The sequence below is a fragment of the Asticcacaulis sp. W401b genome (assembly GCF_046503825.1).
GTDB lineage: Bacteria > Pseudomonadota > Alphaproteobacteria > Caulobacterales > Caulobacteraceae > Asticcacaulis.
The window spans coordinates 1-55,057 of record NZ_JBKFEE010000005.1 but is presented as its reverse complement, the minus strand read 5'-3'; the positions used below and the strand labels follow the sequence as shown (position 1 = coordinate 55,057).

General features: G+C 61.6%; 52 protein-coding genes and 3 tRNA genes (1 of these 55 cut by a window edge). 37 read left to right on the top strand and 18 right to left on the bottom strand.

What is annotated here, in order from left to right; all coding sequences use genetic code 11:
- The 9 genes from ACK8OE_RS12220 to ACK8OE_RS12180 form a co-directional block, all read left to right on the top strand.
- On the top strand, nt 1–96 hold the 3' portion of the coding sequence (locus tag ACK8OE_RS12220) for a UrcA family protein (protein ID WP_410272741.1). Its footprint begins 267 nt before the window's first position; only the last 96 of its 363 coding nucleotides appear in the window; its start codon lies off the left edge, out of view; the stop codon is at nt 94–96.
- A gap of 37 nt (nt 97–133) precedes the next feature.
- Complete coding sequence (locus ACK8OE_RS12215; protein WP_410272740.1) at nt 134–496, top strand: UrcA family protein; 363 nt, start codon at nt 134–136, stop codon at nt 494–496.
- A gap of 133 nt (nt 497–629) precedes the next feature.
- A complete protein-coding gene (gatC, locus tag ACK8OE_RS12210; protein ID WP_126423477.1) occupies nt 630–917 on the top strand; it encodes an Asp-tRNA(Asn)/Glu-tRNA(Gln) amidotransferase subunit GatC in 288 nt (95 codons plus the stop codon).
- An 11-nt stretch (nt 918–928) separates the two neighbouring features.
- Nucleotides 929–2,413: an Asp-tRNA(Asn)/Glu-tRNA(Gln) amidotransferase subunit GatA gene (gene gatA, locus ACK8OE_RS12205; RefSeq protein WP_410272739.1), complete on the top strand. Its 1,485-nt coding sequence runs from the start codon at nt 929–931 to the stop codon at nt 2,411–2,413.
- A 145-nt stretch (nt 2,414–2,558) separates the two neighbouring features.
- Complete coding sequence (locus tag ACK8OE_RS12200) at nt 2,559–2,882, top strand: hypothetical protein (protein WP_410272738.1); 324 nt, start codon at nt 2,559–2,561, stop codon at nt 2,880–2,882.
- A 93-nt stretch (nt 2,883–2,975) separates the two neighbouring features.
- Nucleotides 2,976–4,163, top strand: a complete 1,188-nt coding sequence (locus ACK8OE_RS12195; RefSeq protein ID WP_410272737.1) for an endonuclease/exonuclease/phosphatase family protein — start codon at nt 2,976–2,978, stop codon at nt 4,161–4,163.
- Between the two features lie 78 nt (nt 4,164–4,241).
- The gene (locus ACK8OE_RS12190) at nt 4,242–6,230 is read left to right on the top strand and encodes an OPT family oligopeptide transporter (protein WP_410272736.1); all 1,989 of its coding nucleotides are present in this window, start codon (nt 4,242–4,244) and stop codon (nt 6,228–6,230) included.
- Nucleotides 6,231–6,275: 45 nt separating this feature from the next.
- Nucleotides 6,276–6,863 (top strand): TetR/AcrR family transcriptional regulator, encoded by a 588-nt coding sequence (locus ACK8OE_RS12185; protein ID WP_410272735.1) that lies wholly within the window; start codon nt 6,276–6,278, stop codon nt 6,861–6,863.
- 312 nt (nt 6,864–7,175) lie between these two features.
- The gene (locus ACK8OE_RS12180) at nt 7,176–7,595 is read left to right on the top strand and encodes a RidA family protein (protein WP_410272734.1); all 420 of its coding nucleotides are present in this window, start codon (nt 7,176–7,178) and stop codon (nt 7,593–7,595) included.
- Nucleotides 7,596–7,663: 68 nt separating this feature from the next.
- Here ACK8OE_RS12180 and ACK8OE_RS12175 read toward each other — a convergent pair whose 3' ends face one another.
- Complete coding sequence (locus ACK8OE_RS12175; RefSeq protein ID WP_410272733.1) at nt 7,664–9,892, bottom strand: TonB-dependent receptor; 2,229 nt, start codon at nt 9,890–9,892, stop codon at nt 7,664–7,666.
- Between the two features lie 431 nt (nt 9,893–10,323).
- Between ACK8OE_RS12175 and ACK8OE_RS12170 the strand changes: the two genes are divergently transcribed.
- The 7 genes from ACK8OE_RS12170 (at nt 10,324) to gatB (ending at nt 16,601) form a co-directional block, all read left to right on the top strand.
- On the top strand, nt 10,324–10,764 hold the full coding sequence (locus ACK8OE_RS12170) for a glycine zipper 2TM domain-containing protein (protein ID WP_290793431.1): 441 nt from the start codon (nt 10,324–10,326) through the stop codon (nt 10,762–10,764).
- Between the two features lie 204 nt (nt 10,765–10,968).
- Nucleotides 10,969–11,421 carry a glycine zipper 2TM domain-containing protein gene (locus ACK8OE_RS12165; RefSeq protein WP_410272732.1) on the top strand — a complete coding sequence of 151 codons (453 nt, stop codon included), beginning with the start codon at nt 10,969–10,971 and terminating at the stop codon, nt 11,419–11,421.
- Between the two features lie 372 nt (nt 11,422–11,793).
- Nucleotides 11,794–12,459 (top strand): response regulator, encoded by a 666-nt coding sequence (locus ACK8OE_RS12160; protein ID WP_410272731.1) that lies wholly within the window; start codon nt 11,794–11,796, stop codon nt 12,457–12,459.
- Between the two features lie 49 nt (nt 12,460–12,508).
- Nucleotides 12,509–14,425, top strand: coding sequence for a sensor histidine kinase (locus ACK8OE_RS12155; protein ID WP_410272730.1), 1,917 nt, complete (start codon nt 12,509–12,511; stop codon nt 14,423–14,425).
- A gap of 52 nt (nt 14,426–14,477) precedes the next feature.
- Nucleotides 14,478–14,720 (top strand): type II toxin-antitoxin system Phd/YefM family antitoxin, encoded by a 243-nt coding sequence (locus tag ACK8OE_RS12150; protein WP_410272729.1) that lies wholly within the window; start codon nt 14,478–14,480, stop codon nt 14,718–14,720.
- Complete coding sequence (locus tag ACK8OE_RS12145; protein ID WP_410272728.1) at nt 14,717–15,106, top strand: type II toxin-antitoxin system VapC family toxin; 390 nt, start codon at nt 14,717–14,719, stop codon at nt 15,104–15,106. Before ACK8OE_RS12150 ends, ACK8OE_RS12145 begins: the two co-directional genes overlap by 4 nt.
- Before the next feature lie 25 nt (nt 15,107–15,131).
- Nucleotides 15,132–16,601: an Asp-tRNA(Asn)/Glu-tRNA(Gln) amidotransferase subunit GatB gene (gene gatB / locus ACK8OE_RS12140; protein WP_410272727.1), complete on the top strand. Its 1,470-nt coding sequence runs from the start codon at nt 15,132–15,134 to the stop codon at nt 16,599–16,601.
- Between the two features lie 37 nt (nt 16,602–16,638).
- On the opposite strand, the gene ACK8OE_RS12135 is transcribed toward gatB, so the two are convergent.
- Nucleotides 16,639–17,124, bottom strand: coding sequence for a hypothetical protein (locus ACK8OE_RS12135; protein WP_410272726.1), 486 nt, complete (start codon nt 17,122–17,124; stop codon nt 16,639–16,641).
- Between the two features lie 352 nt (nt 17,125–17,476).
- Here ACK8OE_RS12135 and ACK8OE_RS12130 point away from each other — a divergent pair, with 352 nt between their 5' ends.
- On the top strand, nt 17,477–18,406 hold the full coding sequence (locus tag ACK8OE_RS12130) for an ABC transporter ATP-binding protein (RefSeq protein WP_410272725.1): 930 nt from the start codon (nt 17,477–17,479) through the stop codon (nt 18,404–18,406).
- Nucleotides 18,403–19,791 carry an ABC transporter permease gene (locus ACK8OE_RS12125; protein ID WP_410272724.1) on the top strand — a complete coding sequence of 463 codons (1,389 nt, stop codon included), beginning with the start codon at nt 18,403–18,405 and terminating at the stop codon, nt 19,789–19,791. The genes ACK8OE_RS12130 and ACK8OE_RS12125 overlap by 4 nt, the downstream gene beginning before the upstream one ends.
- A gap of 553 nt (nt 19,792–20,344) precedes the next feature.
- Here the strand turns inward: ACK8OE_RS12125 and ACK8OE_RS12120 are convergent.
- On the bottom strand, nt 20,345–20,794 hold the full coding sequence (locus ACK8OE_RS12120) for a hypothetical protein (protein WP_410272723.1): 450 nt from the start codon (nt 20,792–20,794) through the stop codon (nt 20,345–20,347).
- 173 nt (nt 20,795–20,967) lie between these two features.
- Nucleotides 20,968–22,002, bottom strand: coding sequence for an RcnB family protein (locus ACK8OE_RS12115; protein WP_410272722.1), 1,035 nt, complete (start codon nt 22,000–22,002; stop codon nt 20,968–20,970).
- 440 nt (nt 22,003–22,442) lie between these two features.
- Here ACK8OE_RS12115 and ACK8OE_RS12110 point away from each other — a divergent pair, with 440 nt between their 5' ends.
- Entirely contained in the window at nt 22,443–22,715 is a 273-nt protein-coding gene (locus ACK8OE_RS12110; RefSeq protein ID WP_013480619.1) for a hypothetical protein, read from the top strand.
- A 97-nt stretch (nt 22,716–22,812) separates the two neighbouring features.
- On the opposite strand, the gene ACK8OE_RS12105 is transcribed toward ACK8OE_RS12110, so the two are convergent.
- Nucleotides 22,813–23,526 carry a polysaccharide biosynthesis/export family protein gene (locus ACK8OE_RS12105; RefSeq protein WP_410272721.1) on the bottom strand — a complete coding sequence of 238 codons (714 nt, stop codon included), beginning with the start codon at nt 23,524–23,526 and terminating at the stop codon, nt 22,813–22,815.
- 168 nt (nt 23,527–23,694) lie between these two features.
- Between ACK8OE_RS12105 and ACK8OE_RS12100 the strand changes: the two genes are divergently transcribed.
- The 3 genes from ACK8OE_RS12100 (at nt 23,695) to ACK8OE_RS12090 (ending at nt 27,360) form a co-directional block, all read left to right on the top strand.
- Nucleotides 23,695–25,203 (top strand): GumC family protein, encoded by a 1,509-nt coding sequence (locus tag ACK8OE_RS12100; protein WP_410272720.1) that lies wholly within the window; start codon nt 23,695–23,697, stop codon nt 25,201–25,203.
- Nucleotides 25,204–25,342: 139 nt separating this feature from the next.
- Entirely contained in the window at nt 25,343–26,059 is a 717-nt protein-coding gene (locus ACK8OE_RS12095) for a transcriptional regulator (RefSeq protein WP_410272719.1), read from the top strand.
- Complete coding sequence (locus ACK8OE_RS12090) at nt 26,059–27,360, top strand: O-antigen ligase family protein (RefSeq protein WP_410272718.1); 1,302 nt, start codon at nt 26,059–26,061, stop codon at nt 27,358–27,360. Before ACK8OE_RS12095 ends, ACK8OE_RS12090 begins: the two co-directional genes overlap by 1 nt.
- 188 nt (nt 27,361–27,548) lie before the next feature.
- Here the strand turns inward: ACK8OE_RS12090 and ACK8OE_RS12085 are convergent, their stop codons facing one another.
- From ACK8OE_RS12085 to ACK8OE_RS12070, 4 genes are read right to left on the bottom strand one after another with little or no spacing between them, the layout of a single operon-like run.
- Complete coding sequence (locus ACK8OE_RS12085) at nt 27,549–28,316, bottom strand: polysaccharide deacetylase family protein (RefSeq protein WP_410272717.1); 768 nt, start codon at nt 28,314–28,316, stop codon at nt 27,549–27,551.
- Nucleotides 28,316–29,233 carry a glycosyltransferase family 2 protein gene (locus ACK8OE_RS12080; RefSeq protein ID WP_410272716.1) on the bottom strand — a complete coding sequence of 306 codons (918 nt, stop codon included), beginning with the start codon at nt 29,231–29,233 and terminating at the stop codon, nt 28,316–28,318. Before ACK8OE_RS12080 ends, ACK8OE_RS12085 begins: the two co-directional genes overlap by 1 nt.
- Nucleotides 29,230–30,693, bottom strand: coding sequence for a lipopolysaccharide biosynthesis protein (locus tag ACK8OE_RS12075; protein WP_410272715.1), 1,464 nt, complete (start codon nt 30,691–30,693; stop codon nt 29,230–29,232). The genes ACK8OE_RS12080 and ACK8OE_RS12075 overlap by 4 nt, the downstream gene beginning before the upstream one ends.
- 5 nt (nt 30,694–30,698) lie before the next feature.
- Nucleotides 30,699–32,276 carry an exopolysaccharide biosynthesis polyprenyl glycosylphosphotransferase gene (locus tag ACK8OE_RS12070; protein ID WP_410272714.1) on the bottom strand — a complete coding sequence of 526 codons (1,578 nt, stop codon included), beginning with the start codon at nt 32,274–32,276 and terminating at the stop codon, nt 30,699–30,701.
- A gap of 210 nt (nt 32,277–32,486) precedes the next feature.
- Here ACK8OE_RS12070 and ACK8OE_RS12065 point away from each other — a divergent pair.
- Nucleotides 32,487–32,578, top strand: a tRNA-Ser gene (locus ACK8OE_RS12065).
- A gap of 348 nt (nt 32,579–32,926) precedes the next feature.
- On the opposite strand, the gene ACK8OE_RS12060 is transcribed toward ACK8OE_RS12065, so the two are convergent.
- Nucleotides 32,927–33,418 carry a DUF805 domain-containing protein gene (locus tag ACK8OE_RS12060; protein ID WP_410272713.1) on the bottom strand — a complete coding sequence of 164 codons (492 nt, stop codon included), beginning with the start codon at nt 33,416–33,418 and terminating at the stop codon, nt 32,927–32,929.
- A gap of 719 nt (nt 33,419–34,137) precedes the next feature.
- On the opposite strand from ACK8OE_RS12060, the gene ACK8OE_RS12055 reads away from it, so the two are divergent.
- Nucleotides 34,138–35,130 (top strand): LLM class flavin-dependent oxidoreductase, encoded by a 993-nt coding sequence (locus ACK8OE_RS12055; RefSeq protein WP_410272712.1) that lies wholly within the window; start codon nt 34,138–34,140, stop codon nt 35,128–35,130.
- 59 nt (nt 35,131–35,189) lie between these two features.
- Complete coding sequence (locus ACK8OE_RS12050; protein ID WP_410272711.1) at nt 35,190–35,537, top strand: VOC family protein; 348 nt, start codon at nt 35,190–35,192, stop codon at nt 35,535–35,537.
- 212 nt (nt 35,538–35,749) lie between these two features.
- Here ACK8OE_RS12050 and ACK8OE_RS12045 read toward each other — a convergent pair whose 3' ends face one another.
- From ACK8OE_RS12045 to ACK8OE_RS12030, 4 genes are all read right to left on the bottom strand, one after another.
- On the bottom strand, nt 35,750–35,938 hold the full coding sequence (locus tag ACK8OE_RS12045; RefSeq protein ID WP_410272710.1) for a Thivi_2564 family membrane protein: 189 nt from the start codon (nt 35,936–35,938) through the stop codon (nt 35,750–35,752).
- 206 nt (nt 35,939–36,144) lie between these two features.
- Nucleotides 36,145–38,289, bottom strand: a complete 2,145-nt coding sequence (locus ACK8OE_RS12040) for an EAL domain-containing protein (protein ID WP_410272709.1) — start codon at nt 38,287–38,289, stop codon at nt 36,145–36,147.
- A gap of 176 nt (nt 38,290–38,465) precedes the next feature.
- Nucleotides 38,466–39,092, bottom strand: a complete 627-nt coding sequence (locus ACK8OE_RS12035; RefSeq protein ID WP_410272708.1) for a histidine phosphatase family protein — start codon at nt 39,090–39,092, stop codon at nt 38,466–38,468.
- On the bottom strand, nt 39,092–39,523 hold the full coding sequence (locus ACK8OE_RS12030; RefSeq protein WP_410272707.1) for an HIT family protein: 432 nt from the start codon (nt 39,521–39,523) through the stop codon (nt 39,092–39,094). Before ACK8OE_RS12030 ends, ACK8OE_RS12035 begins: the two co-directional genes overlap by 1 nt.
- An 82-nt stretch (nt 39,524–39,605) precedes the next feature.
- Here ACK8OE_RS12030 and crcB point away from each other — a divergent pair, with 82 nt between their 5' ends.
- The 4 genes from crcB to ACK8OE_RS12010 all read left to right on the top strand — a co-directional run bounded on the left by crcB (nt 39,606) and on the right by ACK8OE_RS12010 (nt 42,522).
- Complete coding sequence (gene crcB, locus ACK8OE_RS12025) at nt 39,606–39,986, top strand: fluoride efflux transporter CrcB (RefSeq protein ID WP_410272706.1); 381 nt, start codon at nt 39,606–39,608, stop codon at nt 39,984–39,986.
- The gene (locus tag ACK8OE_RS12020) at nt 39,983–40,990 is read left to right on the top strand and encodes an RluA family pseudouridine synthase (protein ID WP_410272705.1); all 1,008 of its coding nucleotides are present in this window, start codon (nt 39,983–39,985) and stop codon (nt 40,988–40,990) included. Before crcB ends, ACK8OE_RS12020 begins: the two co-directional genes overlap by 4 nt.
- A 1-nt stretch (nt 40,991) precedes the next feature.
- Entirely contained in the window at nt 40,992–41,660 is a 669-nt protein-coding gene (locus tag ACK8OE_RS12015) for an HAD-IA family hydrolase (protein ID WP_410272704.1), read from the top strand.
- 118 nt (nt 41,661–41,778) lie between these two features.
- A complete protein-coding gene (locus ACK8OE_RS12010; RefSeq protein ID WP_410272703.1) occupies nt 41,779–42,522 on the top strand; it encodes an ATP12 family chaperone protein in 744 nt (247 codons plus the stop codon).
- A 431-nt stretch (nt 42,523–42,953) separates the two neighbouring features.
- Here the strand turns inward: ACK8OE_RS12010 and ACK8OE_RS12005 are convergent, their stop codons facing one another.
- A complete protein-coding gene (locus tag ACK8OE_RS12005; RefSeq protein ID WP_410272702.1) occupies nt 42,954–44,102 on the bottom strand; it encodes a GNAT family N-acetyltransferase in 1,149 nt (382 codons plus the stop codon).
- Between the two features lie 323 nt (nt 44,103–44,425).
- Nucleotides 44,426–44,893: a RidA family protein gene (locus ACK8OE_RS12000; protein WP_410272701.1), complete on the bottom strand. Its 468-nt coding sequence runs from the start codon at nt 44,891–44,893 to the stop codon at nt 44,426–44,428.
- A gap of 177 nt (nt 44,894–45,070) precedes the next feature.
- Between ACK8OE_RS12000 and ACK8OE_RS11995 the strand changes: the two genes are divergently transcribed.
- The 4 genes from ACK8OE_RS11995 (at nt 45,071) to ACK8OE_RS11980 (ending at nt 48,594) form a co-directional block, all read left to right on the top strand.
- Nucleotides 45,071–45,439 carry a response regulator gene (locus tag ACK8OE_RS11995; RefSeq protein ID WP_013480598.1) on the top strand — a complete coding sequence of 123 codons (369 nt, stop codon included), beginning with the start codon at nt 45,071–45,073 and terminating at the stop codon, nt 45,437–45,439.
- 6 nt (nt 45,440–45,445) lie between these two features.
- The gene (locus ACK8OE_RS11990) at nt 45,446–46,810 is read left to right on the top strand and encodes a PleD family two-component system response regulator (protein ID WP_410272700.1); all 1,365 of its coding nucleotides are present in this window, start codon (nt 45,446–45,448) and stop codon (nt 46,808–46,810) included.
- Between the two features lie 105 nt (nt 46,811–46,915).
- Nucleotides 46,916–46,990 (top strand) — tRNA-Asn (locus tag ACK8OE_RS11985).
- A 290-nt stretch (nt 46,991–47,280) separates the two neighbouring features.
- A complete protein-coding gene (locus ACK8OE_RS11980) occupies nt 47,281–48,594 on the top strand; it encodes a methyl-accepting chemotaxis protein (RefSeq protein ID WP_410272699.1) in 1,314 nt (437 codons plus the stop codon).
- A 20-nt stretch (nt 48,595–48,614) separates the two neighbouring features.
- Here ACK8OE_RS11980 and ACK8OE_RS11975 read toward each other — a convergent pair.
- A tRNA-Cys gene (locus ACK8OE_RS11975) sits at nt 48,615–48,688 on the bottom strand.
- A gap of 261 nt (nt 48,689–48,949) precedes the next feature.
- Here ACK8OE_RS11975 and ACK8OE_RS11970 point away from each other — a divergent pair.
- From ACK8OE_RS11970 to ACK8OE_RS11955, 4 genes are all read left to right on the top strand, one after another.
- Nucleotides 48,950–49,579, top strand: coding sequence for a protein-L-isoaspartate O-methyltransferase family protein (locus ACK8OE_RS11970; protein WP_410272698.1), 630 nt, complete (start codon nt 48,950–48,952; stop codon nt 49,577–49,579).
- A 229-nt stretch (nt 49,580–49,808) separates the two neighbouring features.
- Nucleotides 49,809–51,251: a TolC family outer membrane protein gene (locus ACK8OE_RS11965; protein ID WP_410272697.1), complete on the top strand. Its 1,443-nt coding sequence runs from the start codon at nt 49,809–49,811 to the stop codon at nt 51,249–51,251.
- A 242-nt stretch (nt 51,252–51,493) separates the two neighbouring features.
- Nucleotides 51,494–52,045 carry a DUF2497 domain-containing protein gene (locus tag ACK8OE_RS11960; protein ID WP_410272696.1) on the top strand — a complete coding sequence of 184 codons (552 nt, stop codon included), beginning with the start codon at nt 51,494–51,496 and terminating at the stop codon, nt 52,043–52,045.
- Between the two features lie 89 nt (nt 52,046–52,134).
- The gene (locus ACK8OE_RS11955; protein ID WP_410272695.1) at nt 52,135–54,837 is read left to right on the top strand and encodes a valine--tRNA ligase; all 2,703 of its coding nucleotides are present in this window, start codon (nt 52,135–52,137) and stop codon (nt 54,835–54,837) included.
- A gap of 31 nt (nt 54,838–54,868) precedes the next feature.
- Here the strand turns inward: ACK8OE_RS11955 and ACK8OE_RS11950 are convergent.
- Nucleotides 54,869–55,057: hypothetical protein (locus ACK8OE_RS11950; protein ID WP_410272694.1), on the bottom strand; the 189-nt coding region annotated here is incomplete at its 5' end.

Genomic DNA, 55,057 nt, shown 5'->3' with positions numbered 1-55,057 from the left:
CTGAACCGCCTGCATGCGGCGCAGGTGCCTGCGCAAAACCAGGGTGAGATGCGTCTGGCCGAGCAGTCGGCAAAGACCACGCTGCGTGGCAAGTAATCGTTATTCTTATTTCACTCAATACTGGAGACTAACCATGCTTAAGAAGCTCACCGCCCTGACGGCTCTGGCCCTCTCGCTCACTGTAGTGACACCGTTATCTGCTGCAGAGCGTGACATAGAAACCCGTGCAGTGGTGCAACTGCCCACGATGCTTAGCGATGCCAAAGCCGTTGAAAAGGCCTATGCGCGCCTGAAGGTTGCGGCCAAACGCGCCTGCGACTCTGGTCTGGCTCACGACAGCGCCGCCAAAGCCTCAGACCGGGCCTGTGCCGCGGCGGCTCTGGACCGCGCCGTTCAGCAGTCGAACCTGCCCGCGCTTGTGGCCTATCACGAAGGTAAGGTGGTCAATGGCGCGGTTTATGCCGACAATTCGGACCGTAGCTCGGCTCAGCGATAATCTGTCCCAAGGTCAGAGACAAACGGCGCACCGACTGTCCCCGGTGCGCCGTTTTGCTATTTAAATAGGCGTGCCCCTTGCCATTTGGGCGCGCCCTCGCTAACCGGAACTCCATAGATATAGGAGTCTCCGCATGGCCATTGATGTGGCAACTGTGCGCAAGGTGGCGAGCCTGTCGCGCCTGCGCGAAAGCGATGAACGTCTGGAAAGCCTGGCCGGTCAGCTGAACGGCATTCTGGGCTGGATCGAGCAGCTCAATGAGGTCGATGTCAGCGACGTGCAGCCCATGACCTCCTGCGTGGAAATGACCCAACCCCTGCGTGACGACGTGGTGACCGATGGCGGCAAGGTGGCCGATGTCGTGTCGAACGCCCCCAAAAGCCTCGACGGCTTCTTTATCGTGCCAAAAGTCGTAGAATAGGGGGGTGAGTCATGAGCGAACTGACCAAACTGACGCTGAAAAGCGCGCTTGATGGCCTGAAGGCGAAGCAATTTTCCTCGACCGAACTGACCGAAGCCTTCATCGGGGCCATCGAAAAGGCCAATCCGGCGCTGAACGCCTATGTGCTGACCACCTTTGACAAGGCGCGTGAGATGGCCGGTGAGTCCGACCGTCGCCTGAAGACCGGTGAGGCCCGCGCACTCGAAGGCGCGCCGCTGGGCATCAAGGACCTGTTCTGCACCAAGGGCGTGCGCACCACGGCCTGTTCGGGCATCCTCGATACCTTTGTGCCGCCCTATGAATCGACCGTCACCCAGAACCTGTGGGACGATGGCGCGGTGATGCTGGGCAAGCTGAACATGGACGAATTCGCCATGGGCTCGTCCAACGAAACCTCGCACTGGGGCCCGGTGACCAATCCGTGGAAGTCGAACGCTTCCAATGCGCCCCTGACCCCCGGCGGCTCATCGGGTGGTTCGGCTTCGGCGGTGGCCGCGGACCTGTGTCTGGCCGCCACGGCCTCGGACACTGGCGGTTCGATCCGTCAGCCGGCCGCGTTTACGGGCACGGTCGGGATCAAGCCGACCTATGGCCGCGCCTCGCGCTACGGCATGGTGGCCTTTGCCTCGTCGCTCGATCAGGCCGGTCCGATCACCAAAACGGTCGAAGACGCGGCGATCATGCTGCAATCCATGTGCTCGCACGACGCCAAAGACTCCACCAGCCTGACCAACGCCCTGCCGGATTTTTCGAGCTTTGTCGGTAAGTCGATCAAGGGCCTGCGCATCGGCATCCCCGATGAATACCGCCTCGACGGCATTCCGGGCGAGATCGACGCCCTGTGGGAGCAGGGCATCCAGTGGCTGAAGGACGCCGGTGCCGAGATCGTGCGCATCTCTCTGCCCAACACCAAATACGCCCTGCCGTGCTACTATATTGTGGCCCCGGCGGAAGCCTCGTCCAACCTCGCCCGCTATGACGGGATGCGCTTTGGCCACCGCACCGAGGCGGCCAGCAGTCTGACCGACACCTATGAGTTGTCGCGTTCGGAAGGCTTCGGGGCCGAGGTGAAGCGCCGCATCATGATCGGCACCTATGTGCTGTCGGCCGGCTTCTATGACGCCTATTACGTCAAGGCTTTGAAGGTGCGCCGCCGCATCGCCGAAGACTTCGTCAATGCCTGGAACAGCTGTGACGTCATCCTGACTCCGGCCACGCCGTCCGCCGCCTTCCAGTTGGGCGACACGGAAAAGGCCGCCGATCCGGTGCAGATGTATCTGAACGACGTCTTCACCGTGACCACCAACCTGGCCGGACTGCCCGGCATGGCGGTCCCGGCGGGGCTCGACTCGAAGGGGCTGCCGCTGGGCCTTCAGGTGATCGGCAAGGCGCTGGACGAAGGCACGACCCTGGCCGTGGGTGCGGTGCTCGAAAAGGCCGCAGGCTTTAAGCATAAGCCATCCCAGTGGTGGTAATGGATTTTCCCTGAACACCAAAAACCTCCGGGCGCAATCCCGGAGGTTTTTTTGTGCGTGTGACGGGTTCGTCTTTTTGGCGCAAGGGCTTGGGCTGTGGGAACCATGAGCGTATGGTGCCTCACTAAACAAGAGCGAGGTGCGCATGCTGGTGACGGTTCAGGACATGATCGGGTGGGGACTTCTGGTGCTGCCGCTCATTGTGATCGCCTGGGCGGTGCTGTGGCTGGCCGAACAGACGGCGGAGCGCAACCGGCACGAACGCTATCTGCGTTTTCAGGCGGTCCTGCGCCATCTCGGGCGCGACGATACGTCGTGGGCTGAGAAGATGGCCGCCGCACATGAGCTGCGCCAGTATAAAGAGTACCGTCACATCATCGGCAAAATCTTCGATGACGGCAAGGTGCGCGGAGAGGGGCAGGCAGCGGCGCTTGAGGCCGAGCTTAAGGACGTGTCCAAAAGCGGTTGACCGCCATATCACGGCGTATTGATCAACCCGCGATAGAAAATAGAGCCGTAATCTGCTCTCCTCCTCGCTAGGGAACTTAGGGGGAGGAAAGCTATGGTTGCCTATTCACGCCTGAAATACGCCTTTGCCGATCTGCCAGAGCCTGAGCGCGCCGAGGCCAAGCTGCGGACGCTGGACGGGCTCAAACGTCTGCGCGAGGGGCTGAAGGCCCAAATTCCGGGACGCAGCGCCTCTACCCTGCTGCTGGGGACGTGGAATATCCGCAATTTCGACGATAACCGCTTCGCGCACGGGCCGCGGCTGGAGGACAGCTTCTACTATATTGCCGAGGTCCTGTCGGCCTTTGATGTGGTGGCGGTTCAGGAGGTGTGTGAGGACCTGACTCCCTTCTCGCGCCTGATGTCGGTACTGGGGCCGGAGCACGACTATATCATTACCGATGTCACCGAAGGCCCCAGCGGTAACCGCGAGCGTCTGGGGTTCATCTATAATCGCAACAAGGTGCGCTTTACCGGCGTGGCGGGGGAAATCGTCCTGCCGTTTGAGGATCAGATTTCCGATGTGACCAAGGCGCGGCAGTTTGCGCGGACCCCCTTTGCCTGCACGTTTCAGGCCGGCTGGTTCCGTTTCAACTTTGCCACCGTGCATATCTATTACGGTGAGGACCGCCTGACCTCCGAGGGCTATGCGCGCCGCGTGAAGGAGATCGACGCCGTGGCGAAGTTTATCGCCAAACGCGCCAAGAGCGATGCTTTGCAAAGTCATGTGCTGGTCGGCGATTTCAATATCGAGTCCGAAGACGCGCCGACCTTCGATGCGCTGAAAAAGCATGGTTTTCAGGTGTTCAAAAACAAGGTCGGTTCCAATGCCGATCAGACGCGCTTTTACGACCAGATATCCTTCATCCCCAAGGCGAACGAAGTCATGCTGGCCGACGTTCCCGATCCGCACGGGGTGTTCAATGTGTTTGACCACGTGTTTCGCGATGAGGACTATCCGCTGTTTCGTTCGGCCCTGCGTCGCATCGCCGAAGGGCGCAAACGCCAGGCCGAAACCGAGCTGGCGAAAGCCAAGACGGACGCCAAACGCCAGACGGCCCAGAAGGCCATCGACGCCGAAACGAAGCTGCTCGGCAGCGAAGCCCTGCTCGAAGACTATTACCGCAAAGACTGGCGCACGTTTCAGATCAGCGACCATTTTCCGCTGTTCGTGACGCTCAAGACCGATTTTACCGACACCTATCTCGAGGGATTACGCGCTAAGGTGCTCGCTCCGGACTGACTGACACAAGAAAAAAGTTGTCAGATGCAATCCGTTGCGCAAGATACGGTTTTTTGCGTTCGGCTGCCCGGAGTGCTCATGTCGCCCAAACCCCAAACCGAAATCACCCTGCGCGGGGTATTGCTTGGTATCCTCATCACGCTCGTCTTCACCGCGGCGCAGGTCTATCTGGGGCTTCAGGTCGGCCTGACCTTTGCCACCTCGATCCCGGCGGCGGTTATTTCGATGGCGCTTTTGAGCGCCTTCAAATCGGCGACGATTCAGGAAAACAATATCGTCCAGACGATTGCCTCGGCGGCGGGGACGCTGGCCTCGGTGATCTTTGTGCTGCCCGGCCTGATCATCATTGGCTGGTGGCGTGATGTGCCCTTCTTCATCACCTTCGCCGCCTGTGCCATCGGCGGCATTTTGGGCGTCATGTACACCATCCCGCTGCGCCGGGCGCTGGTCTCCAATTCCCCCTTGCCCTATCCGGAAGGCGTGGCCGCGGCCGAAGTGCTGAAGGTCGGCACCAATACCCGCGAAGGCGCGCGCGAAGGGCAGGCCGGGCTGGTGGCCGTCGTGCTGGGCAGCGTGGCCTCGGCCGCCTATTCGGCGCTGGCGGCGGCCAAGGTGCTGGCCGGGGAGCTGGCGGCCTTTTTCAAGGTCAAGGTCGGAGGTAAGGTGGCGGCAACGGGGATTGCCGGTGAAAGCTCGCTGGCCCTGATCGGGGCCGGGCACCTAATGGGGATTACGGTCGGTATCGCCATGCTGACCGGGCTGGTCATCGCCTGGGGCATCGCCGTGCCGATCCTGACGTCGATGACGCCCATGCCGGAGGCGAGCGCGGCGGATCATGCCGGGGCCATCTGGTCCACGCAGGTGCGCTATCTGGGGGCCGGGGCCATCGGGGCGGCGGCCATCTGGACCATAGGCAAGCTGCTGGGGCCCGTGTGGTCCGGCCTGATGTCGGCGCTTGAGGCCAATCGCAAGCGCAAGTCGGGCGGCGAAGCCCTGCCGCGCGAGGAACAGGACCTGCCGATCGCGCTGGTCGGCCTGATCTCGGTGCTGCTGCTGGTGCCGGCCGGGTTCCTGATGGCGAGCTTCCTCAACGGGACGGCCATTGCCAGCCTCAGCCTGCCCCTCGTGGCGCTGGGCGTGCTTTACCTTGCCATCGCCGGTCTGCTGGCCGCCGCCGTGTGCGGCTATATGGCGGGCCTGATCGGGTCGTCCAACTCGCCCGTGTCGGGCGTCGGTATCCTCAGCGTGCTGGGGGCGGCCCTGCTGATTGGTGCCGTCGGTCACACGATCAGCGGCCCGGATGTGGGTCAGGCCCTGACGGCCTTTGCCCTGTTTGCCACCACCTTCGTGCTGGCCGTCGCCGTCGTCGGTAACGACAACCTTCAGGACCTCAAGACCGGGCAACTGGTCGGGGCGACGCCATGGAAACAGCAGGTGGCGCTGGTCATCGGCGTGATCGCCGGGGCGGTGGTTATCCCGCTGGTGCTTAATCTGCTCAATGAGGCCTTCGGGTTTGCGGGTGACCCCAACTATCGCGGCATTACGGGCGAACCGCTGGGTGCGCCGCAGGCGACCCTGATCTCGACTCTGGCCAAGGGAGCCATTGGTGGCAGCCTGCCGTGGGGTTTGCTGGGGGCCGGGGCGCTGATCGGGGCCGGGCTTGTGGCCTTTGACCTTCTGCTGCGCAAGGTGACGAACGACAAGTACAGCCTGCCGCCGCTGGGGGTGGGGCTGGCCATCTATCTGCCGTCGGCGGTGACCGCGCCGGTGGTGGTCGGGGCCTTTGGCGGCTGGCTGTTTGAGCGGCTGGTGCAGGGTAAGCCGTGGGCCGAACCGGCTTCGCGTCTGGGCGTGCTGATCGCCTCAGGCTTTATCGTCGGCGAAAGCCTGTTCAAGGTGGTGCTGGCCGGGGTGATCACCTTCACCGGCTCCAAGGCCCCACTGGCTATCCTGCCTATCCCCTATGGCGAAGAGACGGCGATGGTCATTGCGCTGGTGCTGGCCGTTTCCGGGGTGGCCGGGCTCTATCGCTGGTGCGCCGGGGCGGCGAAAAAAGTACAGGGCTAGTTATGCCTCGGTTGTCACCCTGTCCATCAGGCGTTACGTAGGAGCATGACGCCGAGCCCGGACCTTCTCAATCGCGTACAGACCGCTTTCCTTAGCCGGGGTTTCCAGAAACTGACCATGGAAGCCCTGGCCGAGGGCTGTGGGTTTACGCGCCGCACGCTCTATAACTATTTCGAGAACAAGGACGATGCCTTTCGCGCCATGTTCCGTCAGCATAATCTGGAGCTGATAGACCGGTGCTTTGCCGCGGCCTACAATGTGCGCGAGACGGGCGGCGATGTGCTGGACATCTTTACCACGATGATCGATATTCGTTACGGGGATACCTGGCGTCTGATCCAGCCGTCGCCGCACGCGCTGGAGATCAAGGCGACGGTGTTTCGCATCTGCACCGACATTATGATCGAGCTGGCCACGGTGTTTCAGGCCGATCTGGCGGCCTTTATCGATACGCTGGCGGTGGAAGGGGCGTTGCGCCTCAAACGCGATTACAGCGCCGCCGAACTGGCGCAGATGCTGGCGGATGCGGCGCGGGGCGTCAATGCGGTCTATCCGTTGCTGCCGCTTGAACATCTGACGTTACAGTACCGGCGCATTACCCGCGCCATCCTGTATGGCTATCTTGAAGCCTGAACGCGATTATCCGAAAAATTTCACAAAGAGGTTGAAATTGTGAAATTTTTGCTTGCGCCTTAACCGTGATCACGTTATCAAAACCGCCGATACGGGGCGGGGATACCTCTGCATCAGTATCTGTATTTAGATCATTTCCATTACGCTTTTTATTCCCCATCAACGCCCTGTCAGGTCCCGACAGGGCGTTTTTTTTGTTGCTTGATCGGGCATCAAAAAAAGGTGCAGGGCTTGTCAGGGCGAGCGCAGATCATCAAAATCGCTGCATACAGTCCCGGCGGGCCTCTGCCGGGCATCACCGGAGTCCAAGCCATGAGTTTGCCTGAAATCCCCGTAAAGCCGGTCCATGCGGATGGCGTCACCTACTACATGCACCCGCACCCCCGTTCGCCCTTTTCCGAAGCGGCTCAGGTGGGCGGCGTCCTTTACCTGTCGGCCATGATCGGCCTCGATGCGCAGGGGCGGCTGGTGGACGGCTTTGAGCCGCAGGTGCGCCAGATCATGTCGAATTCGCAGGCCATCCTGCGCCGCTACGGGCTGGGGCTGGAGCACGTGTTCAAGACGACCGTCATGATGAAGGACATGGCCAACTGGAGCGCTTTCAACCGCCTCTACAAGCCCTATTTCCACCCGACGCGCCTGCCGGTGCGGACTGCCTTTGGCGTCAGCGATCTGGCCTATGGCGCGGAGGTCGAGCTGGAATTTCAGGCCTATGTGCCGCACGGGGGGTAATCAGACGCGCAAACCATAAAAAAAAGGCCGGTGCGAACACCGGCCTTTTCTTGTTTATGCAGAGACGCTTAGAAGGCCTTCTTCAGCGAGAGGCCATAGGTGCGCGGCTCGGACACCATGACCGTCAGGTTGTTGAAGTCGATCCCGCTTTCGGCCACGATATTGTCTTCGAGGTTGCGCACATAGGCGGCGATTTCCAGACCGCCCTTGGTGACGTAACCGCCACGCAGGCCCGTCTGGGTGAACGACTTGCCGGTGAACTCGGTCGCTTCATAGAGGAAGAAGTTGATTTCCGAGCGGTAGGCCACGTCGCCATAGACGAAGAAGCGGCTGCCGTCGCCCATCGGCCAGACGTACTGGGCCGTCAGGTTGGCCACCCATTCCGGGGCCTGGGGCAGGGGGTTGCCATCGATATAGGCATAGCGCGTGCCACCCGACACATAGGTGCGGTCCAGCGGCGTACACAGGCCAGAGCCACAGGTGGCCACGGCGGTCACCGGGTCCCGAATTTCCGTGCCGTTATAGCTGGCGCTGGCCGTCAGCAGCAGGTTGTCCGTCGGCTTGAACGACAGGTCGGCTTCGATGCCGCGACCGATGGCTTCCTTGGCATTGATCAGCTTGGCCGAGTTGACCGCGCCGCCGACGGCGGTGATCTGAAGGTCCTTGGTCTTGAAATAATAGGCCGAGACGTCGTAGCGCAGCATCTTGTCAAAGGCGTAGCCCTTGAAGCCGGTTTCGTAAGACGTCGTGGTCTGCTCACCGGCCGTGGTCGGCACGCCGCCAAAGTTGACGCGGTCCTGAATCGCCGGGGCGAGATAGCCGGTGGCAAAGCGGGCGTACCAGTTGAGCGTCGGCGTGATCACATAGGTGGCGCTGAGGTCGCCGGAGACATTGTCGCCATCGACCTTGGTGGTGATTGGCAGGGCCTTGCCCGGGAAGACGGCGCGGCCCCAGACGATGTCCTTCTTTTCGTCCGAGGTGTAGCGCAGGCCGGCGCGCAGGGTCAGGGCCTCGGTGGCCTTGTATTCCGCCGAACCGAAGACGGCGAAGCTGGTGCCGTGGTTCTTGTGGCGCACGTCGCCATTGTTGAGATAATCCAGCTCGTTATACTTCAGGACCTGGTCGAAGTAGTAGAGGCCGAACTGACCGCGCCACTTGCCGAACTGCTCGGTTTCAAAGCGCAGTTCCTGCGAAAACTCTTCCGGCTCGGTCGTACCGCCGGTGGCGACGGGGAAGAAGGTGCCGTAGAGGGTGGGGGCGACGATGGTCGAGACGCCGCCGTCGATATCGCCGGAGCTTTCAGTCTTGGCGCGCTCATAGGCGGTGATCGAGTGCAGCGTGCCCATGCCGTCGAAGGTGTAGCTCAGTTGCAGGTTGGTGCCGAACGAGTCGAGCGACTGGCTGATGAAGGGGCTGTCGAGGCGGACCTTCTCGACATCGAAGCCGGTGTTGAAATCGTTGGTGCCCGGCTTGATGGCGCTGGCGCGGAACAGACGCGGCGTGCCGTCCAGCGTGCGGCCATGCACGTTGAGCAGGGCCTCGAAGTTACCGCTGACGTAGCGCAGCTGGCCGCGCAGCGCGATGTCTTCGTAGCCTTCCAGCTTCTTGCCGTTGGCGAGGTTGGTCACCCAGTCGTCGCGGCGCTGAATGATGCCCGACAGACGGCCGGAGAAGCCATTGCCCAGACCCCCGGTGACCGCGCCTTCGGCATTGACGGTGCCGAGGTTACCGGCGGCGACGCTGTAATAGCCACCAAACACCTCCGACGGCCTGGCCGAGCTGAGCTTGACGACGCCCGACGGCGTGTTGCGCCCGAACAGCGTGCCTTGCGGGCCGCGCAGCACTTCGACGGCGGCAAGGTCGAAGATCGGGAAGGATTTCAGCATCGGGTTTTCCAGCGCCACGTCGTCATAGACAACGGAAACCGGCTGAGAGGCGTTGGGATCGAAGTCGGTATTGCCCAGACCGCGGATGTAGAAGCGCGGGAAGGTTCGGCCAAACGACGATTCGACGTTCAGCGACGGTGTGCGCGACGCCAGCACGCGGATGTCGAGGCCCGACGAATTGATGACATCGAGCTTGGTGCCCGCCAGCGACGACACGGCGACCGGCACGTCTCTGGCCTTTTCCAGACGGCGCGACGCGGTGACGACGACTTCGGTCGTGGCGCTGTCCTCGGCCTTGGGTGAGGTGTCTTCGGCGTGGGCCGCGCCGACCAGCGCGGTCAGGGCAAGCAAAGAGACGCCGCCCAGACGGGCGGAAAAACGGCGCGCGGTGCGCGATTGGATTGGGTGCATGACGGTCCTCGGAGCAATAACTTGCCCCTTCCGCAGCGTTTATGTCCCTGTAGCCCCGTGTTCCCCCGGAGTCTTGGCTAAAGCTAGCATAGCATGTCGCTTTTGCAACGAAGCTGTGTCGAGTTTGTAACATTGATTTCCAACTATGGCTTTTTGGCCATGCCCTAGTATCGTGAATTTTGAAGTTCGCTTCATTTTGATATCGAGAGCCGAGCGAACTTCAAATTCAAAAACGATACTAGATACAATAAGTTGCTAGTGTCCTGTTGAATCTGAAATTCGCCAGAGGGCGATATCAAGCGCATGCGAATTTCAGATTCAGGACACTAGGGTCAAGTTGGCCTTATCGGCTTTCTTATGGGGTGGTGGCGCGCGCGCATCGAAACCTTAGAGCTGGCGCGCCACTCTCACCGCGGAAAGTGAGGTGCATTATGAACGGATCGCTTAAATATACCTTTGGCGCGCTGCTGGGCGCCGCCACCCTCGGTCTGGCCTTGCCTGCCGCCGCTCAGAGTTATGACGGCTGGTGTTATCAGAAGGGCAGTTCGGCCCGCACCAAGGGCACGGTGATCGGGGCCGCCGCCGGTGGCGTGCTCGGCAACGTCGTCGCCGGTAAGGGCAACAAGACCGAAGGCACGATTCTGGGGGCCGTGGTCGGTGGCGTCATCGGCAATCAGGTCGCCAAGAAGAACAAGGAAAAGGAAACGGCTTCGGCCAACTGCCTGAATAGCCGCTACTACGTCTATGACCGCGGCTATTATGAGCCGCCATCGCCGCCCGACGGTTATCGCATCGCCTATTTCACCCAGCGTCCCTATTACAGCTCGTACTGGGTCAAGCGCGACGGCGAGGATTATCGTTATCGTCGCTGATCAAACGTCAGTCGTTGAATGAGAAAACCCGGCCGCAGCGCCGGGTTTTTTGTGTCTCGTCGCCCCTTGACGTAATTGCGTCACAGCTCTGTTCAATATTCCGGGAACTTTTTTGAACGCACCTGAACACCGCTGTTCAGTCCCGGTTCAGCCGGGCGGTGACAATGTGCAGGTCACAACGCATCATCCAAAGGAGTATTTTCCATGTCCCATATGTCCGCCAAAATGATCGCCGGTGGCTTTGCCGCCGTCCTGGCTCTCGGCGCTGTGGCCGCCACGCCGGCCGCCGCGCAGAACTATGACGGTTTCTGCTATCACAAGCAGCAAAACACCAAGACCAAGGGCACCATCATTGGGGCTGTGGCCGGGGCTGCCGTCGGCAATGTCGTGGCCGGCAAGGGCAACAAGACCGAAGGCACCGTTCTGGGGGCCGTGGTTGGCGGCGCGATCGGCAATCAGGTCGGCGAAGAAGTGAAGGAAAACAAGGTCCAGCAGTGCCTGAACAACCAGTATTTTGTTTTTGACCGCCGTGAATACGCCCCGCCGCCCGCGCCGAAGGGCTATGCGGTCGCCTACTATACGCAGCGTCCGTACTACAGCACCTACTACACGCACCGTAACGGCCGCGTTGTGGTGTGGACGCCGCGCCGTCGCTAAGACAAAGGCAAAACGCCCGAGCGGAGTCTGCTCTGGTCACAAACGCAAAACGCCCGGCTTTGGCCGGGCGTTTTTTTACGCAGAACTGCGAACATAACTTAATAAAAAAAGGAGCCGGTGGGGTCACCGGCCCACTGAAGAATAGGGGCAAATTGAAACGAGAATAACTCAAACGCCATCCAAATAGATTGCGCGGCGACCCATCTTCCGGAAGAGCCACGATCAACACAAAAACACGGACAATTCTGCCTGGCTATACCGCCTATATGGGAGGGGCTACCATAAACCGGTGATGCCGATTGTGAGGGGAGGGGGGGCATGTTACACCCGATATCGAGGTCATTTGAAAACCCGCAGGTACAGTTCGTTCACATGTCCGAGTCCCGTCTGGTCCTTATCGAGGACGATCCCTTTGTTCGCCGTCATATCGCCACTCTGATCGAGGCGGCGCCGGACATGCGACTGACCGGAGAAGCGGGGAGCGTGGCGGAGGGGTTGCGCCTGCTCGATACGGCCCCCGATCTGATCGTTCTCGATCTGGGGCTCAGCGACGGCAGCGGACTTGAGATCATCAAGGCGGCCCGTCAGCGGGGTTTGCCCACCCGCATCCTTATCCTGACGGTGTTCGGGGATGAAACCTCGGTCATTTCGGCCCTGACGGCGGGGGCTGACGGCTATGTGCTGAAGGACAGTGCCGAGAGCGAACTGATCGGCAGCATCCGCCACACCCTGAACGGCGGCTCGCCCATTTCGGCCCCGGTGGCGGCCTATCTGCTGCGCCATATCCGCAAGGACGCGTCGCTGGCCATCGTCGCCGAACCGGAACTGGCCGAAGATGCACCGGGTATCACGCCGCGCGAGATCGAGCTTCTGTCGCTGCTGGCCAAGGGGCTGAGCTACAAGGAAGCGGCCGGTGTGCTGGATATTTCGCACCACACGGTCGGCACGCACGTCAAGGCCATCTATCGCAAACTGGCGGTCAATTCGCGCTCGGAAGCCGTGTTTGAAGCGGTGCGCAGCGGCCTGATCCGCATGTAGTTTCGCCCGGCGGCTTGTGATCCCTGCAAACCTGCGGTTATGGTGAGGCATGTTTCGCCTTCCGACCGCTGCGCCCTGGACCCATCTGTGCCGCGCCCTGTGCTGGGCGCTGGTGGCGCAGATCGTGTTCTGGAGCCTGTTGTTTACCTTTGCCCGCAAGCCGTTGCCGTCGGAGACCACCGAAGCCTATCGCGTGCGCGAGGTCTATATGCGGGCCGTGGACGGCCTGACGCCGCAGCCCTTTCCGCTGAGCCAGATGACGCGTCTGCCGGACGGCATGACCCCCATGCCGGAGGACTTCGCCAATGCCTGTGTGCGTGGGGCGACCTTTCCGGCCTATCAGATTTCCTTTCTGCTGAGGCCGCAGCCGGACCGCGGCTTTGAGGCCCTGTTCCTGCCGTTGATCCGGGACAATTACGCCGTCTATCTCAATGGCCACCTGCTGGCGCCGCCGCGTGGGCAGTTCGGCTTTCCCTCCAGTCACGACGGTTTGCGGCCGCAACTCCTGAGCCTGACGCCGGACATGCTGCGCTCAGGCGAAAACCGGGTCGATATCGTTGCGGTGGCCAATGGTTGCCACCCGCATATGAAGGGCGTTTTGTTTGGCCCGGAGACGGATTTGCGTCAGCTTCAGGATCATCGTCTGATGACCACCCTCGGTATGCCGCTGATCACGGTGATCGCGGCCACCCTGCTGAGCATGATCGCCGCCGCCCTGTTGCCGATCAGCGGCTATAACCGTCTGTTCCTCAGCGTCACCCTGTTCATGGCGGCGCTGGCGGTGCGGGGGGCCAGCTTTATGTGGCACGGCAGCGCCCTGCCGGATGCCCTGCATGACACGCTGTTGTCGATCATTTCCGGGCTGACTATTGGGGCGACGGCCTATTTTCTCAAAAACTGGACCTCGGCCCCGGATCGTCATACGCCCATCATTGTGGGCGTCACGCTGGCGGATGTGGCGCTGCTGCTGATCGGGTGGGCCGCGAAGCAGAGCTGGTTGCCGACGGTGACCGAGACCCTGCTCATCCTTGTCTGCTCGGCCTATTTCCTGCATCGCATGTGGGTGCTGGCGCAGTCTCAGCCGCAACTGATGTTGCGTTCCTTCCCCTTTCTGTCGATCGGGTTGGTGACGACCCTTTATGATCTCTACCACGGTCTGTTCGGTCTGGCGCGGCCGCTGACGGCGGGGCTCTACTTCCCCTTTGTGATCATTGCCGGGATCGCCATTGACCTGGTGACGCGGGGGTTTGAGCTGTACCGCACGGCCGAAGAACAGCGCGATGATCTGGCGCGGCAGGTGCGCGATCGCGAAGCCGAAATCCGCGCCTCCTATGCCCGCCTTCAGGAGCAGGAGCAGCTCAACGCCGTCAATGCAGAGCGCCAGCGTCTGATCCGCGACATGCACGACGGGGTGGGCGGGCATCTGGTCAGCCTGCTGATGCAGCTCAAGCTGGGGGCCGTGCCGGCAGAAACGATGCGCGTCAATATTCAGGCCGCCGTCGATGACCTGCGTCTGATCATCGACTCGATGGATTCAATGGGGGATTCGCTGGAGGTGGGGCTGGCCATCTTCCGCGAACGGATGCGCCCGCGCCTTCAGGTGGTGGGGGTGGAACTGAACTGGCGCAACGCGCTGGAAGCGGAGCCGCGTGGCTATCGGCCCAACGAAATTCTCAATATTTACCGTATTTTGCAGGAAGGGGTTACCAATGCGCTCAAACACGCGCAGCCGAAAACCATCGACCTCAGCCTGCGCGCCGACCCGGACCAGCCGGGCTGGCTGATCCTGACGCTCAGTGATGACGGGGTGGGCTTTGCCACCGATGAGCGCGCCTCGGCCGGGCGAGGCCTGAGCAACCTGCGCCGCCGCGCCCAGATGATCGGTGGCCGTATCGACATCGTCTCGGCGCCGGGCAGCGGGACGACGATCCGCCTCTACGTGCCGCCGCCGTCACCCGCGTCTTGATATTAAGGTCAAAATAAACTAAACTAACAAGACTTAGTTTAATGAGGCGGCCATGACCACGGTCAATATACACGAGGCCAAAACCCACTTATCGCGGCTGGTGGAACAGGCGGCCAAAGGCGAAAGTTTCATCATCGCCAAGGCGGGTAAGCCGGTGGCGCGGGTAAGCGCCATTGACGCGCCTGATCGGGCACAGGTGCGCCGTCTGGGGTTCCTTAGTGGTCATATCCGCACGCCGGACGATTTTGACCGTATGGGCGAAGAGGAGGTCGCGCGCCTGTTCGGTGGCGCATGAAGCTGCTGCTCGATACGCATATTCTGCTGTGGGCGGCGGGTGAGCCGGATAAACTGCCGCCTGAGATAAGGCGCCCACTCGAAGACCCGGAAAACACACTGCTGTTCAGCGCCGCCAGCCTGTGGGAGGTCGCCATCAAACGCGGGCTGGGGCGTGAGGATTTTCAGGCCGATCCGCGTCTGTTGCGCCGCGGACTTCTGGATAATGGCTATATCGAACTGCCAATCCTGAGCGCCCATACGGTGATGGTCGATACCCTGCCGCCTATCCACAAAGACCCGTTTGACCGCCTGCTGGTGGCGCAGGCGCTGTATGAAGGCGTAAAGATGATCAGCGTCGATCCGCAGGTATTGCGCTATTTCGAGGCGTCTGCCTCTTCCCTGTGAAAGCCGGCCCCGCTATAGGGTGAATATGACCGACTCTGCCTCCAGATATATCCAGGGCCGCACCGGCCCGTGGGAACTCGTTATCGGCCTTGAGATTCACGCTCAGGTCGCCTCGACCTCCAAACTGTTTTCGGGTGCCGCCGTAGGCTTCGGCGCGGGCCCCAACGAACAGGTGAGCCTTGTGGACGCGGGCTTCCCCGGCATGTTGCCGGTGCTGAACCGCTTTTGCGTCGAGCAGGCGGTGAAGACGGGTCTGGGCCTGAAGGCGCAGATCAACCCGCATTCGCGCTTTGACCGCAAGAACTACTTCTATCCCGACCTGCCGCAGGGCTATCAGATTTCGCAGCTCTTTTACCCTATTGTGGGGGAGGGCGAGGTCCTGATCGACCTGTCGGACGGCACTCAGAAGACGGTGCGGATTGAACGTCTGCATCTGGAACAGGATGCGGGTAAGTCGATCCACGACCTCGATCCCAACAACACCTATGTCGATCTGAACCGGGCGGGCACGGCGCTGATGGAGATTGTCTCCAAGCCGGATATCCGCTCGGCCGAAGAGGCTGTGGCCTATTTCAAGAAGATCCGCACCATCCTCGTCTATCTCGGCACGTCCGATGGCGACATGGAAAAGGGCAATATGCGCGCCGACGTCAACGTTTCGGTGCGTAAGCCCGGCGCGGAGTTTGGCACGCGCTGCGAAATCAAGAACGTCAACTCGTTCCGCTTCATGCAGCAGGCGATTGAATACGAAGCGCGGCGTCAGATCGAAATTATCGAAGACGGCGGCACCATCACGCAGGAAACCCGCCTGTTTGACTCGGTCAAGGTCGAGACGCGCTCCTTGCGGTCCAAGGAAGAGGCGCACGATTATCGCTACTTCCCCGATCCGGACCTGCTGCCGCTGGAGCTGGAGCTGGCCTGGATCGAGGACATCAAGAAGTCCCTGCCGGAACTGCCCGACGACAAGCGTCAGCGTCTGATGACGCAATATGGCCTCAGCCAGTACGATGCCACCGTGCTGGTCACCGAGCAGGCGCGCGCCGACTATTACGAGGCCGCCGCGAAGGGCCGTGACGCCAAGCTGGTTGCCAACTGGGTGACGAACGAGCTTCTGGCGCGCCTGACCAAGGATGGGCTGGAGATCGAACAGAGCCCGCTGCCGCCGGCGCACATTGCCGGGCTGGTCGAGCTGATCGAAACGAATGTGATCTCCTCGAAGATCGCCAAGACGGTGTTCGAGCACATGTGGGAAGGCAGGGGCACCCTCACCCCGGTGGAGATCGTCGAAACACACGGTCTCAAGCAGGTGACGGATACCGGCGCGATTGAAAAGGCCATTGACGAGATCATCGCGGCCAACCCCGACAAGGCCGAGGCGGCGAAGGAAAAGCCGCAGGCCATCGGCTGGTTCGTCGGTCAGGTCATGAAGGCCACCGGCGGTAAGGCCAATCCGGCGGCGGTCAATGACCTGCTGAAAAGCAAGCTGGGTCTTTAAATACAGGAAAAAGCCCCGCCGGTTGGCGGGGCTTTTTTTATTGATTGGTGGTCGGACGGTCCCTGGTGACCGGCTCATCGGTTTGCGGCAGGGGCGGCACCGGGGCATTGGGGTCCCCCGCCTGCGGTTGATTGGTTGTCGGGGCCGGGTTGGCCGGGTCCTGCATCGGATCGGTGGCCGGTTGCGTCGGCTGAGCCGGATCGCCCATGGTCGGCGTGGTGCGGGTGTCAGGCGCCGGGGCGCTGGTCGTGGTGCTGGCCTCGGTCGAGACGTCAGCGGCCTGAGCGGCGCGCAGGGACTGAGCGTTCAGTTCAGCGGTGGCGGCGTTCTGCGACTTGCGGTCCTGCTTGGCGGTCGGAGCCTGCTTTTCGCTTTTGGCCGTAATCGGGTCTTGCGTCATCGGGTCTTGCGTCGCGCCGGTTTGCGGCATGGCGTTCGTCTGGCTGGGCATGTCCTGCGCGAAGGCCGTCGGGGCGACGAGCAGGAGGGCGGCGGTAGCGGCGGTGGTGAGAAGGCGGGTCATGATGATCCTCAAAAGGTGGGGGTGAACTCAGGTGTTGAAACTGGCCCTGACTCTGTCACCTCGGCGCCGGTTTCTCAATTTTGCCGCCCTTGCAAAGCCCGGTCCCGCCCTTAGCCGCGGCTTATCTCCTTTATACGTGGCGTAAAAAGGCGCTCAATTTTCGCCGTTTTGCGCCCGCAAAGCCTCAGAGCCGCATCAGGCGCTTACAGAACCGGGGGCGCCCCTGAGGCCGTCCTGACGTGTCCGCAATGTGTCTTATGCTTTTCCAACGCCCGCAGCCCCTTATCCCCAGCACGGCCTTGCGCCCTTGACCGGCGCGTGAGAGATTGCGCTTCAACAAAAGGGGGACCGTATGGCGTCCGACTATGCCCTCAGTCTTGAGGGGGTGAGCAAATATTACGGCGACTTCGCCGCGGTGCAGGATCTGAGCTTCCGCGTGCCGCGCGGCTCGATCTGCGGCTTTCTGGGGCCGAACGGTGCGGGCAAGACGTCGAGCGTGCGCATGATGCTGGGCCTGTCGCAGCCGAGCGCCGGCACCATCAGCGTGCTGGGCGGTGAGGGGGCCAAGGTGCTCGACCGCATCGGCTTCCTGCCCGAAGAACGCGGCCTGTATCGCAAGATGTCGCCGGTGGACATGATCGTCTTTCTGGGCGGGCTGAAGGGCATGAAGGCCTCGGCGGCGCGCAAGCGGGCCATCGAGCTTCTGACGGCGCAGGGCCTCGGCGAATTTATGTATAAGCCGATCAAGTCCCTGTCGAAGGGCATGTCGCAAAAGGTGCAACTGATCGGTTGTCTGGTCCACGAACCGGAGCTGGTCATTCTCGATGAACCCTTTTCGGGGCTCGATCCGGTCAATCAGCAGGGGCTGGAGGACATGATCCGCGATCTGGCCAAGCGGGGCGCGACCGTGCTGTTTTCCACCCACGTCATGGCCCATGCCGAGCGCCTGTGCGAAAACGTCGTCATGCTGACCAAGGGACGCAAGGTGTTCGAAGGTACGTTGCGTCAGGCGCGCGAACGCGCACCGCGCTATCTGGAGCTGGAGGGCGTGCTGAACCGTGAGCAGGTCACGGGTCTGCCCGGCGTGTCCGAAGTGATCGACGGCGGGCCGGGCGAAGAGGGCACGCATCGCTGGCGTCTGCGCTTCCTGCCCGGCGTGACGCCCAATGAGGCGCTGAAAACGGTGCTGGTCGGTGGGCTGGATGTGCGCCGCTTCGAAGCGCATGAGCCGACCCTGCACGACGCCTTTATCGTTCTGACCAATGGCGGAGAACCGGCATGAAGACGCTTCTGATCGCGCGCCGCGAATATCTCGCCTTCGTTAAGACGGTCGGCTTCTGGCTGTCCCTGCTGGTCCTGCCGGTACTGATGGCCGGATCGGTGTTTATCCCCATACTGATGAGCCGCAGTGGCGGCGAAGAGGCCAGCCGTGTCGCCATCCTCGACCTCAGCGGCGAAAACCTGACCCCGTCCTTGCAGGCGTTGCTGGATCGCCCCGATCCGGCCGTCGCCGCCCTGCACGAGGCGGCCCCCAGCGTTTCGGCGCGTCAGGCCCTGCGCCAGATGGCCAGTCGCCGCGACTATCAGGCCGTCCCGTTGCCGGAGGGGCTGACGCCGGACATGACGCTGGCGGCGGCCGAGGCGCGCCTGTCGCAACTGATGCAGGCGGAAAAACGCAGCGTTGACAACGTCATCGTCGCCTATGTCGAAAAGACGCCCGAACCGCATCTGGCCTTCCACCTGTGGTCGTCGCAGACCAAGGGCAAGTCGCTGGAAGACTATCTGCGCTGGGACCTGCACGCCCTGCAATCGGCCTACTTGGCCAAACAGAAGGGCGTAGACCCGCAAGTCGCTACCGCCTTGCGTGAGGCGCGGGCCGAGATCAGCAGCCTGACCCCGGCCATTGCCGCTGCGGGCGCCGATGACAAGGCGTCCTTTACCGAGTCGCTGAAAGAAAACGGCCCGCACTTTGTCGGGATTGTCCTCAGCTACCTCACCTGGATGTCGATTTTCTCGTCCTCGGTCATCCTGTTGTCGGGGGTGATCGAAGAAAAATCGTCGCGCGTGCTGGAGGTGCTTCTGACCTCGGCCCCGGCCAGTAGCCTGCTGGTCGGCAAGGTGCTGGGTGTGTTCATGGTCCTGCTGACGGTGGCCGGGCTGTGGAGCGCGGTGGCCGGCGGTATTATGGGCTACGGACTGGCCTTTATGCCGCCGGACATGATGAACAATGTGCACGTGCTGGCCGGAGCCATCCTAAAGGTCGAGACGATCGTGCCGATGCTGCTGTTCTTTGTCGGTGGCTATCTGATGTATGGCATCACCTTTATCGCCATCGGTTCCTTCTGTGAGACGCAGAAGGAGGCGCAGGCGATCATGGGGCCGATCGTGGTGGTGCTGATGATCCCGATGATGAGCCTTCAGGCGGCGCTGATGTCACCCGACCTGCCGCTGATCCGCTACCTGTCGTGGGTGCCGCTGTTTACGCCCTTCCTGATGCCGCTGCGGGTTCTGGGTGGCGCGCCGTGGTGGGAGATTCTGGCGACACTGGCCGGCATGGGGGCCATGGCGTGGCTGATGATCCGGCTGGGGGCCCGCGCCTTCAAGCAGGGCGCTCTGGGCGGCGGCAAGTTTAGCTGGAAGGCTCTGATGGGGCTATCGCGCGGATAGGACTGGCATGATTAAAACAAACAGACTTGTTGCGGGGTTTCTAATAATAATCGGGACAATATTGATTGCTTTTCCCGTAGCCGTTTGTATATTTTTTATTTACTATGCATTAAGGGGCAATGCGTTGAGTGAGCTTTTTGATCAATCTCAATTGGGAAATAATCCCGACCTGTTGAAACTTTATTTTTTAATGATTGTTTCTGGTGTTACGCTAGTGTGGTTTGGGTTTAGGGTTAAAAATAAACGTGCGGAATAGTATTTAATTTATATATTTTAATTATAATTATTTATTATAGCGAATGATATTTTAGAATATGCTGTTCATGGAGTGATTTCGAACCTGCTGTATCCCGCTTTCTACATTTCCAAAAAATTTCTCAAATGAAGGTTGTTAATTCGCATATAAATATTTCTTTGTAAAACTGAGTATAGATAAATATTAAAACCTGTAGGTTCCGGCTTTTTGTTTGGTTCCAAGGGATTTTCAAAAATTGAATTAAAAATACCTCCAACCCGTGAAGCTGGAGGCATTTTTATCAATAAATTTGTGACGTTACTTCTCGACCTTGGCATCGCTTTGCGCGCCGACCTGAGCCGAAGCGCCGTTGCTGTTGACAGTGGCATTGCCGGAGACGCTGGCATTGGCCTCGGTCGAAGGTGCCGCCTGCGCGGCGCTGTTCACCGCCGATTGCGTGGTTGCCTGCGCCTTATGCTTGGCCTTGTGCGCGGTATTGTAGGCCGAGTTGGCGGTGGTTTCGACGCCGGAACGGGCGCGGGTAGCGGCGTCCTGAGCCGTGCCCGTGGCGCTGTCGATCGTCGAAGACGGATCGACGCCGATCTGGCCCTGCGCCCCCAGGCTACCGCCGACGGTGGATTGCGTGCGGTCCACCTGACCGGTCAGGCCGCCGGTGACGCTGCCCTGACCACCCAGAAGTTGGGCCGAGGCGGGCAGGGCGGCCGCAGCCGCCATCAGGGATACGGAAAGAACAACTGCGCGTTTCATTTGGGTTTCCTCATTAAGGGTTGTACCACCCCGTCAGGAAACGCGGGTTTTCGGGCTGAAATGTGCCGGAAAGATAAGTCTGGAAACAGAAGACCTGAACCCGGCATAAGCCCCGCATAAAAAACCCCTCCGGCAGAACCGGAGGGGCGGGGAGCGGACTCGGAACGTCAGGATCAGAACACGTCGTAGAAGACGTCGATGATACGGCCGGTGCGCAGATCGACCAGAACAATGTCGCTGCCGACGAAATAGTATTCGCAGCCATAGGGCTTGCGCGGCAGGAAATAGAAGTCCGGGTCATAGACGCGGTAGCTATAGAAGTAGCGCGGCAGGTAGTCGCCATAGTCGTAGCGATAGCCGTAATACTCGCTCGGCACGCGGTAATAGCCGTAACGCGGGGCGAAATAGAAGCCTATGCGCACCCCCGTGTAGGAACGGAAATCGCGATGCGTGCGCCAGTTATAGGCGTGGCGCGACGACCAGCCGTTGCGGTCAGAGTCATGACCGTCCCAGCCGCCATTATAGCGGCTGTCATTATTGCGGCCCCGGTTGTCCCAGCCGCCACGGTCACGGTCATTGCGGTCATTACGGCCCCAATCGCGCTCATTGCGATCATTGCGACCAGTGTTTCCGCCGCGATTGTCCCAACCGCCCCGGTTGTCGTTACCGCGATTGCCGGTCCAGCCGCCGGGCGTCGTGTCGCGCCCGCCGTTCCAGCGCCCATCATTGCCGGGCCGGGTTTCCGGACGTGTTTCAGGGCGTGTCTCTGGTCGCGTCTCCGGACGGTTGTCATTGCGATCCGGGCGACCTTGCCAGCCGCCGGTGTTGCCACCGGTATTGGCTCCGGGGGTACGATCCGGGCGTCCGGCCGTATTGTCCTGACCCGGCTGACGGTTCCAGCCGCTGCCCGGATTGGTGTTGCGCGGGGTATCGCCGCGGTTCCAGCCACCGCCAGTGTCGCCGCGTGGCTCTGCGCCGCGCGGGCCGCGTTCGCCGCCCCGATCACCGCGTTCCGCACGCGGCTCACTCACTTGCGGGCGCGGCTGCGGTGCCGGCGGGGCCTCGCTGCGTTGATCCGTCTGGCGCTGCAGAAACGCCGTCGTACCGGCGTAAGCGGTGCCGGAAGTCAGAGGCAATGACGTAAAGGCGATGACCGCGCTCAGGGCTGTGGCGCTCAGTCTCAGGGATTTGGACGACCGGTGGGTCATGGTTTCCTCGATGGCGGCGATTTTTTTGCCGCCCTACGCATGGACGGAGACGCTTTTCTCCGATTGATTTCACTATGCGCTTGTCTGGCTGAACTGAAACTGAACGAAACCGCGCAGGTATCGGTCAGGTGGTCCCACTGACGGCGCCAAGCTGAGTCAGGGGCTTCACTGATTCTAAATTCAGATGTTAACGTACAATCCGGAATGGAAATTTGTAATTATCGGGAAGTTTATCAAATTTTATCAAATTAAACTCAAATATTTCAAAATAAGTAATAATAATTACTTTAATAGTTAACGCAATAATTAATATTAATTCAATTTTTACATAAAAAATTCACAGTAAATATCGTCGTTAACTTTAATTTCACTTGGTGGTGGAAAACTCACCTCATCGACCACTTGATTTCGGGGGCCGCGCAAAAGGCGCGGAGACGAAGATGACGAACGAGACCCTGCCTCTGCCGACACCGGATATGAACGGTGATGATCTGTTCAAGCTCGGCATGATGTATTCCACCGGTCAGAACGGTGCGCCCGTGGACCTGATTTCGGCGCACATGATGTTCAACCTCGCTTCGATGCGCGGTTCGATGGAAGCGACGCTTTACCGCCGTGAACTGTCGAAGGAAATGGAACGCGAAGACGTCGCCGAAGCCCAGAAGGCGGCCCGCCGCTGGCTGGATCAGGGCCACACCCGCTACGCGGCCTAGAGCCTTAGTCGGCTCTGTTGAGCCACCGAAGGGCTCTAGGTTTTTGTGTGATCGCGCAATTTTTCCGAAAACCGTTGCACACTTTTCGGATTGCGCTCTAATTCTGGCTATAGAGCAGCCAGTTCATGATCCCCGCCGGGATGATGTTGTTGATGTTCTGTTCGACCCACACGCCGGCCTTGGCGATTCGGGTTTTGGGCACAAAAACGATGTCGTGACGGCGAAGGGCGACGGCCACCGAGGCCTTGCCATTCAGCGGGCTTTTGAGATCGATCAGCCTTTGCATGATCGTCCCGTCCAGACCGCGACGCAGGATCAGCACCTGCTGCGACTTGGCGGCATTGGTAAAGCCGCCCGCCGCCAGCGCCGCCGACAGGGCGTCAAAATCGCCCGGCATCTCGACCCAACCGGGATTGCGCACCTCACCGCCGACCAGCACGCGCGTATTGCCCGTGTCGCCGGGGAAGACCGTCACTTCGGGGTGGCGCAGATAGGGGCGGTACAGTTCGGTGATTTCCGTTTGTAAGTCCGGCACACTTTTATAGGCGGCCATGACCTGCCCGACGAGGGGCAGGGTGATGCGGCCATCCTGACCGACCTGCGTCGTCCGACTGAGTTCCGGCGCACCCGGCACCTGAATCTCCAGCTTGTCTGCCGGATAGAACAGATAGGGCGGGTCTTCGTCCGTCCACTGCGAAAAGCGTATGGGGGTCGCTTCGGGGGCGCGCGCCGCCTGTGCCGCAGGGCCAGCCATCAGGGCGCTGAGGCCCAGTCCGGTCAGTCCCCACATCAAGGCGCGTTTGCTGAGCATGGCGGCGTCCACAAAATTCAGTCCGTCTTAACCTTCGTTTAAAATGGGTAACGGTTGGTTAATGCCTCGGATAGAAACTCCCCACAGATAGATCGGAGGCACAGCGTCCGAATCATGGTTTTCCCTGGCATACAAAGAACCAGGTGATGTGAAGGGGTTTAGGGCTGAATGCGCGCGCAGGGCGTTTACAGCGAAGAGATGGAGACCACAGGCAGCGAGCGCCGGGCCACCCGCGCGCCCGTGCGGCGGCGTTATGCCTACGATGTCGATGACATGCTGCGCCTGCTGCTGCGCGAATGGTGGCTGATGCTGCTGGTCTTTGCCATTATCTTCGGCGTCGGCGCCGGTTTTGCCATGACCCTGAAAAAGACCTACACGGCCGATGCGTCGCTGCTGATGCAACTGGGGCACGACTATGTGTATGTGCCTGCGGCCGGGGATGCGGCGCGCGGGGCCATCGCCACCATCGACGAGGTAGTGCAGTCGGAAGTCGAAATCCTCAACTCCGCCGAACTGAAGCACCGCGTGATCGAAAAGCTGGGCTACCACGCTATTGATCCGAGTTTTCCCAAGACCTTCACGCCGCGCAACGAAACCGAGCGCGCGCAGGCCGATACGCGGGTGATGAGGACGCTGAGCGGCCTGAAGACCGAAACGGCACCCCAGAGCAACATTGTGCGCCTCAGCTTTACGCACAAGGACCCGCTGGCCGCTGCCCTGATCCTCAATACCTTTATCGACCTCTACCAGACCTATCGCCACGAAGTGTTCATGGACGTCACCGCGCCCCTGCTGGAAAACCAGAAGGCGGCCTTTGACCGGCGTCTGCGTCAGGCGGATCAGACCTATGAGGACTTCCTGCTGCGCAACGGGGTGGGGGATTTTCAGGCCGCCAAGGCCACCTATACCAAGCTCTATGATACGGTGATGTCGGAAATCTATGTGGCCGATGCGGGGCTGGCTACGGCGCGGGCGCGTCTGTCGGCCATTACGGCGCGGCTGGGTCAACAGGCGCCGGAAATGAGCACCGAGCGGCAACTCGACCTCAGCGTGCCGTCGAAGATTCTGGCCCTGAAACAGCAGCGGGCCGAGCTTCTGACGCGCTATACCCCGGCGGCCCCGGCGGTGCGCGACCTCGATGAGCAGATCCGGGCGCTGGAGACGATGCAGGCATCGGGCCGCGCCATCGGCGAGAAGGAACACCGTATCGGGGTCAACCCCATCTATCAGCAACTCCTGACCGACAAGCTGACGCTGGAGGCGGAAATCGCTGCGACCTCTGGCCGCCGCACGCAACTTCAGGCGCAGGCCGATCAGGTGACGCAAAAGCTTCAGTCGCTGGTCGGCATGGAGGCCGAATACAACAGCCTGGCGACGGAACGTAACGCCCTGCAAACCAATATCGCCACCTTTACCCAGCGGATTCAGGAAACCCAGGCGGCGCGGGAAATCTCCGAAAAGGCGCAGGACACGGTACGGGTCGTCAACCGCGCCCGCCCGCCGGACAAGGCCAAGAGCCTGCAAAAGCCGGTCTTCATTCTGGCCTTCCTGTTCGGGGGGTTCACGGCCCTGTGTGCCGGGCTGGCGCGCGTCTTCCTGCGCAAGGGTTTCCTGAGCGCCGACATGGCCTCAAAGACGCTGGGCCTGCCGGTACTGGCGCAAGCCAGAGCCAAATAAACCCTCGCGAAACAGGCCCCCGATACAGACCTTTGTCAGAAAAGGGTCGCGTTCAACCCATAGGTTTCTGATCCAAAACGGCTTATGGTATCAGCAGGCGCGTAAAGGCGCGATTCGCATACATTGCATATTGAGTTCTATGGTCGATCTGACGCGGGAAATGGCCGATCTGATGGCGGCGCTCAGGGGCGGTTCGCAGGCTGCCGGGAGCGGCCGTGGGCGCGCCCTCCTGTTCGTGTCGGCCTGCGGTGGCGAAGGCGTCTCGACCGTGGCGCGCGAATATGCGCGTTGCGAAGCGGCCTTTGCCAAACGCCCGGTGTGGCTGGTCGATGCCGACCTGCGGCAGCAGACGCAGCTTGAGGCCGTGCTGGAGGAGCCCACGCGCTTTGGCCCGCCGGGGCCGGTATCCTCGGCCTCTCCCGATGGGTCGGTCTTCTTTGCCCTGTCGCCGAAGGCGCTGGACCCGCAGGGTCAGCCTGTGCCCGACAGCCACTACCTGATCGCACGGCCCTTTCTGGACAAGCGCCTGTGGGTGACGCGCCTGCGCGACCACCTGCTGCTGCCGGGGCAAAAGGCGCGGTTGTTTGAGCAATCCTCCTACTGGCAGGCCCTGCGCACCCATGCTCAGGCCATTGTGGTCGATGCCCCGGCCTTTGACCGTTCGGATGCCGTGCTGAAACTGGCGCCGCTGGTGGACGGGGTGGTGCTGGTGGTCAGCGAAGGCGAGGGCGAAATCGACGCCCGCGTGGCGCTGAAAACCGAGATTGAACAGGTGGGCGGCCGTCTGCTGGGTATGGTCTATAACAAGAGCCGTACCGCCGCCCCGCCGGCGAGGCGCAAGGTCGCGCGCGGCTGATGGTTGGCGATATCCTCCGTGGCATCCGGGAGGACTGGGACGGGCAGTGGCTGTCTTTCGGTCTGGCGTTGTTTATCCTGTTCATGTTTTCGCAGGGCTGGGTGTCGCCCATTTTCGGCTATTCGACCGAACAGTCGCCCATGGCCGGGGCCATTATCCGCAATATCTATTATCCGGTTTACCTGTGCGCGCTGGTGCTTCTGGCCCTGACGTGGAAGTCGGTCTTGGCGGGCGTGATCCGCACGCCGCTGCTGGTCACGCTGATCCTGCTGTGCGCGGCGTCCTACCTGTGGTCGATTGACCCGTCAGCCACCTTGCGCCGCTTTGTGGCCTTCGCCATGACCTGTCTGGCCGGCTATGTCATCGCCGCCCGCTTTTCATGGAGCAGGCTGATCGAGGTGATCGCGGTCACCTATCTGATCCTGATTGCCGGGTCGTTTGTCATGGCCATTGTGTTCCCGGACAAGGGGCGCATGACTGAGCTGTTCGTCGGGGCGTGGCGCGGGGTCTTTGCCGAAAAGAACAATCTGGGGGCCGTGATGGATGTCGGCTTTCTGGCCTGTCTGGCCGCCGGGATCCAGGTGCCCAAACGCCGCTGGCTATGGTTTGCCGCAGCGGGCGGGGCGGCGTTTCTGGTGCTGATGTCCACCTCCAAGACCTCGCTGCTGGCGCTCATTCTGGGGGCCGGGATGATGGCCTTTGTCTGGCTATCGCGGCGCGGGCCGCTTCTGGGGGTGTTCCTGACCTGGGTTGCGGTGTGCGTACTGCTGGCGGTGGGTAGTTTTGTCATTCTGATGCCGGACCAGTTGTTTCACCTGCTGGGTAAGGACGCGACGCTCACCGGGCGCACCAATATCTGGGCCGGGATCGACTTTGTGATGCACAAACAGCCGGTCACCGGCTATGGCTACGGCGTCGTGTGGTCCACCGAAGGGGAGTGGACCCCGCTGCGCTGGATCACCGAGGTGGCGGGTTTTCGCGCCTATCACGCCCATTCGTGCTGGTACGAGGTGTGGCTGGCGCTGGGCTATGTCGGCCTGACCGTGTGGGCGCTGGTGTTTATCGAGACGTGGCTGAAGGCCTTTTACCGCACCTATCGCGGTGACGGGGGTTATTTCGCCCTGCCGTTTATCACCGTCTATTCGCTGATGAGCCTGACCGAGAGCATCGCTATCGGCTGGAACGACATCCGCTGGTGCCTGATCGTGCTGATTATCGTCAAGCTGGCCCTGCCGGGCGATGGGCCGGTGGTTGCGGCCCCCGTTGCGCCTGCGCGGCCAAGACGCGGGCTGTACGATTAAAATAACCACAAACCGGGTGTGTTTGCGTGGTGGGCGTTTGAAGAGTCACCACAGATTACACAGATTTTGCGCTTCGCGCGCTTGAGTATGCGCCCGCGAGGGTGGGTGAACTGACCTTATAATCTGTGAAATCTGTGTAATCTGTGGTTTCCAAAACTGAGCATCAAAGGATGCAGCCGTGGAACGCCTTACCCGCCTGCGCGGCGGGCCCCTTCGGCATAGGTGATGACCTCAAAGCCGAGCGTCTGGGCGGCGGTGGCCAGTGTCTCCAGCGTCTCCGGCGTGCAGCCCCAGGGCGACGGGTTTTCGCGCACATCGTGGGTGTACAGGACCAGCCAGCTTTGCGGGGTTTTGAGCGCCTCCGCCATCCACTCCAGCGCCAGCCGCTCACCGTTGTCGCCTTCGATGCCGATGGCCGGGGCCTGATTGAGGTCGCTGCCGGAGCGGATCAGGCCGTGGTGCAGGGCGCGCGACGAGCGATAGCGGTCGCCCAGCACGGCCTTGGCCTGCGGCGACACATCTCCATAGGGATAGGCAAAGGTGGTTGAAGTGGGCACGCCAAGCGATTGAATGAGCTTCTGATTTTCGTCCACGCTTAAAGCAATGTCGGCACCCTTCGCCTGACCGCAGTCGATGTGCATCAGGGTGTGGCAGGCGATCTCATGGCCGCGCGCGTTCAGGGCGGCGATCTGGGCGGCCGTGGTGTAGGGGCCAAAATGGCTGTCCTGCCCCATCAGGCCCGCGGAGATGAAATAGGTGGCGCGATAGCCGTGGCGCTCCAATATGCCTGCCCCGGCAATGGCCGCCGATTGCGGGGCGTCATCGAACGAAAAGGTCAGCAGGGGCTTCGCCAGCCCTTTCAACTGCGCCGGTTTGCGGAACAGCAGCTTTGAGGCGCGGCGGCGCAGCTTGCCATACAGCGAACGGTCGGCGGCGTAGGCTTCGGCATAACTCATCAGACGACCTCGGAATAAAGGGCGGCGCGGTACAGGCGCAGGCCAAAGGCGCGGGCCTTCAGCGGCAGTGCTTCGTTGCGGATTACGCGGCGTAAGGTGGCGCGCAGGGCCCCGCGCAGGGGCAGTTTGCGGATCAGGCGCGCCGCGCGGTAGCTGGCATAGGTGGCGACGACCTGCGGGTGTTTGTCTATGACGCGGGCGAAGTTGCCGACCGATTGCTCATACTTGCGCATCAGGGTGTCCGCCGTGTCGAGCCCCAGATGGGTGGCGGGGTTGTCGATGTGCTGCACGCCAAACTGCTGCGCCACGCGCATGGCCCATTCGACGTCTTCCCAGCCCCAACCGGTGAAGCGGTTGTCGAAATCCTGCGCGGCGAAGACGTCGCGGCGGATCAGCAGGTTCGAGGTGAAGACGTATTTTTCCGGCATCAGGGCGCGGGTGGCGGCATCGAGGCAATCGCTTTTGGCCGCCATCAGGCGGTGGATGGCAAAGCGTTTGTCCGTCGGGGCCTGAAGCAGCGAAAAGCCGCCAAACACCACGGCAGGCCGGTCCTCCATCACCTCAAGCCAGCGCGTCAGGAAGTCCGGCGCATCGGGCAGCATGTCGGAATCGAGGCACAGGAAATAGTCGCCGCGCGCGGCTTGGGTCAGGCGATTGCGCCCGCGCGCCCGGCCTTCATTGTGCGTCAGGCTGAGGAAGGTGACGGGCAGGGTGATCTCATCAATCGTTGACATCACCTCTTGCGTCAGTTCGAGCTGCCCGGACCCGTCATCCAGCAGCACGATCTCCACCCCCGGCGTCGGCGTCAGGGCGCGCAGCAGGGTGGCCGGGCTTTCCTTATAGAAGGGGATCAGCACCGCCAGGCGCGGTGGCGGGGCGGCTTCATAGGCGGCATTGGTGACGACGGTGGCGCTCATGCGGCCGACCCTAACCCAAAGCGTTTAAGGAAGCGTTGGCTGTTGGCGCGGACGTCGTTGAGGTTCAGGGCCAGGGCCAGCACGGCATAGACCACGACGCCGGTCACGCCCTTCAGCACCAGTTCCCCAATGCCCCCAAAGGCCGGGATAAGCCGCACACACAGGACCATCACCAAGGTGGCGGCGGCCGTCAGCATCAGGTCACGCCACGGCACGGGCAGGGCGATGGCGCGGCGTCCCAGAGCCCACGAGCCGACCAGCCCAATGCCAAAGCTCAGCGCGGTTGCCAGACCGGCCCCCCACAGACCGTAAAGCGGGATCAGCCACAGGTTCAGTCCGACATTGGCCATGGCTGGAATGGCCATGGCCACGGTCAACAGCTTCGTCTTCTTCGACAGGGTAAAGGCCTGAAGGAAATAATAGGTGTTAAAGCCCGACAGCAAGGCGCCGACGCTGATCAGAGCGGTGACGCTGAGGGCCTGTGCGCGCAGGCCTTCGCCAATCAACAGTTGAGCGAGCGGCGCTTCGACGGCGATCAGCCCGCCGACCGCCGGAAACAGTACCAGCGCCATGACGCGGAACTGATCGCGGGCGTGGGCTTTCAGCGCCTCAAGACCGCCGCTTTCCAGCGCGTGCACCAGCGCCGGGCCACCGGCGGCACCGAACCACAAAAACAGCACGTCGAGGATGCGCGAGGCGAGGCTATAGCCCGCGTGATAGGCCCCGGCCTCGGCTTCGGACAGGAAGCCGGCGATCAGAAAGCGGTCCACCGTATAGAGCGCCAGGGTGAGGATCAGGCTGGCCGAAACGGGCAGACCGTAATGGGCGTACTGCCGGGCGCGGGCGGCATCGAAGTGCCCCTTGCGCGCGCGGCCCCAGTCTTCGCGGGCGACGAACGGCAGGCAGGCGGCGGCCACGATCCCGGCGGCCAGCAGCGGGGCGCCGCCGCCTAAACCCGCCCACGCCAGCAGCGCGCCCAGAGCAAACCCGCCGGCGGTCTGGATCATATCCAGCGTTGAGGCCGTGCCGACGCGCCCTTCGGAGCGGCGCTGTTCCTGCACCATCTTGATCAGGCTGCGGAAGACGACGACGCCCAGCCCGCAGCCGATGGCCAGCTTGAGCGCCTGCGTGTGCGTCTCCGGGGCGGGCCACAGCCACAGACCTGCGGCGCAGACGACGGCAAACACCACGCTTACCCCCGCAAACAGGCGGTAGAGCGTGCCATACAGCGCCGGGGCTTCGGGGTCTTCGCGCGATTCTGACGGATAAAAGCGCGCCATCGCCGCTTCGATCCACGTAAAGCACAGGGTCTGGGCCAGACTCGATACGCCAAAGGCCAGCGCATAGCGGCCATAGTCATCGGGCGACAAAAGGCGGGTAAAGGTGATCAGGGTGGCAAACCCGATCAACCCCTGCAACAGATTGGCGGGAAGGTATCCCCACAGGCCTTTCCAGAACATCGGCCTTACCGCACGGTGTGGCGGTCGCCAAGGATGCAGGGCACCGTCATGGCCATGATGTACAGGTCAAACCAGAAGGACTGGCGTTCGATATAGTCGATATCGAGTTGCACGCGGCGGCGCACGTCTTCGGCGTTTTCCAGCGCGCCGCGCGAGCCTTTGATGGCGGCCCAGCCGGTCATGCCAGGCTTTATGCGGTGCCGCCAGGCGTATTCGGCGACCAGCTTGGCGGAATCGGCGTCGCCGGTCTTCATGCCGATGGCGTGCGGGCGCGGCCCGACCAGTGACATATCGCCTTTGAGTACGTTAAACAGTTGCGGCAATTCATCAAGGCTGGTCTTGCGGATAAAGCGCCCGACGCGGGTGACGCGGTCGTCGTCGCGCGACACCTGACGCGCGGCGGTCGGGTCAGCGGCTTCGGTACGCATGGAACGGAACTTCCACACAGTGATGACTTCGTTGTTCATGCCGTGGCGGCGCTGACGGAAGAAGACCGGGCCGGGGCTGTCCAGCTTGATCAGCAGGGCGAGCACCCCCATCACCGGGGCGAAGATCAGCAGGGCGAGGGTGCCGATCACGACGTCCTGAAGCCGTTTGTGCAGCGTGCGGTGGGCGTCCGACGGTCCGACGCCATTGGCGCTCAGGCTTTGTTCCGACAGACGGTCCAGAGCGGTTTTGCGTCCGGCCTCGCTATCGACATCGACCAGCAGCGACACGGCATTGGGCAGGAGGCTCAGGCGACGGATCAGGCCTTCGATGCGGGCGCGCGCCGATGGATCGACGGCGACGACCACCCGATCGACATAGGGCGTGATCTTGTGCGACAGCAGCGCCTCTGTGTCGCCCAGCACCGGCACGCCACAGAGGTCACCGGGCGCGCGCGACAGGCGGTCGTCGAAAATGCCCAGAATATTGACATCGCGCCGTTCCAGCGCCGCTTCGATCAGGATTTTGGCGTCGCGCGTGGCGCCCACAATGACGATATTGGGCGTCAGAAACCCTTTGCGCCGCCAGCGCGCGACCAGACCAAACGACGCGCCGTGCAGCGCCCCCAGACCCAGCCATACGCCAACGGCCCACAGGCCAAAGACAGGGATCAGCAGATCGGCACGACCGCTGAGGCCCGCCGTCGCAAAGCCGGCGATCAGGCTGAGCGTCACGGCGACCAGCACGCGCAGCAGGTGCCCGCTCAGGCGCTCCTGACGGCGATAGACGTACAGATCGAAGCTCTTGAGGCTCCAGCACAGGCTGACGGCGGCGACCAGCAGCGGCAGGATGTCAGCCGCCAGCGCCCCTTGCCAGCCGCGCGACGACAGGCCCTGCGCCACAAACAGGCTGACGCCCGCGATCAGCAGCAGGTCACTGAAACGGAAGAGGTAGGCGTAGGCTTCATTGGCGCGGCGCTCACGCAGCGGCACCAGACGCTCAGGGCGAAACGGTCCGCGGCGGTGATCGGCCGGGGCCTCGGCCTTACGGCTCTGGCTCAAACCCTGAATGCGCAAGGCCTTTTCGCCCGTCACCCGGTCAGGGGCGGCAGGGGGCGTAAGCGTTTCGGCGGGGGCGCCTGTGCGTGCGTCTGTCATGACCGTTTTGGGGTGTCCTTTGGGGATCATCTGAGGCGGTTTCGCCGACACCCTGCCACACGGCGTTTAGATAACCGTTAACGCAAGCCCTTTTTCCATAAGGCAAATCGTGATTTTCACCCGACGCGACGATGTTCACACTTTTCCGGAGGTGGGCTTGGATTGCCCGTTGCCATTTGGGACAAGTCAGGCTAAGTGAACCCTTAGTGCGGAGACGTGGCCGAGAGGCTGAAGGCACTCGTTTGCTAAATGAGCGTACCCCTAAAAGGGTACCATGGGTTCGAATCCCATCGTCTCCGCCATTTCACTTTTTTTCTCATAAAAAATCAGATAGTTAACCGATGTTTGGCGAGCTGTGTGTGACAGTTTTTGTGTCGCCTCACCGGCTGAATATACCGCTTAAGCCTCGGTATCAGCGCTCGTACCGACGTTAGATTCGGCTGGTTGCAAATAGGAGCAGAAGCGATTCCGTGCCTGTCGGCACAAAAAAGCCCCAGAACGCGCTAGGCGGGCAAAATGGTCCGACGGTACTCGACCATCAAAAACCACGCCGATCACCGCTAGCGAGCGCCCCTGAGTCACGGCACAGCAAGCCTGTCGCTGACCGGAAGGGTACTATTTCAGCGCTCTGCTAAGAACGCTTTACAGGGTCATATGTACCGGGCGGGGATATGAGCATCGCCACCCTCTGCTGTATCTTGAGCTTTAGGGTCAGGTCCATATTGGTTGTCGCCAACCGTGCCCGCCAGAATGATGGTCTGGATAAATGACCATATCAGACCCACCACCGGCAGCAACTCAATGAGAACCCAGTACCCGGACTTGTCTCGGTCATGCCAGCGTTTCACCGCCAGAGCAAGTCGCACCCACGCTATTGCCCCGAAGCACGCATAACCGATGGCCATTTTGAGCCATCCGGGCGCAACGGCCAGAGGCGCTAAGAGCCTGTCAAGAATGCGACCTAAGTACGCATAGAAGTCGTCGTAGCCCGCGCTCAGGATGCGCAGGAGGCTGGATAGTTTGTCAACATGTGAAAGTTCCGGAGCGGTTATGCAGCACACCAGTATGAATAGCGCGAGATTGAACAGACAGTAGTCTCTGCGCCGAACCCGGCCCTGAAAGCTAAACAGGAACTCTATCATCACATCCCCCATATCTGACAGAGAAGATGATCGGCTTCCTGAGCGTGAAAGTCAACTTTGACTCGTGGGGCAGGGGGTGTCGCTCCTGATAGATCGTCGGCATGACAACGCCCCGCGGCGACTCCCCTGATGCTCACAGGCGGGCAAACTGCTCCGGTGGGTGTCCGGGACTTCGAACCCTGGGTTCGAAAACGCCGCCGTCAGGCGGCGTTTCGGCGAAGCGCAGCGCAGCCAATCCTATCGTCTCTTCCAACACATAATCCGTCTGTTAAAAGCTGGTTTTTAGTGGCGGTGCGCCTTCGTAGTCGAGCATACCCCAAACGCCATTCACCCGACGTCAGATGACGCCGGGTGAGCAGGTCGGTTTTATTAGAGAGGGCTATGCCGGAGCGAATTCCAATAACTGACGTTTATGTCAATTATGCCCCCAGAATTCGCTGGCGATGACCGAGAAGACGACGGCTACGCCGTAAAGGCCGATGCCGGCCACGATGAGAGTTATCATTACGCTTTCCACTTGCCTGTACTTTCTTATTATTTTGACAGTGTTGTCATAAGTTGCGTGGGCCGTCCAGAGGGCTCGCCTCACTGGGTAGTCATTTTTTTGTTGCGCGGCGCAGGCGTTTTATGTCGGCCCTGACATCTTTGCCGAGGCACGCCTCTGGTAATCGTAACCGGACCACCTACATAAGCCCTCAGCATACTTCGTGAGGTATTATATGATCCCCTTTTCCATTCTGGATTTGTCGCAGGTCGGGGAGGGGAGCCGCGTCGCCGACGCCTTTGCCAATACGGCGCGCATGGCGCGTCAGGCCGAGGCTTTGGGCTATCATCGCTACTGGCTGGCGGAACATCACGGGATGCCGGCGGTCGCGTCTTCGGCGACGGCGGTGGCGATTGCACATGTCGGGCACCATACCTCGACCATTCGCATCGGTTCGGGCGGCATCATGCTGCCCAATCACGCGCCGATGGTGATCGCTGAGCAGTTCGGCACGCTGGAGGCGCTGTTTCCGGGGCGGGTCGATCTGGGGCTGGGGCGTGCGCCGGGCACGGATATGCGCACGGCGCGGGCGCTGCGGCGGAACATGGACAGCGGTGTGGACAGCTTCCCCTATGATGTGGCGGAGCTGCGTCGGCTGATGGACGATCCGGATGGCTCAGAGCCGATACTGGCCGTGCCGGGCTTTGCCGCCAAGGTGCCGATCTGGGTCCTGGGGTCGAGCACCTATGGCGCGCAACTGGCGGCGCAGATGAGCCTGCCCTATGCCTTTGCCTCGCACTTTGCGCCGGATTTGCTGCATCAGGCGCTGCGTCTCTATCGTCAGCAGTACCGGCCCTCGGCCGATCATCCGCAGCCAAAGGCCATGGTCGGCATTATGGGCGTGGCGGCTGATACTGATGAGGAGGCGCACTATCTGTTCACCTCGATGCGGCAGGCCTTCGCGGCGCTGCGGCGCAATGAGCGCAAGCCGTTCCCGGCACTGGTGCGCGGGCTCCAGCTCAGCCCCGAAGAGACGCAGATGGTCGATCATATGCTGCAATATGCGGTGGTCGGCTCACCGCAGACCATAGAGCGCAAGCTGGAAAACTTCCTCGCGGCGACCGAGGCGGATGAACTGATCATCTCCATGCCGATCCACGATATTGAGGCGCGCCTGCGCTCGGTCGAGATCTTCAGCCAGTCGTCGCTGATGCAGCGTATGGCTTAGCTTGTGCACAGCCTGACGGCCTGATACGCCTTAACCCATAGACAGGAGGTAGCTAGGGTGTGACGGGAATCGGCGGTTTCTTCTTCCGGGCCAAGGACCCGAAGGCCATGGCGGCGTGGTATGCCGAGCATCTGGGCGTCGGGGCCGGGCCTTATGGCCATTGGGATACGCAGGACGGGCCGAGCGTCTTTTCGCCCTTTGCGGCGGATACCGACTATTTCGCGGCGGATCGTCAGTGGATGCTCAATCTGCGGGTCGAAGGGCTGGATGACCTGTGTGCGGCCCTTCGCGCGGCGGGGATCGAGGTGATCACTCAGCCGGACTGGGATATGCCGGGGGTGGGGCGCTTTGCGCGAATCCTCGATCCGGAGGGTAATGCGATCGAGTTGTGGGAACCGGCAGCGTAGCGCGTGCTGCGTTTCTCCTCCCCACAGATGGGGAGGTGGCGGGCGAAGTCCCGCCGGAGGGGTATGCTGTTGGCAGGCGTGTACCCCTCCGTCAGTTCGCTTGCGCTCACTGCCACCTCCCCATCGAATGGGGAGGAGAGTAGAGCGCAGCCGGCACCTTCTGCTCCCCGTTACGGGTGCAGGGTCCGCGACCCTGCTTTTCGGCATGAGGCTTAGCCCACGCGGATAGTGCTGAGCGAGCCCAGCAGACCGAATACCTGAAGCAGCCATATCACCACGCCGATCACCACCACGGCGTTGAGGATGCTTTTAATCTTGGGGTCCATCGGGATGAAGGTGTTGACCAGCCACAAGAGCACACCGACGACGATCAGGATGGCGACCAGAGACAGAAGGGACATGCGGGTTTCCTTTTCAGCGTGAGGGTTAGTTCCCTCTGTATGGAAACATCATGTCCGGGTGCGGCTCAGGTTTGAATGTCCGCTTGGCTGCTGAAAAATAAAGACGTTATACCAGCGGCCGAAGATGCTGAAGCGCATCCGGCCGTTGAAAGTCTAGACGGTCTCTTATGTATCAGCGACGGGAGACCGTCTCAAAAGGCGCGGGCTCAGGCCACCTTCACGGCGGCATAGGCTTCGATGGCGGCGGCGGGGCGGCCGATCAGATAGCCCTGCGCCTCGCGGCAGTTCATGGCTTTCAGCGCTTCCATCTGGGCTTCGGTTTCGACCCCTTCGGCGGTGATGTGTACGCCCAGCGCTTCGGCCATGTCGGAGATGGCGCGGATGATCGACAGGGCGTTCTGATCGTGCGGCAGGTCGCGCACGAAGGACTGATCAATCTTGATCTTGTCGAAGGGGAAGGCGCGCAGATAGCTGAGCGAGGAATAGCCGGTGCCGAAATCGTCCATGGCGATACGCACGCCCATATCGCGCACCGTATTGAGGATTTTGAGATTGTGCTTTTCGTCGGCCAGCAGCACGCTTTCGGTGATTTCCAGCTCCAGACGGCGCGGGTCGAGGCCTGAGGCTTTCAGGGCGTCCCTGACCAGTTGCGGCAGCGAGCCGTCGCGGAATTGCAGCGGTGAGATATTGACGGCGATGCGCCACGGCGTGGGCCATTGCGCCGCCTGACGGCAGGCTTCGCGCAGCACCCAGTCGCCGATGGGGCCGATCAGGCCGCTGTCTTCGGCCACCGGTATGAATTCGCCCGGCGAAACCATGCCGCGGTGGGGGTGATGCCAGCGCAGGAGCGCCTCGAACGACACCACCTCGCCGCTGTCGAGATTGAGCAGGGGCTGGAAATGCAACTGGAATTGCTGGTCGCTCAGGGCCGTGCGCAGTTCGTGCTCCATTTCGAGCCGCTGCTGCACCACGGCGTCCATTTCGGCGTGATAGAAGCACCAGCCGTTGCGGCCTTCGGACTTGACGCGATAAAGGGCCAGATCGGCGCGCGACAAAAGGTTATTGGCGTCGGCGGCGTCTTCGGGGGCGAGCGCGATACCGACGCTGACCCCGGCTTCGAGGCGGATGCCGTTGATATCGAACGGCGATTTCATGACCTCAATGACGCGCTCCGCCAGGCAGCGGGCGTCTTCGGGGCGCTCGATATTCTGGATAATGGCAAATTCGTCGCCGCCCATGCGGGCGATGAAGTCGCCCTTGCGCACGCACAGCTTCAGGCGCTCACCCACCTGACGCAACAGGGCGTCGCCCGCCAGATGGCCAAAGGAATCGTTGACCGTCTTGAAGCGGTCGAGGTCCAGACAATGCAGGGCGAGGTGGTGGCCGTGGCGCTGCACGCGGCTGAGGGCCTGCTCGATCTCGTGAGTATAGAGGGTGCGGTTGCCCAGACCGGTCAGCGGATCATAGTGCGCCAGTTGCGCGATGCGTGCTTCGGCGGCCTTCTGCTCGGTCAGGTCGATGCCCAGAGTCAGTATGCTGTCGGGTGAGCCATCCGGGCCGCGCAGGACGGTCTTTTTGAGCTGCACCGTGCGCTGGCGCTCGCCATTATAGATTGCTTCCTCTTCGATCATCACCGCTTCGCCGCTGGCCAGAACGCGGCGGTCGGAGCGGGTGAAGGTGTCGGCCTGCTCGACCGGGAAGATGTCGTGGCTGGTCTTGCCCACCACGTCGCTGCGCTTGACGCCCAGCATGTCCTCGCCGGCGGGATTGATCAGCTTGACGCGCGAATGGGCGTCCTTGACCAGCACCATGGCCGGAATATTGTCGATAATGGTGTTGAGGAAGGATTGCTGCCGCTGCGACTCGGCGCTGAGGCGGATCAGATCGGTGACCATTTCGCGCTGTTGCAGCAGACTGTCCTGAAGGTCGTCATTCATCGCCTTCAGGATCGACAAGGTGGTGCCGACCCCGGCATAGGCGCCGTCGCGCGTGACGATAAAGCCGCGCAGCAGTTCCGAGGCGCGTTCAGCCAGGGTGGCCTGCATGAAGTCGCGCAGCGGGGTATCGGCTTCGACGGTCAGCGGGCGGGTGTCCATCATTGTGGTCACCGACTTGTTGCCGAACAGGGCACGACCGTATTCGGAAGCCATTTTGAGATTGAAGCTGTGACGTTCGATCAGGCCCAGCACTGTGCCGTGTCCATCAACCACGGCCAGCACCAGCAGTTCGGGATTGTCGCGGAAGGCGTCATAGACCTGTGAATTGCTGGTTTGCGGCGAGACGGGCTCTACCGTGTCTGTTATATTCGATACTTGGGCCGCTTTCTGCATAACCGAGGTCCAGTTCGTCATAAAACCTTCACAAAACTCAACTCACACGCCTTTTCTGCGCGTTTTGTGAGATAATAGGGAAGGTGTCTGAATTTCAGTTTAACAGGTGAAAAAATATACTTGATCTATACTTATATCCGTTCACGGATGAAACGGAGCATTTGCGACAAAATATCGAACATTGTTATGGGCTTGTCTCAGATGCGGCCCATGGTCGTCGGCCCTTTGAAGAAGGCGCCGTGCAGCGGCTGATTGTCGGGATCGAGCCCGGTCATGGTCCATCCTTCGCCCTGACGCGCATAGCGCACCGGGCAGGCATTGGGGCTGGAATACATCTCCCCCAGATAGACGCGGGCGATGGCGCGGAACGGAATGCCGTGGCAGACAAAGAGGGGGATGGCTTCGCCCGAGGCGTGATCTTCGACCGAGGCGCGCACGCGCTCGATAACGGCGGGTAAGCGCTCGGCATTGTGCGGGTAGTGCTTGCCGTCGATATCGAGGTCGGGGTTCATGTGCGCCAGCATCTCGCGCCGGTGGTCTTCGACCTCGTCGATGGTCAGGCCCTCAAAGATGCCGAAATGTCGCTCGGTCAGCCGCCCGTCGGTGATGACGGGCAGATCCAGCGCCCGCCCGACGATATTAGCGGTCTCATAGGCGCGGATCAGAGGGCTGGCGACAATGCGCGTAATGCCCTGATCGGCCAGAAAGCGGGCGGCGACGCGGGCCTGCTCACGCCCGGTGTCGTTGAGCGGGATGTCGGTCGAGCCCTGAAGCCGCATCTGGGCGTTCCAGTCGGTCTGACCATGACGAAGAACAAAAAACATCACAGCTTCGCCTTGATACGCGCCGCCATGTCCTGGAGGTCTTTCAGATCGGCCATCTGACCCGACGCATGATGCTTCGTCGCGCCGTTGGCGTAGCAGGGGATGATGTGGAAATGCAGGTGAAACACCGTCTGTCCACCCACCTCGCCGTTGAACTGCGCGATCCGCACGCCCTCCGGTTCCAGCGCGTCGCGCACAGCGCGGCCGATACGCTGCGTGTGGTGGATGAGGTTTTGCAGGTGCTCGGACGAAATATCGAACAGGTTACGCGCCGCCACCTTGGGGATTACCAGCGAATGGCCCCTCGTCTGCGGGAAGGCGTCCATGAAGCTTAAGACCCGTGCGTCCTCATAGACCTTGGCGCAGGGGATATCTCCGGCCAGAATCTTGGCGAAGATGTTCTTGGGATCGTAGTCCCCGTACAGGCTCATGGCATAGTCCCTTGCTGGTATTTGTCTGCTCCCCTCCTTAAAACACTATGATTTGAGGGCCAAGAGGGGTATGAGGCCTGACATGTCTAATTTGTTACTGGTCATGATCGGTGGAGCCCTCGGTTCGGCGGCGCGCTATGGACTGGCCCGTCTGTGGCCGGCGGCGGCCATGCCCTTTGGCTGGCCCATCGGCACGTTCGCGGCCAATCTGCTGGGGGGGCTCATGATGGGGCTTCTGGCCGGTTGGTTGCTGGCTAGGGGGGGCGATGAGCGCCTGAGGCTTCTGCTGGGCGTCGGCGTTCTGGGCGGGTTTACGACCTTTTCCACCTATTCGCTGGAAGTGGCGCATATGCTGGAGCGGCGAGACTACGGGCTGGCGGGGCTTTATGCCGTGTCCTCCGCCGCGCTGGCGATTTTGGCCGTCATGATCGGTCTGTTTGTGTTTCGGAAAGTGGCCGGATGAGTAGGGAAGTGAAGATCCTGTATGTCGCCGAAGGCGAAGACGGGGTGCGTATCGATAAGTTTTTCAAGCGGCGCTGGCCGCACCTCAACCATATTCAGCTCAACAAGCTGCTGCGGTCGGGGCAGGTGCGCGTCGATGGTGCGCGCGCCAAGGCCGACACACGGCTAAGCACCGGTCAGAGCGTGCGCGTGCCGCCGCTGCCCGACGCGCCGTCCGAGGAACAGCAAAAGCGCGAGCGCGCCGAACTGAGCCCGCAGGAGGTGCGTTACGCCAAGTCGCTGGTCCTCTATGAGGACGAGGACGTCATCGCCATCAACAAGCCGTCGGGTCTGGCCGTGCAGGGCGGCACCAAGACGAAAAACCATATCGACCGGCTGTTGTCGGCCTGGGGCGAGGGGCTGGAGCGGCCGCGTCTAGTCCACCGTCTCGACCGCGACACCTCTGGCGTGTTGCTGCTGGGTAAGTCGCCGTCGGCGGCGGCGCGTCTGGCCGGGGCCTTTGCCAAGCGCAAGGCCTATAAGACCTACTGGGCGCTGGTCGCCGGCACGCCTGACCCCAAGGAGGGGGTGATCGACGTGCCTCTGGTCAAGAAGGGCATCAATGACCGTGAGATGGTCATGCCCGCTGACCCCAAGGAGCCGGGCGCCGAGGCGGCGGAAACCGAATATGTGACCATTTCCCGCGCCGCGCACCGTCTGGCGTGGATGGCGCTGCGCCCGCATACGGGCCGCACGCACCAGCTACGTGCCCACATGCAGGCTATCGGGCACTGCATCCTGGGCGATCCCAAGTACAAGGATGAAAAATCCATAGCCCTCTCAGAGGGTTTGGGGCTTCAGTTGCACCACAGGCGCATCGAAATCCCGCACCCGACGCACGGCACGCTGATCGTCGAAGCGCCGCTCGACCCGGTCATTCAGGCCGGGTTCGACCGCTATGGCTTCGATGAGCACGAGGCCAGCCTCGAACCCTTCCGCAAAGCCACCCGCGCCTCCAGAAGGTAAGATGAGACTCGCTGTATTCGATGTCGATGGCACCCTGATCGACAGCCGCGCCTCGATCCATCGCGCGGCGGTCGAGGCGGCCAAGGTGCTGAACCTCACACCGCCCACCTATGATGAGGTGCGCGCCATTGTCGGTATGTCGCTGTTCGAAGCCTTGCAGGCCATGCGCCCGGACCTCGATCCGGAAACCGTGGCGGCCTATACGCGCGAGTTTCAGAACGCCTTTCTGACCTTTCATGCCGATCCGGACTTTAGCGAGGCCCTGTATCTGGGGGCGCAGGAAACGCTGGAGCGGCTGAAAAACGACAACTGGCTGATCGGCATGGCCACGGGCAATTCGCGGCGCGGCGTGACGCGCATCGTCGAAAAGCACGGCTGGGGTGAGCTGTTTGACGTCACCTTCTGCGCCGATGACTGCCCGTCCAAGCCACATCCGCACATGCTCCAGTGCAATCTGACGGCGCTGGGCGTCGGTACGCATCAAGCGGTGATGATCGGCGACGCGACGCACGACATGCGCATGGCGCGTTCGGCACAGGTGCAGGCCATCGGCGTGTCGTGGGGCTTCCACACGGTCGATGAACTTGAGGCCGCCGGCGCGCAGCAGATTGTCCACGATTTCAACGAATTGGGCGCGGTTCTTGACCGGTTCGTACCGGAGTTGATGTAAAACCGTTCTACTCCCCCGACGTGTCGGGGGAGGTGGATTTGACGCCGTTCAGGCGTCAAAGACGGAGGGGGCTTTGCGCGCATTGAGCCAGCCGGGGAAGGATAAAGGAGAGCTATTCATGACCTACAAGGCCGAAGCGCCGTCAAAGCGCAGTGATCAGATCGGCTCAAAGCCGAAACGCTTCTGGAAGACCGTCGAGATCAAGGCCGACGGACCGGGCTACGGCGTGACGCTTGATGGCCGTGCGGTGAAAACGCCGAAGGGCGCCACGCTGGTGCTGCCCAATTTCGCGCTGGCGGCGCTGGTCGGGCGTGAATGGGAAGCGGTCGAAGAGACGGTTGATTTCACCGCCATGCCCCTGACGCGACTGGGGTTTGCTGCGCTCGACCACATGGACAGCGGCCTTGAGGCGGCGCTGGCCGAAGCGGCGCGCTTTGCCGAAACCGATCTGGTCTGCTACCCGTCCGCCTATCCGCAGGCCCTGATTGCCCGCGAACAGGCGGCCTGGGGGCCGGTCATCGACTGGCTGAAAAGTGAACTGGCGCTTGAATTTATGCCGCAGACCTCGATCATGGCGCGCGGTCAGCCGGTGCAGACGATCGAAGGCGTTAAAACGCTCCTGAGTGCGGCTTCGGTCTATGCGCGTGCCGGTCTGATGGCCGCCATACCGCTGCTGGGCTCCGTGGCCTTGGCTTTGGCACTGTACAAGGGCCGTCTGAGCGCCGAAGAGGCCTTTGCTGCCTCGCGCGTCGGTGAAACCTTCCAGAAAGAAACCTGGGGCGAGGATGCCGAGGCGCTCAAACGTGAGGCCGCCATGCGTCATGATCTGACGCATCTGGAGGCGTGGTTCAGGGGGTTGTGAGGCCCATTTTTCGCCCCTCACACGAAGCGTTACAGACCTTAATTTCAAATGTGACGACAAGGGTCTTGTTCGCAGGTGCAAAAAGTGCTATTGACAGCGCTGTCATAACTTTTTTGTGTGTGAGGACTGACAATGGAAAAGCTGATCGAACGCTTTATGAATGCGCTTCTGGCCCTGGGTTTTGCTCCCGGCTCGGCGTCGAACTAATCTTATTTGCCGCGCATTTGATTCCGAAACGAAGTTCGGCGAAGCCAAAACCGCTGCACACTTTTCGGAATGCGCTCTGAGAGAGTACCCCTATGAAATTCCTGGTAAATTTTGCGTCGCAACTGGTTGTCGCCTGGGCCCGTGCCCACCGCCTGCCGATCGCCTGATCGTCGGCGACACGCCTATCTAAAAAAACACCGCCGGTCTCCCCACCGGCGGTTTTTTCATGCCTGATCGCGTTTGCGGAATGGCGACAGTTCCGCCTCGTACTCGGTCATCTGCGTTGCGACGGCCGCGCGTTCTTGGGTCAGATAGCGGGCCACGGGCTCACGCAGGGCGCGGTCGCGGATATGGTGCGCCGAATAGACGGGGTGGGGCAGGTAGCCGCGCGAAATCTTGTGCTCACCCTGCGTTCCGGCCTCGACGCGGTTCAGTCCGTGCGCGATGGCGTAGTCGATGGCCTGATAATAGCAGACTTCGAAATGCAGGAATGGCACATCGACCCGCGCCCCCCACTGACGGCCATAAAGGGTGTCGCCGCCGCGGTAATTGATGGCTCCGGCTACCGGCTGATCTCCGTCATAGGCAAACACAAGCACAATCTGATCGCGCATCCGCTCGGTGATCAGCGAAAAGAAGTCGCGCGTCAGATAGGGTGAGCCCCATTTGCGGTCGTAGGTATCCTCGATAAAGGCGTGCAGGTGATCGAGATGCGCTTCGGTGATGTCGCGACCGCTATGGATTTTAAGGTTCAGGGCCGCCTGCACATCGCGGCGTTCGCGGCGGATGACCTTGCGCCGATTGGCCGAGAGCGCGGCGAGGAACTCGTCAAAGCTCTGATAACCCGCATTGCTCCACCAGAATTGCTGATCCTGCCGCAAAAGCAGGCCGCCTTCGCCCATCAGCCTCCATTCGTCAGGTGTGGGGAAGTTGACGTGGAACGACGACAGGCCGTTGGTATCGCAGAGCTGCACCGCCGTGCGGATCAAAGCCGCGCGCACGTCGGGGTCTGGCGACAACAGCCGCGTCCCCGTCACCGGCGTGAAGGGCGACGCGGACAGCAGTTTGGGATAGTAGCGCCCGCCCGCGCGCTCATAGGCCTGCGCCCAGCTATGGTCGAAGACGTATTCGCCCATCGAATGGTATTTGAGATAGAGCGGCATCACGCCGCAGATCGTGCCCGCCTCATCGCTCAGGCTGAGGTGATGTGGCACCCAGCCGCTGTCTTCGCCGACGCAGCCCGTCTGTTCGAGCGTTTCGAGAAAGGCGTGGCTGTTGAAGGGGTTATCGTCGCCCTTTAATCCATCCCACACGGCGGGGTCGATCTCGCTGATCGAGCGGTGCAGGGCAGCGGTCAGGGCGGGCACGGGCATGGCCTCAATCTAGGCGGTGCGTACGAGGATACAAGACAGGAATTGGCCACGAAAAGCACGAAAATCTGGAAAAAAGCAGCCGAAAAGTCCGGCGCGTAGCGCCATATCTTTCCGTCCGGAAGCAGATACTCATGCCCTGCGGGCACAAGGGCTCTGTAGTCTTTTCCAGTTTTTCGTGGCTAGATCATTATGATTTCTGTTAGAAACATAATGATCTAGGTTTTGTTTAGCCCCTCGCCGGGCGGTGGCTTCGCCACCTTGGCCGCCGCCTCAATGGCGGCTTGAACGGAATGATTCCAGTAGAAATCATTCCGCTCTAAAACCTATCGACGATCCGCCACTTCGATCACCGCATCGACTTCGACGGCAAAGCCCAGCGGAATCTTGTACACACCGACGGCCGAGCGGGCGTGCTTGCCGGCTTCGCCCAACACCTCAACCATCAGGTTCGAGCAGCCATTGACCACCTGCGGCACGTCATAAAAGTCCGGACCGGCCTGCACAAAGGCCCCCAGCTTGACCACCCGCACCACATTATCGAGGTCACCCACGGCGGCCTTCATCTGGGCCAGCAGGTTGATGCCGCAGACGCGCGCCGCTTCGGTGGCTTCCTCCAGCGAGACATCCACGCCGACCGTGCCCTTGTAACGACCGGTGCCGTCGTTGGAAATCTGACCCGAAATGTGGATCAGGTTACCGCTGCGCACGAAGGGCACATAGTTGGCGACGGGGGCGGCCGGGGCGGGCAGGGTGATCCCCAGTTCCTGGAGGCGGGCTTCGATCTTCGACATGGATTCGGTCTCCTGAAAAAAGATACCCCGCTTATAGGCATTCCGGGGCGAGGCGTCGATACGGCCATTTACACTTTGTTTCCATCCCCTTCACCTCGGCTTAAGACAGTTCGGGTAGGGTGTGGCTCAGTGACACGCGATGCCGCGAATCGCGACCCCCACACGGATTACAGGCTTATGAGCGCGAAAAAGGTTCTCATTGTTGAGGACAACGAACTGAATATGAAGCTGTTTCATGATCTGCTCGATGCGCAGGGCTATGAGACGCTGCAAACCGGTGAAGGGCTGTCGGCCCTGTCGCTGGCGCGCAAGCACCGTCCGGACCTGATCCTGATGGATATTCAGTTGCCGGAAATTTCCGGCCTTGAAGTCACCAAGTGGCTCAAGGAAGACGATGAGCTGTCGCACATTCCGGTCGTGGCCGTGACCGCCTTTGCCATGAAGGGCGATGAGGAGCGTATCCGCGAAGGCGGCTGCGAGGCCTATATCTCAAAGCCTATCTCCGTTTCGCACTTCCTCGATACCGTTCGCCGCTATCTGGGGTAGGGCGCAATGACAGCCAAGGTCCTGGTCGTTGATGATATTCCGGCCAATGTCCGCCTGCTACAGGCCAAGCTGGAGGCCGACTATTACGATGTGGTGACCGCCCATTCGGGGGCGGAAGCCATCGAGATGGCCATTATTGAACAGCCCGACATCATCCTGCTGGACGTCATGATGCCGGGCGTCGATGGCTATGAGGTGACGCGCCAGCTCAAAGAACTGGCCGAAACGCGACATATCCCCATTATTTTAGTCACGGCGCTCGACGGGCGCGACGACCGCCTGTCCGGGCTTGAGGCCGGGGCGGATGACTTTCTGACCAAGCCGCTGGATGACGTGATCCTGTTTGCGCGGCTGAAGGCGCTGGTGCGGCTCAAGCACCTGTCCGACGAACTGCGTCAGCGCGAACAGTCCTCGCGCCGCATGGGCCTGATCGACGCCAGCCAGTTGCACCGTCAGATGACGGCGCCCGGCAATGTGCTGATCCTCGATGACCAGGTGCGTCAGGCCGAACGGCTGATGGTGGCGCTGGGCGAACAGCACCGCTGCGCCTACGAAACCGATCCGAAGGCGGCGCTGAAAATCGCTCTGGGTCGTGTGGACCTGCTGGTTTTAAACCTGGCGGCGCGTGAGTTCGACCCCTTGCGCTTTGTGGCGCATCTGCGCTCGTCCGAACTGACGCGGCAGTTGCCGGTGCTGGGCCTGTTCAATCCCGATGAACGCCCAACCCTGCTCAAGGGGCTGGAACTGGGCGTCAGCGACGTGTTGCCGCGACCGGTCGATTTGCAGGAACTGTTGGCGCGCGCGCGTGGGCAGATTCGCCGCAAGCGCTATGCCGACTTCCTGCGCGCCAGTCTGGATCGCTCGCTGGAGCTGGCGGTCACCGATCCGCTGACCGGTCTGAACAATCGCCGCTTTATGGATTTACAACTGACGCAACTGATGCGCCGGCATCTGAAAACCGATGACCCGGTGTCGCTGCTGCTGCTTGATATCGACCACTTCAAGCGCGTCAATGACGGCTTTGGCCACGATGCCGGTGATGAGGTGCTTAAGGAATTTGCTCGCCGCGTCAGCCAGAATGTGCGGGCGATCGACATGCCCTGCCGTCTGGGGGGCGAAGAGTTCGTTGTGCTGATGCCCGACACGCCCGCTGACGCGGCGCAGACCATTGCCGAGCGCGTGCGTCAGGCCGTGGCCGAAGCGCCGTTCAGCCTGCCCGACGGCCGCACCCTGGATGTCACGGTGTCGGTCGGGGTGTCGTCCCTGCTGGGGCTTGGCGACACGCTGGAAGCCTTTATCAAGCGCGCGGACGAAGCCGTCTATGAGGCCAAGCAGTCGGGCCGCAACCGCGTGATCCTGCGCGCGGCCTGAGGCATGGTCGGCGCTATTTGCGCAATCTCGTGGATAAATTTCAGCTTTAGGCTTGCCATCGTCCCCCAAGCCTTGCTATAGGCCGCCTCCTCGCTGGTGAAACATTCCTCGGTAGCTCAGCGGTAGAGCAATCGACTGTTAATCGATTGGTCGCAGGTTCGAATCCTGCCCGGGGAGCCAGCTACAAAGACAAGGCCCTGCCGCCCCGCGCGCAGGGCCTTCTTTATATCTCACGCCCTGTTCAACCCAAAGAAAAACCCGGCCAGAAGACCGGGTTGAAAAGTTTGGTGATGGTGGGTGTCTTCAAAAAAGCAAAGACAGGCTGAGTTGACCCGATTTGCCTTAATGAAGAGTTAATATAAAGACTCGCGTTACGCCGATTTTGTTGGTTTTTACGCCCGTTGCAACGGCTTGTTAACCGCTATCCGGTTGCATGGCGGCATCTCTCTTTTCCGTTGAAAGATGCTGCCGTGACCCTGCCGCCCATCAAGGCCCGTATCCGGGGCCTCTTCGCCCTGTTCCTTCTTCTGCTGGCTTCGCTGACCGCTGTGGCTCTGGGACACGAGGGGGCGGTGATCAGCGGGCTTGAGGCGACGCTTGAAACGGCTCCGCAAAGCGAGGCGCAGTTGCGTCCGCTGCTGGCGGCGGCAGAGACCTTCCGGGCCGGCATCTGGGTTGTGGCGATCGGGGTCGGTCTGGCCGGGTTGGTGGCCATCGTCTATTTTGACCGTGAAGTGTTCAGCGCGCTGGAGCGCATGAGCCGCCTGATGTCGCGCTTTGCCGAACGCGACTTTGAAGCCGAGGTCGAGGGGGCGCAGCGTTCGGACGAAATCGGTGCCATGGCGCGGGCCTTACAAATCTTCCGGGGCAATGGCCGCGCCCTGATCGCGCTGGAGGCCGAAAACGCCCGCCGCGCCGAGGTGCTGGCGCAGGAGCGTCAAAAGGCGCTTCAGGAGATGGGGGAGCGTCTGCACGCGCAGGTCTCGACCCTGATCGTGGGGTTGAGCCGCTCATCCGAAGCCATGACCGATTCGGCCGAAACCATGAGCGAACAGGCCAAGGGCGCCGTTTCGCGCATTGAGAACGTCACCGCCACGGCCGAGGCCACCTCGCGGCAGGCGCACCACGTCGCCGAAACCCTGCAGGGCCTGTCGAGCAGCGCCTCAGACATTGCTCAGGCCGCCGTCGCCTCGTCCGAAGTGTCGGCGCAGGCCGTGGGCCAAAGCGAGGCGACGTCCGAAATCATGGGCCGCCTGAACCGCAGCGCCGAGGAAATCAGCGCCGTCGTGGACATTATTTCCGGAATCGCGCGTCAGACCAATCTGCTGGCGCTCAACGCCACTATCGAAGCGGCGCGCGCCGGGGAGGCGGGGGCAGGCTTTGCCGTTGTGGCCTCGGAGGTCAAGACGCTGGCGCAGCAGACCGAAAAAGCCACCCGCGACATTACGGACAAGGTGACGCACATCCAGTCGGACACCACTCAGGCCGTCGAGGCCATCGGCCACATCGTCGGCGTCATTCAGGAACTGCGCGCCTCGGCCGACGGCATTGCCGAGGCGGTTAGTGCCCAGCAATCGGCGACGCGCGACATCGCCAGCACGGTCGATGCCCTGGCCTCAGGGGCCCAGAGCGTCGGCCGCGACATCGACGCGGTGCGGCACGTGGCCGCCGCTACCGATCAGGCGGCGGGCACCGTCTCGCTCGAATCCCGCTCGGTGCAGGCCGTGGCCGGTGATCTGAAAGGCCAGATCGAGGCCTTCATTCAGTCCCTGCGCGCGGCGTAGTTCGATTTTTTGGGGAGATTTGGAGGCCTGACCCGGAGTCGAACCGGGCTACACGGATTTGCAATCCGCTGCGTAACCGCTCCGCCATCAGGCCTCACCACATTAGCGGTAGGCTCAGCTATCAGATCGGCCCTGCGGCTGCAATGGGATTGTCACGGTTTATATACAGAATTTTGAATTTGGGATCGCAAGGGTTGCGCAGGGCTTGCGGTCAGCGTGCCCCGACCGTGAACGCTGTCACTTTTCCTGAAAAATGCAAAACCGGGGTGTGCGGTGCATTGAAGCGCGCCTTGCAAACGCCTATAAGCGCAGGATAAGGACACGACTCCTGTCGTCTATATGCTTCGAGGCTCAGATGGATTACTTCGCCGCCCGTCAGAACATGGTTGAATCTCAGGTGCGGGTGAACGACGTCACCGACCCCGCGCTGCAAAAGGCCATGCGTCACATTGAGCGCGAGCGTCTGGTCGCGCCGGGGCAGGGCTTTGCCGCCTATGGCGATGTCGAGCCGCAGATTGCGCCGGGCCGCGCCCTGATGCTGCCGCGCGACCTCGCCAAGCTGCTGCACGCGCTCAAGCCCGTCGCCGGTCAGAAGGTGCTGGCCATCGGTGCGCCCTATGCCGCCGCTGTGCTCAAGCACGCCGGTCTCGACGTCACGGTGCAGGAAGCCGATGCCCGCGTCCAGACCGTGGTCGAACCCTATCTCAAGACGCTGGGCATCTCGCTGGTCGTGCAGGATCTCAAAACGCCGGTCGCTGGTGAATACGACATCATCGTCAGCGAAGGCGCGGTCGAGGACGTGCCTGCCGAGTGGTTTGCCGCGCTGAAACTGCATGGCCGCCTTGGTGTGGTGGTGCGCAGCGGCGCTCTGGGCGAGGCCCGCGTCTATACCCGCCTTCAGGCCGGTGTGTCCGAAGCCTTTGTGTTCAATGCGGCGACCGCCGTACTGCCGGGCTTTACCAAGGCCCCGGCCTTCGTGTTTTAAGCCGAAGCGGCGATCTGATCAGCGATCCAAAGAGGCTGCGGCATCACACCGCAGCCTTTTTTGCGTCGCGTACCCAAGAAATGCGTAGGTGAAAAAACCGTAACTCGCCAAAGCCTCCGGCTTCTGGCAGTGTAGGTTTCAGTTCAAAGGCAGCAACGCATCGCAATGCGGGGTCGAAAGGCCGCCGGGCGGGGGGTGGCGCTGCCCTTACTTTAAGGGAATCATTTTGATGCTAAAGCTTTCGTCCAAGCCTGCCGGTGGCCGTAAGGGACTGCGTGCGTACCTGCTGGCCGGTTTGACGGTGTCGGCTCTGGCGCTGGGGGCGGGTTCGGCCTTCGCGGAATCGCTCACCGACGCCATTACTCTGGCCTATGCCAATAACCCCACCTTGCAACGTGCCCGCGCCCAGCAGCGGTCCACGGATGAAACCTATGTGCAGGCGCGTTCCGGTCTGGGCCCGACGCTCAGCGCTGGCGCCAGCGTGGACTATAGCGATGTCCCGACGGGGGCGGCCGGTCGCTCTTCGACGGGCCTGAACCTGTCGGCCAATCAGACCCTGTTTGCCTCCGGTGGCCTGTCGTCGGGCGTCAAGGCGGCTGAGGCCGATGTCAATGCCGGTCGCGAAGACCTGCGCGCCGTTGAGGCGCAGGTGCTCAGCGACGTCATCAGCGTCTATACCGCTGTGCGCCGCGATCAGGAGGCCCTGCGCATCGGCGAGGAAAACTATAACGTTCTCAAGCGCCAGCTCGATGAAACCAAGGCCCGTTTCGAAGCCGGTGAATTGACGCGCACCGATGTGGCGCAGTCCGAAGCCCGTCTGGCGGCCTCTTCCGCTTCTCTGGCGCAGGCCCGCGCCCAACTCGACAGCAGCCGCGCACAATACGTGGCCATTGTCGGTCAGACCCCCACCGCGCTCGACCCGGTGCCGGGCCTGCCCAACCTGCCCGTCACGTTTGACGCCGCGCTGGATCGCGCCGAAGCCAACAACCCGTCTTTGAGCGCCGCCAAATGGGCCGAAGCCGCCGCCCGCGCCCGCGTGTCTGTGGCCAAGTCGGGTCTGGGGCCGCGTGTAACCCTGGGCGCCGGTTACGCCACCAGCGCGCCGACCGATGATTTCAAGGATCTGGATAAGCGCGACGCGGCCACGGCTTCGCTGCGTTTCACCATGCCGCTGTTCAGCGCCGGCTATAATTCGTCGCGCGTGCGTCAGGCTACCGAAGGCTATACGGCGCAGAAGATCAGCGTCGAGCTGGCGCGCCGCAATGTGGTGCAGAACGTTTCGACCGCCTGGGCCAATATGGCGGCCGCCCGCACGGCGACGCAGGCCAATCAGGAGCAGGTGCGCGCCGCCACCGTCGCCGCCGAAGGCGTCAAGTACGAGCAGCAAGTGGGCTTACGCACCAATATCGAAGTGCTGAACGCCGAGCAGGAACTGCGTCAGGCACAACTGGCGCTGATCAATGCGCAGCGCGCCGAATACGTCGCCGCCTCACAGGTGCTGGCGGTCATGGGCGACCTCGAAGCGCGTACCCTGACGCCTCAGGCCGAAATCTACGATCCGGCCAAGAATTTTGACGCGGTTAAGAACAAGGGTGCGACCCCTCTGGAGCCGGTAGCCCGTGCACTGGACGGCCTTGCCGATTCGTCGGGTGAGATCGTGAAAACGCGCTAATAACCGCGCAGGTTCAAAGCCAAGGCGGGCGGGAAGGTTCAGGCCTTTCTGCCCTTTCTTTTGCCGGTCGGCTTCAAATTTTGTTAACCCTGTTGGCCGCACACTTATCGTGATGATTCCGACAGGTGGGGAATGAGCCTGTCAGGCGAAAATAGGGCGCATAAAGATCGCTTAACAGTTGCCAAAAACCCCTGAGCCGTGTCTTTATGGCACAGACTATCCTTTTCGAGTGATTCACCGACATGTCCGAAACCGCCCACGAACCCACGATGGAGGAAATCCTCGCCTCGATCCGCCGGATCATTTCCGAGGACGATGCCCCGGAAGAAAAGGCCAAGCCTGAGCCTGAGCCCGAAGTCGTTGCGGCTGAGCCCGAACCCGAAGTCACCTTTGACGAACCGGAAGATGAGCCGGAAGTCGAAGAAGAGGACGTGCTGGAACTGACGACACCGGTGGCGACGCCCAAGCCCGCCGTGTCGATCGGCGATATCGACGCCTTCGATCCGGAACCGGTTGCTGTGGCCCCCAAGCCCGCGCCGAAACCCGCTCCGCGCGTCGATTACGAGACCACTTCGCACCTCGTGTCAGAGCGCACGGTGCAGAGCGCGGTCTCGGCCTTTGGCCAACTGACCAGCGCCAGCCTGCTGCCGCGCGAAGGCCGCTCGATCGAAGACCTGCTGACCGAAATCCTGCGCCCGATGCTGCAGGACTGGCTGGACGGCAACCTGCCGGCCATCGTCGAAACGGCGGTGCGTGAGGAAGTCGAGCGTCTGGCCCGCCAAGCGCGCCGTTAAGCGCAAAACGCTTTTTTACCTGTTACCGGAGCGGCGTCCTGTGTTAAGGACGCCGCTCTTTCTGTTTCATGCTTACACGCGAAAAGACCATGCTGGAAAAGACCTTCGACCCCAAAACCGTTGAACCGCGCCTCTATGAGATGTGGGAAACGTCCGGTGCGTTCAAGCCGAGCGAGGACGAAGGCGCCGTACCCTTTTCCATCGTCATCCCGCCGCCCAATGTGACGGGCAGCCTGCATATCGGCCACGCCCTGAACAACACGCTTCAGGACGTGCTGACGCGCTTTGAGCGGATGCGCGGCAAGGCGGCCCTGTGGCTGCCCGGCACCGACCATGCGGGCATCGCCACGCAGATGGTGGTCGAGCGTCAACTGGCCGCCGCCGGCAATGTCGGTCGCCGCGATATGGGCCGTGAGGCCTTTGTCGAAAAGGTATGGCAGTGGAAGGCCGAAAGCAGCGGCACCATTCAGGGGCAGTTGCGCCGTCTGGGGGCGTCGTGTGACTGGTCGCGCGAACGCTTCACGCTGGATGAGGGCCTGTCGGCCGCCGTGCGCAAGGTCTTCGTGCAACTGTATAAAGAGGGCCTGATCTACCGTGACAAGCGTCTGGTCAACTGGGACCCGCATTTCCAGACCGCCATCTCCGACCTTGAGGTTGAGCAGAAGGAGGTTGATGGCCATTACTGGCACTTTGCCTATAAGCTGGCCGACGGCGTGACCTTCGACCATCCGGTCAAGGACGAAGAAGGCAATGAAACGCTTGAGACCCGCGACTATATCGTCGTGGCGACCACCCGCCCGGAGACGATGCTGGGCGACACGGCGGTGGCCGTGCATCCGGACGATGAACGCTATCAGGCCCTGATCGGTAAGGACGTCATCCTGCCGATCACCGGGCGTCGCATCCCCATCGTCGGTGACGACTATGCCGACCCGACCAAGGGCTCCGGCGCGGTGAAGATCACCCCGGCGCACGATTTCAACGATTTTCAGGTCGGCAAGCGGCATAACCTGCCGCTGATCAATATTCTGACGCCGTTCGCCACGCTGAACGACGAGGTGCCCGAAGCCTATCGCGGTCAGGACCGTTTCGCGGCGCGCAAGGCGATCATCGCTCGCGCCGAGGAAGAGGGCTGGCTGAAAGCCATAGAAAAGACCAAACACATGGTGCCGCACGGCGACCGGTCGGGCGTGGTCATCGAGCCCTTCCTGACCGATCAGTGGTACGTCAATGCCGGTGAACTGGCCAAGGAGGCGCTGGCCGCCGTCGAAGTCGGCCGCACAGTGTTTGAGCCGAAGAACTGGGAAAAGACGTACTTTGAGTGGCTGCGCAATATCGAGCCGTGGTGCATTTCGCGCCAGCTTTGGTGGGGGCACCGCATCCCGGCATGGTTTGGGCCGGACGGCCAGTGCTTTGTCGAAATGTCAGATGCAGAGGCGCACGCCGCCGCTGAAGCGCATTACGGCAAAACGGTTGACCTTAAACAAGACGAAGACGTCCTCGACACCTGGTTCTCGTCGGCTCTGTGGCCGTTTTCGACCATGGGCTGGCCGGAACAGACGCGCGATCTGGAGCGCTTCTACCCCACCCACACGCTGGTCACCGGGTTCGACATCATCTTCTTCTGGGTGGCCCGCATGATGATGATGGGCCTGCACTTTACTGGTAAGGCCCCGTTCCAGCGCGTCTTTATCAACGCCCTTGTCCGCGACGAGAAGGGCCAGAAGATGTCGAAGTCGAAGGGCAATGTGATGGACCCGCTGGTCCTGATCGACGAATTCGGTGCCGACGCCCTGCGCTTTACCCTGACCGCCATGTCGGGGCAGGGCCGGGACATCAAGCTGGCTAAACAACGCATTGAAGGCTATCGCAATTTCGGCACCAAGCTGTGGAACGCCCACCGCTTTGCCCAGATGAACGAGTGTGCAGCGGTGGCCGGTTTCGACCCGTCGTCGGTCAGGCTGACGCTCAGCCGCTGGATCCGTGGCGAGACGCACAAGACGGTGAAGATCGTCACCGAGGCGCTGGAAGCCTGCGCCTTCGATGACGCGGCGAATGCCCTGTATAAATTCGTGTGGAACGTCGTCTGCGACTGGTACGTCGAGCTGTCGAAGCCGATCCTCAACGGCGAAGATGCCGAGGCCAAGGCCGAAATCCGCGCTATGACGGCGTGGGTGCTGGATCAGTGCCTGATCCTGCTGCACCCGGTCATGCCCTTCATCACCGAAGAACTGTGGGCGGCGACCGATGGCCGCGCTAATTCCCTGATCGTCGAACAGTGGCCGGTCTATGACGCGGCGGCCATTGATGCGGCGGCGGATACGGAGATTAACTGGCTGATCGAGCTGATTTCCGAAGTGCGCAGCGTGCGTTCGGAAATGAACGTGCCGGGCTCGGCCAAGGTGCCGCTGACCCTGACCGGGGCCGGGGTGCAGACGCAGGGCTGGCTGAGCACGCACCGCGACCTGATCCTCTTCCTTGGGCGTCTGGGCGAAATCGGCGTGGACGAAACCGCACCGGTCGGCTCGGTGCCCTTCGTGATCGCCGAGGCGACCGGCAACCTCAGCGTGGCGGAGTTCATCGACCTCAAGGCCGAGGCAGCGCGACTGGCCAAGGACATTGCCGCCTTTGACAAGACCATCGAAGGGACCAGGCGCAAACTCGATAACCCGGAGTTTGTTAAAAAGGCCCCGGAAGAGGTGATCACCGAGAATCAGGAGCGCCTGAAAGACGCCGAGGATGGCAAGGCCCGCCTGTCGGCGGCGCTGGAAAGGCTCAAAGCGGCCCTGTAACCAAAAGCCCCGGCCTGCGCTGGGGCTTTTTTCATTCTGCGGCGGGCAGGGGCGGTAGCCGTCTGCCCCGCAGCGGCAGGAAGCGCGCCACGGCACGCACCACCTGTGCCCGCTGTTGAAACACCAGCGTGCCGGCCAGCGCGACGGTTACAAGGCTGATCAGGTGCAGGCTCAGGGGCACGGGCAGGATGGCGCGCTGCTCGATCTCGTTCAGCACTAA

Excerpts from the sequence above, each read along its gene's own strand:
- ACK8OE_RS12100 (WP_410272720.1), top strand. The coding sequence starts at position 23,695 with ATGCGCGCGCAGGGCGTTTACAGCGAAGAGATGGAGACCACAGGCAGC.
- gatC (WP_126423477.1), top strand. The coding sequence starts at position 630 with ATGGCCATTGATGTGGCAACTGTGCGCAAGGTGGCGAGCCTGTCGCGC.
- ACK8OE_RS12130 (WP_410272725.1), top strand. The coding sequence starts at position 17,477 with ATGGCGTCCGACTATGCCCTCAGTCTTGAGGGGGTGAGCAAATATTAC.
- ACK8OE_RS12030 (WP_410272707.1), bottom strand. The coding sequence starts at position 39,523 with ATGAGCCTGTACGGGGACTACGATCCCAAGAACATCTTCGCCAAGATT.
- ACK8OE_RS12125 (WP_410272724.1), top strand. The coding sequence starts at position 18,403 with ATGAAGACGCTTCTGATCGCGCGCCGCGAATATCTCGCCTTCGTTAAG.
- ACK8OE_RS12185 (WP_410272735.1), top strand. The coding sequence starts at position 6,276 with ATGACGCCGAGCCCGGACCTTCTCAATCGCGTACAGACCGCTTTCCTT.
- ACK8OE_RS12150 (WP_410272729.1), top strand. The coding sequence starts at position 14,478 with ATGACCACGGTCAATATACACGAGGCCAAAACCCACTTATCGCGGCTG.
- ACK8OE_RS12015 (WP_410272704.1), top strand. The coding sequence starts at position 40,992 with ATGAGACTCGCTGTATTCGATGTCGATGGCACCCTGATCGACAGCCGC.
- ACK8OE_RS11960 (WP_410272696.1), top strand. The coding sequence starts at position 51,494 with ATGTCCGAAACCGCCCACGAACCCACGATGGAGGAAATCCTCGCCTCG.
- ACK8OE_RS12120 (WP_410272723.1), bottom strand. The coding sequence starts at position 20,794 with ATGAAACGCGCAGTTGTTCTTTCCGTATCCCTGATGGCGGCTGCGGCC.
- ACK8OE_RS12000 (WP_410272701.1), bottom strand. The coding sequence starts at position 44,893 with ATGTCGAAGATCGAAGCCCGCCTCCAGGAACTGGGGATCACCCTGCCC.
- ACK8OE_RS12070 (WP_410272714.1), bottom strand. The coding sequence starts at position 32,276 with ATGACAGACGCACGCACAGGCGCCCCCGCCGAAACGCTTACGCCCCCT.
- ACK8OE_RS11990 (WP_410272700.1), top strand. The coding sequence starts at position 45,446 with ATGACAGCCAAGGTCCTGGTCGTTGATGATATTCCGGCCAATGTCCGC.
- ACK8OE_RS12190 (WP_410272736.1), top strand. The coding sequence starts at position 4,242 with ATGTCGCCCAAACCCCAAACCGAAATCACCCTGCGCGGGGTATTGCTT.
- crcB (WP_410272706.1), top strand. The coding sequence starts at position 39,606 with ATGTCTAATTTGTTACTGGTCATGATCGGTGGAGCCCTCGGTTCGGCG.
- ACK8OE_RS12110 (WP_013480619.1), top strand. The coding sequence starts at position 22,443 with ATGACGAACGAGACCCTGCCTCTGCCGACACCGGATATGAACGGTGAT.
- gatB (WP_410272727.1), top strand. The coding sequence starts at position 15,132 with ATGACCGACTCTGCCTCCAGATATATCCAGGGCCGCACCGGCCCGTGG.
- ACK8OE_RS12060 (WP_410272713.1), bottom strand. The coding sequence starts at position 33,418 with ATGATAGAGTTCCTGTTTAGCTTTCAGGGCCGGGTTCGGCGCAGAGAC.
- ACK8OE_RS12175 (WP_410272733.1), bottom strand. The coding sequence starts at position 9,892 with ATGCACCCAATCCAATCGCGCACCGCGCGCCGTTTTTCCGCCCGTCTG.
- ACK8OE_RS12215 (WP_410272740.1), top strand. The coding sequence starts at position 134 with ATGCTTAAGAAGCTCACCGCCCTGACGGCTCTGGCCCTCTCGCTCACT.
- ACK8OE_RS12010 (WP_410272703.1), top strand. The coding sequence starts at position 41,779 with ATGACCTACAAGGCCGAAGCGCCGTCAAAGCGCAGTGATCAGATCGGC.
- ACK8OE_RS12075 (WP_410272715.1), bottom strand. The coding sequence starts at position 30,693 with ATGTTCTGGAAAGGCCTGTGGGGATACCTTCCCGCCAATCTGTTGCAG.
- ACK8OE_RS12195 (WP_410272737.1), top strand. The coding sequence starts at position 2,976 with ATGGTTGCCTATTCACGCCTGAAATACGCCTTTGCCGATCTGCCAGAG.
- gatA (WP_410272739.1), top strand. The coding sequence starts at position 929 with ATGAGCGAACTGACCAAACTGACGCTGAAAAGCGCGCTTGATGGCCTG.
- ACK8OE_RS11955 (WP_410272695.1), top strand. The coding sequence starts at position 52,135 with ATGCTGGAAAAGACCTTCGACCCCAAAACCGTTGAACCGCGCCTCTAT.
- ACK8OE_RS12115 (WP_410272722.1), bottom strand. The coding sequence starts at position 22,002 with ATGACCCACCGGTCGTCCAAATCCCTGAGACTGAGCGCCACAGCCCTG.
- ACK8OE_RS12200 (WP_410272738.1), top strand. The coding sequence starts at position 2,559 with ATGCTGGTGACGGTTCAGGACATGATCGGGTGGGGACTTCTGGTGCTG.
- ACK8OE_RS12180 (WP_410272734.1), top strand. The coding sequence starts at position 7,176 with ATGAGTTTGCCTGAAATCCCCGTAAAGCCGGTCCATGCGGATGGCGTC.
- ACK8OE_RS12165 (WP_410272732.1), top strand. The coding sequence starts at position 10,969 with ATGTCCCATATGTCCGCCAAAATGATCGCCGGTGGCTTTGCCGCCGTC.
- ACK8OE_RS11970 (WP_410272698.1), top strand. The coding sequence starts at position 48,950 with ATGGATTACTTCGCCGCCCGTCAGAACATGGTTGAATCTCAGGTGCGG.
- ACK8OE_RS11965 (WP_410272697.1), top strand. The coding sequence starts at position 49,809 with ATGCTAAAGCTTTCGTCCAAGCCTGCCGGTGGCCGTAAGGGACTGCGT.
- ACK8OE_RS12135 (WP_410272726.1), bottom strand. The coding sequence starts at position 17,124 with ATGACCCGCCTTCTCACCACCGCCGCTACCGCCGCCCTCCTGCTCGTC.
- ACK8OE_RS12020 (WP_410272705.1), top strand. The coding sequence starts at position 39,983 with ATGAGTAGGGAAGTGAAGATCCTGTATGTCGCCGAAGGCGAAGACGGG.
- ACK8OE_RS12095 (WP_410272719.1), top strand. The coding sequence starts at position 25,343 with ATGGTCGATCTGACGCGGGAAATGGCCGATCTGATGGCGGCGCTCAGG.
- ACK8OE_RS12155 (WP_410272730.1), top strand. The coding sequence starts at position 12,509 with ATGTTTCGCCTTCCGACCGCTGCGCCCTGGACCCATCTGTGCCGCGCC.
- ACK8OE_RS12080 (WP_410272716.1), bottom strand. The coding sequence starts at position 29,233 with ATGAGCGCCACCGTCGTCACCAATGCCGCCTATGAAGCCGCCCCGCCA.
- ACK8OE_RS12045 (WP_410272710.1), bottom strand. The coding sequence starts at position 35,938 with ATGTCCCTTCTGTCTCTGGTCGCCATCCTGATCGTCGTCGGTGTGCTC.
- ACK8OE_RS12055 (WP_410272712.1), top strand. The coding sequence starts at position 34,138 with ATGATCCCCTTTTCCATTCTGGATTTGTCGCAGGTCGGGGAGGGGAGC.
- ACK8OE_RS12105 (WP_410272721.1), bottom strand. The coding sequence starts at position 23,526 with ATGCTCAGCAAACGCGCCTTGATGTGGGGACTGACCGGACTGGGCCTC.
- ACK8OE_RS12090 (WP_410272718.1), top strand. The coding sequence starts at position 26,059 with ATGGTTGGCGATATCCTCCGTGGCATCCGGGAGGACTGGGACGGGCAG.
- ACK8OE_RS11995 (WP_013480598.1), top strand. The coding sequence starts at position 45,071 with ATGAGCGCGAAAAAGGTTCTCATTGTTGAGGACAACGAACTGAATATG.
- ACK8OE_RS12035 (WP_410272708.1), bottom strand. The coding sequence starts at position 39,092 with ATGTTTTTTGTTCTTCGTCATGGTCAGACCGACTGGAACGCCCAGATG.
- ACK8OE_RS12170 (WP_290793431.1), top strand. The coding sequence starts at position 10,324 with ATGAACGGATCGCTTAAATATACCTTTGGCGCGCTGCTGGGCGCCGCC.
- ACK8OE_RS12145 (WP_410272728.1), top strand. The coding sequence starts at position 14,717 with ATGAAGCTGCTGCTCGATACGCATATTCTGCTGTGGGCGGCGGGTGAG.
- ACK8OE_RS12040 (WP_410272709.1), bottom strand. The coding sequence starts at position 38,289 with ATGACGAACTGGACCTCGGTTATGCAGAAAGCGGCCCAAGTATCGAAT.
- ACK8OE_RS12160 (WP_410272731.1), top strand. The coding sequence starts at position 11,794 with ATGTCCGAGTCCCGTCTGGTCCTTATCGAGGACGATCCCTTTGTTCGC.
- ACK8OE_RS12085 (WP_410272717.1), bottom strand. The coding sequence starts at position 28,316 with ATGAGTTATGCCGAAGCCTACGCCGCCGACCGTTCGCTGTATGGCAAG.
- ACK8OE_RS12005 (WP_410272702.1), bottom strand. The coding sequence starts at position 44,102 with ATGCCCGTGCCCGCCCTGACCGCTGCCCTGCACCGCTCGATCAGCGAG.